54 protein-coding genes (2 of these 54 cut by a window edge) are annotated in these 57,671 nt (G+C 40.1%); 19 read left to right on the forward strand and 35 right to left on the reverse strand.

Features of this window, described 5'->3' with window-relative positions; translation table 11 throughout:
* Positions 1-717 carry the end of a TonB-dependent receptor gene (locus QL986_RS07435; protein ID WP_290191421.1) on the forward strand. It extends 1,383 nt beyond the left edge of the window, so the window shows 717 of its 2,100 coding nt (coding positions 1,384-2,100); the start codon falls outside the window, past its left edge; its stop codon occupies positions 715-717.
* Positions 718-818: 101 nt separating this feature from the next.
* Here the strand turns inward: QL986_RS07435 and epmA are convergent, their stop codons facing one another.
* A complete protein-coding gene (epmA, locus tag QL986_RS07440) occupies positions 819-1,793 on the reverse strand; it encodes an elongation factor P--(R)-beta-lysine ligase (protein ID WP_215521910.1) in 975 nt (324 codons plus the stop codon).
* Positions 1,794-1,854: 61 nt separating this feature from the next.
* Positions 1,855-2,421 (reverse strand): elongation factor P, encoded by a 567-nt coding sequence (gene efp, locus QL986_RS07445; protein WP_010390517.1) that lies wholly within the window; start codon positions 2,419-2,421, stop codon positions 1,855-1,857.
* 40 nt (positions 2,422-2,461) lie between these two features.
* On the opposite strand from efp, the gene epmB reads away from it, so the two are divergent.
* A complete protein-coding gene (gene epmB / locus QL986_RS07450) occupies positions 2,462-3,475 on the forward strand; it encodes an EF-P beta-lysylation protein EpmB (RefSeq protein ID WP_058155451.1) in 1,014 nt (337 codons plus the stop codon).
* Here the strand turns inward: epmB and QL986_RS07455 are convergent.
* Positions 3,472-3,681 (reverse strand): hypothetical protein, encoded by a 210-nt coding sequence (locus QL986_RS07455; RefSeq protein WP_024601670.1) that lies wholly within the window; start codon positions 3,679-3,681, stop codon positions 3,472-3,474. The genes epmB and QL986_RS07455 overlap by 4 nt on opposite strands.
* A 116-nt stretch (positions 3,682-3,797) precedes the next feature.
* Between QL986_RS07455 and QL986_RS07460 the strand changes: the two genes are divergently transcribed.
* Positions 3,798-4,088 (forward strand): hypothetical protein, encoded by a 291-nt coding sequence (locus QL986_RS07460; RefSeq protein WP_010390514.1) that lies wholly within the window; start codon positions 3,798-3,800, stop codon positions 4,086-4,088.
* Positions 4,089-4,143: 55 nt separating this feature from the next.
* Here QL986_RS07460 and QL986_RS07465 read toward each other — a convergent pair whose 3' ends face one another.
* Entirely contained in the window at positions 4,144-4,629 is a 486-nt protein-coding gene (locus tag QL986_RS07465) for a DUF3016 domain-containing protein (protein WP_290191422.1), read from the reverse strand.
* Between the two features lie 251 nt (positions 4,630-4,880).
* Here QL986_RS07465 and galE point away from each other — a divergent pair, with 251 nt between their 5' ends.
* Positions 4,881-5,897, forward strand: a complete 1,017-nt coding sequence (gene galE, locus QL986_RS07470; RefSeq protein ID WP_013463948.1) for a UDP-glucose 4-epimerase GalE — start codon at positions 4,881-4,883, stop codon at positions 5,895-5,897.
* A 72-nt stretch (positions 5,898-5,969) separates the two neighbouring features.
* Here galE and zapE read toward each other — a convergent pair whose 3' ends face one another.
* Positions 5,970-7,079 carry a cell division protein ZapE gene (gene zapE / locus QL986_RS07475; protein WP_290191423.1) on the reverse strand — a complete coding sequence of 370 codons (1,110 nt, stop codon included), beginning with the start codon at positions 7,077-7,079 and terminating at the stop codon, positions 5,970-5,972.
* 58 nt (positions 7,080-7,137) lie between these two features.
* Between zapE and rsuA the strand changes: the two genes are divergently transcribed.
* Complete coding sequence (gene rsuA, locus QL986_RS07480) at positions 7,138-7,836, forward strand: 16S rRNA pseudouridine(516) synthase RsuA (RefSeq protein WP_013463946.1); 699 nt, start codon at positions 7,138-7,140, stop codon at positions 7,834-7,836.
* A 75-nt stretch (positions 7,837-7,911) separates the two neighbouring features.
* On the opposite strand, the gene QL986_RS07485 is transcribed toward rsuA, so the two are convergent.
* Together QL986_RS07485 and QL986_RS07490 are read right to left on the reverse strand one after the other, a co-directional pair.
* Positions 7,912-8,685: a YggN family protein gene (locus QL986_RS07485; protein WP_010390508.1), complete on the reverse strand. Its 774-nt coding sequence runs from the start codon at positions 8,683-8,685 to the stop codon at positions 7,912-7,914.
* A gap of 139 nt (positions 8,686-8,824) precedes the next feature.
* Positions 8,825-11,254, reverse strand: a complete 2,430-nt coding sequence (locus tag QL986_RS07490) for a zinc-dependent metalloprotease (protein WP_290191424.1) — start codon at positions 11,252-11,254, stop codon at positions 8,825-8,827.
* A 154-nt stretch (positions 11,255-11,408) separates the two neighbouring features.
* Here QL986_RS07490 and QL986_RS07495 point away from each other — a divergent pair, with 154 nt between their 5' ends.
* A complete protein-coding gene (locus QL986_RS07495; RefSeq protein ID WP_008115459.1) occupies positions 11,409-12,377 on the forward strand; it encodes a class 1 fructose-bisphosphatase in 969 nt (322 codons plus the stop codon).
* Between the two features lie 135 nt (positions 12,378-12,512).
* On the opposite strand, the gene QL986_RS07500 is transcribed toward QL986_RS07495, so the two are convergent.
* The gene (locus QL986_RS07500) at positions 12,513-12,839 is read right to left on the reverse strand and encodes a hypothetical protein (RefSeq protein ID WP_036955823.1); all 327 of its coding nucleotides are present in this window, start codon (positions 12,837-12,839) and stop codon (positions 12,513-12,515) included.
* 43 nt (positions 12,840-12,882) lie between these two features.
* Here QL986_RS07500 and QL986_RS07505 point away from each other — a divergent pair, with 43 nt between their 5' ends.
* Positions 12,883-13,233, forward strand: a complete 351-nt coding sequence (locus tag QL986_RS07505; protein WP_013463943.1) for a cysteine-rich CWC family protein — start codon at positions 12,883-12,885, stop codon at positions 13,231-13,233.
* Between the two features lies 1 nt (position 13,234).
* Here the strand turns inward: QL986_RS07505 and QL986_RS07510 are convergent, their stop codons facing one another.
* Complete coding sequence (locus tag QL986_RS07510; protein ID WP_290191425.1) at positions 13,235-14,065, reverse strand: sulfurtransferase; 831 nt, start codon at positions 14,063-14,065, stop codon at positions 13,235-13,237.
* 131 nt (positions 14,066-14,196) lie between these two features.
* On the opposite strand from QL986_RS07510, the gene QL986_RS07515 reads away from it, so the two are divergent.
* Positions 14,197-14,940: a glycosyltransferase family 25 protein gene (locus QL986_RS07515; protein WP_290191426.1), complete on the forward strand. Its 744-nt coding sequence runs from the start codon at positions 14,197-14,199 to the stop codon at positions 14,938-14,940.
* A 40-nt stretch (positions 14,941-14,980) separates the two neighbouring features.
* On the opposite strand, the gene QL986_RS07520 is transcribed toward QL986_RS07515, so the two are convergent.
* From QL986_RS07520 to QL986_RS07540, 5 genes are all read right to left on the reverse strand, one after another.
* Positions 14,981-15,400 carry a group 1 truncated hemoglobin gene (locus QL986_RS07520; protein ID WP_008468306.1) on the reverse strand — a complete coding sequence of 140 codons (420 nt, stop codon included), beginning with the start codon at positions 15,398-15,400 and terminating at the stop codon, positions 14,981-14,983.
* On the reverse strand, positions 15,400-16,230 hold the full coding sequence (locus tag QL986_RS07525) for a DUF3034 family protein (RefSeq protein WP_036955801.1): 831 nt from the start codon (positions 16,228-16,230) through the stop codon (positions 15,400-15,402). Before QL986_RS07525 ends, QL986_RS07520 begins: the two co-directional genes overlap by 1 nt.
* Positions 16,220-18,535 carry an EAL domain-containing protein gene (locus QL986_RS07530; RefSeq protein WP_290191427.1) on the reverse strand — a complete coding sequence of 772 codons (2,316 nt, stop codon included), beginning with the start codon at positions 18,533-18,535 and terminating at the stop codon, positions 16,220-16,222. Before QL986_RS07530 ends, QL986_RS07525 begins: the two co-directional genes overlap by 11 nt.
* On the reverse strand, positions 18,525-19,190 hold the full coding sequence (locus QL986_RS07535; RefSeq protein ID WP_028834511.1) for a methylamine utilization protein: 666 nt from the start codon (positions 19,188-19,190) through the stop codon (positions 18,525-18,527). The genes QL986_RS07530 and QL986_RS07535 overlap by 11 nt, the downstream gene beginning before the upstream one ends.
* Positions 19,191-19,327: 137 nt before the next feature.
* Positions 19,328-20,431 carry a phosphoribosylaminoimidazolesuccinocarboxamide synthase gene (locus tag QL986_RS07540; protein ID WP_290191428.1) on the reverse strand — a complete coding sequence of 368 codons (1,104 nt, stop codon included), beginning with the start codon at positions 20,429-20,431 and terminating at the stop codon, positions 19,328-19,330.
* Between the two features lie 217 nt (positions 20,432-20,648).
* On the opposite strand from QL986_RS07540, the gene QL986_RS07545 reads away from it, so the two are divergent.
* Genes QL986_RS07545 through QL986_RS07560 form a run of 4 tightly spaced genes read left to right on the forward strand, consistent with a single transcriptional unit; the run spans position 20,649 to position 24,135 of the window.
* Positions 20,649-21,683, forward strand: coding sequence for a CDP-glycerol--glycerophosphate glycerophosphotransferase (locus QL986_RS07545; protein WP_013463934.1), 1,035 nt, complete (start codon positions 20,649-20,651; stop codon positions 21,681-21,683).
* Between the two features lie 6 nt (positions 21,684-21,689).
* On the forward strand, positions 21,690-22,376 hold the full coding sequence (locus QL986_RS07550) for an ABC transporter ATP-binding protein (protein WP_290191429.1): 687 nt from the start codon (positions 21,690-21,692) through the stop codon (positions 22,374-22,376).
* Positions 22,373-23,620 carry an ABC transporter permease gene (locus QL986_RS07555; protein ID WP_096038105.1) on the forward strand — a complete coding sequence of 416 codons (1,248 nt, stop codon included), beginning with the start codon at positions 22,373-22,375 and terminating at the stop codon, positions 23,618-23,620. Before QL986_RS07550 ends, QL986_RS07555 begins: the two co-directional genes overlap by 4 nt.
* Before the next feature lie 14 nt (positions 23,621-23,634).
* Positions 23,635-24,135 (forward strand): DUF3299 domain-containing protein, encoded by a 501-nt coding sequence (locus QL986_RS07560; protein WP_028834506.1) that lies wholly within the window; start codon positions 23,635-23,637, stop codon positions 24,133-24,135.
* Between the two features lie 48 nt (positions 24,136-24,183).
* On the opposite strand, the gene QL986_RS07565 is transcribed toward QL986_RS07560, so the two are convergent.
* The 11 genes from QL986_RS07565 to QL986_RS07615 all read right to left on the reverse strand — a co-directional run bounded on the left by QL986_RS07565 (position 24,184) and on the right by QL986_RS07615 (position 37,869).
* On the reverse strand, positions 24,184-24,432 hold the full coding sequence (locus tag QL986_RS07565) for a hypothetical protein (RefSeq protein WP_290191430.1): 249 nt from the start codon (positions 24,430-24,432) through the stop codon (positions 24,184-24,186).
* A 30-nt stretch (positions 24,433-24,462) separates the two neighbouring features.
* A complete protein-coding gene (locus QL986_RS07570) occupies positions 24,463-25,032 on the reverse strand; it encodes a DUF2799 domain-containing protein (protein WP_290191431.1) in 570 nt (189 codons plus the stop codon).
* 175 nt (positions 25,033-25,207) lie between these two features.
* Complete coding sequence (gene tldD, locus QL986_RS07575; protein ID WP_013463928.1) at positions 25,208-26,647, reverse strand: metalloprotease TldD; 1,440 nt, start codon at positions 26,645-26,647, stop codon at positions 25,208-25,210.
* Positions 26,644-27,483: a carbon-nitrogen hydrolase family protein gene (locus tag QL986_RS07580; protein WP_090494847.1), complete on the reverse strand. Its 840-nt coding sequence runs from the start codon at positions 27,481-27,483 to the stop codon at positions 26,644-26,646. Before QL986_RS07580 ends, tldD begins: the two co-directional genes overlap by 4 nt.
* The gene (locus QL986_RS07585; RefSeq protein WP_290191432.1) at positions 27,480-31,328 is read right to left on the reverse strand and encodes a YhdP family protein; all 3,849 of its coding nucleotides are present in this window, start codon (positions 31,326-31,328) and stop codon (positions 27,480-27,482) included. The genes QL986_RS07580 and QL986_RS07585 overlap by 4 nt, the downstream gene beginning before the upstream one ends.
* Positions 31,328-32,800, reverse strand: coding sequence for a ribonuclease G (rng, locus tag QL986_RS07590; protein ID WP_013463925.1), 1,473 nt, complete (start codon positions 32,798-32,800; stop codon positions 31,328-31,330). Before rng ends, QL986_RS07585 begins: the two co-directional genes overlap by 1 nt.
* Before the next feature lies 1 nt (position 32,801).
* Entirely contained in the window at positions 32,802-33,371 is a 570-nt protein-coding gene (locus QL986_RS07595; RefSeq protein WP_290191433.1) for a Maf family protein, read from the reverse strand.
* Positions 33,371-33,850: a rod shape-determining protein MreD gene (gene mreD / locus QL986_RS07600; RefSeq protein WP_016900308.1), complete on the reverse strand. Its 480-nt coding sequence runs from the start codon at positions 33,848-33,850 to the stop codon at positions 33,371-33,373. The genes QL986_RS07595 and mreD overlap by 1 nt, the downstream gene beginning before the upstream one ends.
* On the reverse strand, positions 33,843-34,685 hold the full coding sequence (gene mreC, locus QL986_RS07605) for a rod shape-determining protein MreC (RefSeq protein ID WP_016900309.1): 843 nt from the start codon (positions 34,683-34,685) through the stop codon (positions 33,843-33,845). The genes mreD and mreC overlap by 8 nt, the downstream gene beginning before the upstream one ends.
* Entirely contained in the window at positions 34,685-35,728 is a 1,044-nt protein-coding gene (locus QL986_RS07610) for a rod shape-determining protein (protein WP_013463921.1), read from the reverse strand. Before QL986_RS07610 ends, mreC begins: the two co-directional genes overlap by 1 nt.
* 134 nt (positions 35,729-35,862) lie before the next feature.
* Positions 35,863-37,869, reverse strand: a complete 2,007-nt coding sequence (locus tag QL986_RS07615; RefSeq protein ID WP_028834499.1) for a formylglycine-generating enzyme family protein — start codon at positions 37,867-37,869, stop codon at positions 35,863-35,865.
* 335 nt (positions 37,870-38,204) lie between these two features.
* Here QL986_RS07615 and QL986_RS07620 point away from each other — a divergent pair, with 335 nt between their 5' ends.
* Entirely contained in the window at positions 38,205-39,113 is a 909-nt protein-coding gene (locus QL986_RS07620) for a pyridoxal-phosphate dependent enzyme (protein ID WP_290191434.1), read from the forward strand.
* A gap of 29 nt (positions 39,114-39,142) precedes the next feature.
* On the opposite strand, the gene QL986_RS07625 is transcribed toward QL986_RS07620, so the two are convergent.
* The 3 genes from QL986_RS07625 to QL986_RS07635 all read right to left on the reverse strand — a co-directional run bounded on the left by QL986_RS07625 (position 39,143) and on the right by QL986_RS07635 (position 43,248).
* Positions 39,143-40,789 carry an EAL domain-containing protein gene (locus QL986_RS07625; RefSeq protein ID WP_290191435.1) on the reverse strand — a complete coding sequence of 549 codons (1,647 nt, stop codon included), beginning with the start codon at positions 40,787-40,789 and terminating at the stop codon, positions 39,143-39,145.
* A 369-nt stretch (positions 40,790-41,158) separates the two neighbouring features.
* Positions 41,159-41,860 (reverse strand): single-stranded DNA-binding protein, encoded by a 702-nt coding sequence (ssb, locus tag QL986_RS07630; RefSeq protein ID WP_024602151.1) that lies wholly within the window; start codon positions 41,858-41,860, stop codon positions 41,159-41,161.
* A 20-nt stretch (positions 41,861-41,880) separates the two neighbouring features.
* Entirely contained in the window at positions 41,881-43,248 is a 1,368-nt protein-coding gene (locus QL986_RS07635; RefSeq protein WP_024602150.1) for an MFS transporter, read from the reverse strand.
* A gap of 163 nt (positions 43,249-43,411) precedes the next feature.
* On the opposite strand from QL986_RS07635, the gene uvrA reads away from it, so the two are divergent.
* Together uvrA and QL986_RS07645 are read left to right on the forward strand one after the other, a co-directional pair.
* Positions 43,412-46,237 (forward strand): excinuclease ABC subunit UvrA, encoded by a 2,826-nt coding sequence (gene uvrA / locus QL986_RS07640; protein WP_024602149.1) that lies wholly within the window; start codon positions 43,412-43,414, stop codon positions 46,235-46,237.
* Between the two features lie 29 nt (positions 46,238-46,266).
* Entirely contained in the window at positions 46,267-47,328 is a 1,062-nt protein-coding gene (locus tag QL986_RS07645) for a hypothetical protein (protein WP_013463914.1), read from the forward strand.
* Positions 47,329-47,474: 146 nt separating this feature from the next.
* Here QL986_RS07645 and QL986_RS07650 read toward each other — a convergent pair whose 3' ends face one another.
* Positions 47,475-49,619 (reverse strand): winged helix family transcriptional regulator, encoded by a 2,145-nt coding sequence (locus QL986_RS07650; protein ID WP_024602148.1) that lies wholly within the window; start codon positions 49,617-49,619, stop codon positions 47,475-47,477.
* Positions 49,620-49,903: 284 nt separating this feature from the next.
* Here QL986_RS07650 and QL986_RS07655 point away from each other — a divergent pair, with 284 nt between their 5' ends.
* Positions 49,904-50,254 carry a hypothetical protein gene (locus tag QL986_RS07655; RefSeq protein ID WP_013463912.1) on the forward strand — a complete coding sequence of 117 codons (351 nt, stop codon included), beginning with the start codon at positions 49,904-49,906 and terminating at the stop codon, positions 50,252-50,254.
* Between the two features lie 27 nt (positions 50,255-50,281).
* Positions 50,282-51,202 carry a TraB/GumN family protein gene (locus QL986_RS07660; RefSeq protein WP_013463911.1) on the forward strand — a complete coding sequence of 307 codons (921 nt, stop codon included), beginning with the start codon at positions 50,282-50,284 and terminating at the stop codon, positions 51,200-51,202.
* Between the two features lie 122 nt (positions 51,203-51,324).
* Here the strand turns inward: QL986_RS07660 and trpS are convergent, their stop codons facing one another.
* From trpS to rpe, 3 genes are read right to left on the reverse strand one after another with little or no spacing between them, the layout of a single operon-like run.
* Positions 51,325-52,329, reverse strand: coding sequence for a tryptophan--tRNA ligase (gene trpS / locus QL986_RS07665; RefSeq protein ID WP_008115060.1), 1,005 nt, complete (start codon positions 52,327-52,329; stop codon positions 51,325-51,327).
* Between the two features lie 33 nt (positions 52,330-52,362).
* Positions 52,363-53,028, reverse strand: a complete 666-nt coding sequence (locus tag QL986_RS07670) for a phosphoglycolate phosphatase (RefSeq protein WP_016900316.1) — start codon at positions 53,026-53,028, stop codon at positions 52,363-52,365.
* Positions 53,028-53,711 (reverse strand): ribulose-phosphate 3-epimerase, encoded by a 684-nt coding sequence (gene rpe / locus QL986_RS07675; RefSeq protein WP_096038101.1) that lies wholly within the window; start codon positions 53,709-53,711, stop codon positions 53,028-53,030. The genes QL986_RS07670 and rpe overlap by 1 nt, the downstream gene beginning before the upstream one ends.
* Positions 53,712-54,008: 297 nt before the next feature.
* Between rpe and QL986_RS07680 the strand changes: the two genes are divergently transcribed.
* Together QL986_RS07680 and QL986_RS07685 are read left to right on the forward strand one after the other, a co-directional pair.
* A complete protein-coding gene (locus tag QL986_RS07680) occupies positions 54,009-54,308 on the forward strand; it encodes a hypothetical protein (protein WP_008115055.1) in 300 nt (99 codons plus the stop codon).
* A 4-nt stretch (positions 54,309-54,312) separates the two neighbouring features.
* Entirely contained in the window at positions 54,313-54,498 is a 186-nt protein-coding gene (locus QL986_RS07685; RefSeq protein WP_290191436.1) for a DUF2970 domain-containing protein, read from the forward strand.
* Here QL986_RS07685 and QL986_RS07690 read toward each other — a convergent pair.
* The 3 genes in view from QL986_RS07690 to aroB are tightly spaced (at most 53 nt apart) and all read right to left on the reverse strand, a layout consistent with a single transcriptional unit that may run on beyond the window.
* Entirely contained in the window at positions 54,461-55,312 is an 852-nt protein-coding gene (locus tag QL986_RS07690) for a Dam family site-specific DNA-(adenine-N6)-methyltransferase (protein ID WP_036981101.1), read from the reverse strand. The genes QL986_RS07685 and QL986_RS07690 overlap by 38 nt on opposite strands.
* 53 nt (positions 55,313-55,365) lie before the next feature.
* Positions 55,366-56,682 (reverse strand): AAA family ATPase, encoded by a 1,317-nt coding sequence (locus QL986_RS07695; protein WP_290191437.1) that lies wholly within the window; start codon positions 56,680-56,682, stop codon positions 55,366-55,368.
* Positions 56,683-57,671, reverse strand: the 3' portion of a protein-coding gene (gene aroB / locus QL986_RS07700) for a 3-dehydroquinate synthase (RefSeq protein WP_033104301.1). 82 nt of this gene lie beyond the right edge of the window; 989 of the gene's 1,071 nt are visible here — the last part of the coding sequence; its start codon lies beyond the right edge, outside the window; it ends in the stop codon at positions 56,683-56,685.

Below are 57,671 nucleotides of genomic sequence, written 5' to 3' on the forward strand. Positions count from 1 at the left end.
TCAGAAGCGCTAGCAAAAGCAAAAGATGAAGGGTTAAGTTTGGATGCTGATTTTTTCAAACAGCATACTAGCTTTGATCCAGAGTACTTATGGAGTGGTGAGTTTGGTGTTAAAGGCAGCTCATTGGATGATAAGTTTACCCTGCGCTTAGCGGCGTTTTATATGCACCGCGATAATATTCAATTAAAGTCGTGGCAAGTATCAGAACAACAATTTACCGGTTATGTCGCCAATGCCAGCTCTGGCAGTAACTATGGCCTTGAAATTGAAGGCAGCTATCAACTAACACCAAACTTATTTATTACCGGAAGTGCCGGATACTTAGACACTAAAATTAATGACTTTGTTACTAAATCTGGTTTAAATCAAGACGGTCGTGAGCAAGCACAAGCGCCTAAATATCAATATGCATTTAGTGCACGCTACAATGTTACTGATGAGTTATATGCTATGTTAGGTGTTGAAGGTAAAGATGATTATTACTTCTCCGATAGCCATAATGCACAAGCTCCAAACACAAACTTAGTGAATGTAAGCCTTGGTTACGAAGCCGATATGTGGGCTGTACGCGCATGGGCACGTAATGTGTTTGATGAAACCGTTCCAACTCGCGGTTTTGAATTTGGCAACAACCCGTTAGATGGTTACGCAACCCAAACTTACACACAATTAGGCGAGCCTCGCGTAGCCGGTGTTACGTTTACGCTTAATTTGTAATACTGCGACCAGTTGTCAGTTCGAGAATAAAAAACACCGCGTTTAATGCAAACGCGGTGTTTTTTTATCTGATAGCTGACCGCTTTAAGCTATTAGCTGCTTTAAGCTCTTGCCACATCAAACGCAATCACCTCTTTTATTTTTTGCTTATTGGTTGCTAGCATCACTAATCTATCAATTCCCAATGCAACCCCCGCACATTGCTCTAAACCATGCTCTAATGCGGCAATTAAACGCGTATCCATAGGTACTTGTTTTAAGCCACTAGCAGCGCGGTAGGCGTTATCTTGGTTAAACCTTTTTGCTTGCTCTTTGGCATTGGTGAGTTCATTAAAGCCGTTGGCTAACTCCATATTTTTATAATAAAGCTCAAAGCGCCCTGCAACTCGCTGATCGTGCTCACAGATTTGTGCAAGTGCCGCTTGCGATGCGGGAAAGTGATACACAAAACAGGGGATGTCTTGACCAATAGTCGGCTCTACTTTCATACAAAATAATAATTGCAGTAAGGTATCTTTATGAGTCTCGTTTTTAGCAATATCAGCAAAGCCATGTTCGCATGCGAGTTGTTGTAGCTGCGTGATAGAGGCAGTTAATGGATCAAGCCCTAGCGTGCGTTCAAATGCGTGTTGGTAGGTAATCCGCTCTGCAGGCGCAACCTCAAGAATAAGCTGCATCAACTCATCTATTTCATCCATTAAAGCAAATTCGTCAAACCCAGGACGATACCATTCGAGCATTGTAAATTCAGGGTTGTGATGACTGCCCGCTTCTTCATTTCTAAATGCCTTACAAAGCTGGAAAATAGCGCCTGAGCCGGCCGCTAACAAGCGTTTCATCGCAAACTCTGGAGATGTTTGCAAAAACAGGGAAAGCCCACCAGCATGACCTGGGCCCACAAATGTAGTATCAAAGCTGGCTAAATGCACATCGGTTACACTGGCAGCACTTAAACTTGGTGTTTCGACTTCCATTACATTACGAGCATAAAAGAATTCACGAATGCTGCGCATAATCGCTGCTCGTTGCTTGAGTGTATCTATGCTGGCACTCGGCGCCCAAAGATCTGCTGACATATTTTCTCCAAAAAAAAATCCCAGCTTAAGCCGGGATTTAATTAATAAGGCGTGTTACAGCTTACTTAACACGGCTTACGTATTCACCATTGCGAGTGTCTACTTTAATTACTTCGCCAATTTGTACGAATAATGGAACACGTACTACAGCACCTGTGCTAAGCGTTGCTGGTTTACCACCCGTGCCTGCTGTATCACCTTTAAGGCCAGGGTCGGTTTCAGTGATCTCAAGCTCAACAAAGTTTGGTGGAGTTACAGCAATTGGGCTGCCGTTCCATAATGTAATAGTACATACATCGTTTTCAACTAACCATTTGCCAGCATCGCCCAGTGCTTTTTCATCAGCAGCGATTTGTTCAAATGTTTCGTTGTTCATGAAATGCCAAAATTCACCGTCTGTGTATAGATACGCTAAATCGGTATCCATTACATCAGCACCTTCAACCGATTCACCCGATTTAAAGGTTTTTTCAAGTACCTTGCCAGAGATAAGCTTACGGATACGAACACGGTTAAACGCTTGGCCTTTACCCGGTTTTACCATTTCATTTTCTAAGATACTGCAAGGTTCGCCGTCCATCATAATTTTTAGGCCGCCCTTGAACTCGTTGGTGCTATAATTCGCCATCGTTTCCTCTATTTATATTTTTCGAGTAATCTACGTGCCAATGATACAAAGAAATGAAGCAAATTTGCATAAAAACTGGCAAAAAGAATTAGCAAATGTAGTTACCTGCCCAAAAGTGTTGCTAGAAATGGTTGGTTTATCGAGCCAAGTCCATGAAAACGACATAAAAGCTCGTAGCTTGTTTCCTGTTCGTGTGCCATTGCCTTTTATAAAAAAAATTCGTCACGGCGATGCAAATGACCCTTTATTGCTGCAAGTTATGCCCCGCCATCAAGAGTTTTTAACTAAATCAGGGTTTAATAAAGATCCGTTACTTGAGCAAGATAACAATCAACCGGGTCTGTTGCATAAATATAAATCGCGTGTTTTAGTCATGTTTAAAACCGGTTGTGCCGTAAATTGCCGTTATTGTTTTAGAAGGCACTTCCCCTATCAAGAAAACCAACTGAATAAACGCAGCCTTATTGATGCATTGAGTTATATAAAATCTGATAAAAATATTAACGAAGTGATTTTAAGTGGTGGCGATCCACTAATGGCCAAAGACGATGCTATTAGCTGGTTTTTAGATGAGCTTGAGCAAATACCACAAATTAAACGCATGCGCATACACAGCCGCTTGCCTGTGGTTATTCCTGCACGTATTACTGAACAATTATGTGAAAGATTTGCAAAGTCACCATTAAAAATTATATTCGTTAATCATATTAACCATGCAAACGAAATAGATAATGACTTTAAAAACGCCATGAACATGCTCAAAAAAGCAGATGTGCTACTGTTAAACCAGGCGGTTATTTTAAAAGATGTGAACGATACAGTTGATGCGCAAATAAACTTAAGTGAAGCACTATTTGATGCGGACGTACTGCCTTATTATTTACACTTACTGGATAAGGTAGAAGGCGCAAGTCATTTTGATATTGACGAACAACAAGCAATAAAAATTCAGGCCGAGCTACTAAAAGCCCTGCCTGGATTTTTGGTGCCTAAACTAGTTCGGGAAATAGGAGGTCAAAAAAGTAAAACCCCTATCGACCTCAAATTAGTTTAGACATAAACGTTTACATTATTCCCAAGTGTTGCAGTGACCGACTTAGCCGGTGTTTGCGCACTTGAAGATTGTGTAGCACCTTCAATAAGTGCCAGTGCAGCGGCACCATCAGCTTGCTGTTGCTTTTTAGATAAAGCAGCAGTTAATACTTCTGCGCCTTGGCCTGCACCAGGCATTGTAGGTAGATTTCCACCTGATATATTCATAACTCACACCTGACTTTTAACTGTAATACACGTATTATAGTCGCTGAATTGGTAAATTACTTTACCAACCCACTTAAGTATTTATCGGCAACATTGCACTAAGCTTTAGGAAAACCATGGATTCTATAATTGAACAACTCAACGCCAACTTAAAAATTGTTTACCGTCAGGCACTTGACGCTGACAAAAAACTCGATGAGTTACAACAGCAAGGTCACGGAAAATTTAAAGCCTTATTTGCCGAGGACGCTGGATTTAGTTTCGAAGCTAAACGTTTTAAGCCTTACGTGTTAGACGTTGCCGCTGATGTAGAAAGCTTATCGAGCGACGGTTTGGATGAAGAAAAACTAAAACAAGCGGTTATTAAACTACAAAATTTACTAACGCTGTTAGCGACCTTTAAATAAAAATTAGCGACTTACTTGCAAAGCATCTACCAAAGTAGATGCTTTGCATTATTAGCTAGATACGCGGTAAAATTTGCTCACCAAACCACTCTGTTAATAAGCGTTTTTCATAGTAAAATGCTTCGTCTCGACCCATTTTAATTTTATCCATAAAGCCCATATCTTTTAAGCTCACGTTGTCTTCTTGTGCGACAACACCACTTTCATTACTAAGCACATAGTTAAATTCAATCCGTGGAAAGTGAATGGGTTTAACCACCCGAATTTCGTTAACACCGCCATAGCGCACGTCACCAGCTAAATCTAAATCGGTTACTTCAATTTTTAAACTATAATTTTTAGGAAGCTGCTCACTGAGCTTTGCAAAGTGCTCATCAATATTTTTGGCAATTTGCTTATGGTATGAGCCTTTAGTTTGGTTTGATGGGCGTACATCGCGATAATCATTAAAGTCATGCCATTTAACTTGTGCCTCACCCGCGCAAACAACACTCGGTAGTGCAACAAATATCAACATTGCTATTTTTTTAACTGAGTTCATACGTTTCTCCAACGAGTATGCTGATCATTATAATCAACTAAATATTTTACAAATTGCTATACCTTACTTTAGCAATTACATATGAACTATAACTTAATCTTTCTACTGCGGTGTTATTAAAATTGCACAAAATGCAATCAAAAGTACAGCTTGCGATGTTACGATTGCAAAACAAACAAAATAATACATGTAAAAGCTCAGTATTTATGGTGAAATTAACTTAATTGAACAGAGGTTTCCAAGGAGCATTCATGGCAATTTTAGTAACCGGTGGCGCAGGCTATATTGGCTCACACACCGTTTTAGAACTTTTACAGCAAGGCAGCGACGTTATCGTGATTGATAACTTAAGTAACTCCTCTGAAGAGTCACTTGAAAGAGTGAAAAAAATAACTGACAAAGCAATTACTTTTTATCAAGGTGATATTTTAGATAAACCCTTTTTAGACTCGGTATTTGCCAAGCATACCATTGAAAGTGTGATTCATTTTGCTGGCCTAAAAGCCGTGGGAGAATCGGTCGTAAAACCCATTGAGTATTATCAAAATAATGTACAAGGTACACTAACACTGGTTGATGCTATGCGTGATGCGGGTGTATTCAAACTGGTATTTAGCTCATCCGCCACTGTATACGGCGACCCAGCAAGCTTACCAATACGCGAAGACTTCCCCGTTGGCGGTACAACCAATCCATATGGTACGTCTAAACTAATGGTTGAAATGATGTTGCAAGATATCGCTAAATCAGATGAGCGCTTCGCGTTTGCTATTTTGCGCTACTTTAATCCTGTTGGTGCACATGAGTCAGGTTTGATTGGTGAAGACCCTAATGGTATTCCTAATAATTTATTGCCTTTCATTTCACAAGTTGCGGTTGGCAAATTAAAGCAACTTGCTGTATTTGGCGACGATTATGATACGGTTGATGGTACTGGCGTTCGTGATTACATTCACGTTGTAGATTTAGCCCTAGGGCATTTAAAAGCACTTGATAAAATAGCCGCAGAAACCGGTGCGCTTGTTTATAACCTTGGTACAGGTAACGGCTATTCAGTATTACAAATGGTCAATGCGTTTATTAAGGCTAGCGACCAAGCAATCCCTTATGCGGTGTCACCTCGTCGCCCAGGTGATATTGCAGCCTGTTATGCTGCGCCAGAAAAAGCCCTTAGTGAACTAGGTTGGCAAGCTGAGCGTGGTATTGATGTCATGATGCAAGATACTTGGCGCTGGCAATCAAATAATCCAAATGGATATAAGTCATAAAGGCTTCTTTAAGTTATCAGCTTAAAATTAAAACACCGCATTTAAATTAAATGCGGTGTTTTAATGTTGTACTTACCAATTTTGCATTTCTACAATCCGTGACTGGGTTCGCGCATATTCAAAACTTAACTTTTTACCTTGGTATAACTCGTTTATGTCGGCCTGGGCATTAATTACTAGTAATTTGTGGCAATCGTAAAACTCATCGACTAAGGCAATAAAACGCCGTGCTTCATCATCAAGAGTATGCTCATCCAATTGCTGCTTTTCTCGCTGATAGCTATCTTCTATACCATGCACAATAACCTTACCGGTTGCCTCTTTTCCCATTATTGGCACGTTAGCGATGTAAACCACCGGAAATTGTTCCGCTAAAAACATATAGTCATTAGCGCTGCGAGGACCTGAGCACAGTGCCATAAAATCAATCAGTAGTGCATCGTTAGTTTTTAATAAATAGGGAAGTGCTCGGCCATGCACAGTCATTGTATTATCACGCGTTGCTTGAGGGTGCGCGGATAAAAACCCAGCTTCAAATTCCGGGTGGGGCAAGTTAATAAAATAATGACAACTGCTTCTACCGTACCTGAAGCGGTGGTCTTCCTTCCCCGCTACGTTAATTACATGACAATGCGCATTTATTAAATCGATAGTTGGTAAAAATCGCGCGCGTTGCAAACCGTTGTAATAAAGTTGCTCGGGTTTAGCGTTAGAGGTTGCGACTAGTACCACGCCTTGTTCAAACAAAGCGTTAAATAACCGAGCCATGATCATGGCATCACCAATATCACTAACAAAAAACTCATCAAAGCACAGTACCTTTATCTCTTTGGCCCACTGTTTAGCTATTATTTGTAGCGGATTTTTATCCCCTTGTAACTTGGCCAATTGAGCATGAATTTTTTCAATAAAGTGATGAAAATGCAGGCGCTGCTTTTTTTCTGTGGGTAAATTTTTATAAAATAAATCCATCAGCATAGATTTACCTCGGCCAACAGGACCGTATAAATATACCCCTTTGATTAACCGTGCTTTTTGCCACCAGCTTGTTGGCTGATTTAATTGCTCACTCAAAGACTGTAACGCACTCACGGCTTGGTGCTGCGCCGCATCAAAATCAAGCTCTCCTGATGAAACTTTGCGGTGGTACAGGCTTAAAATTTCTGTGCTGGGCTCTGTCATGGTATTTCACTATCCGCTATACTCGCGGCCATTGTAGCCGACTAAAAATATGAACAACATGAAATTTCCTTGCCGTTTAGATAAATTTATTAGCCATTTAGCAGAATTACCGCGCTCAAAAGCCCGTGCGGCAATAAAAAGTCAGGCGGCAACCGTAAATGGTGAGGTGATCACTGCATTCGACTTTCAAGTTAGCCAACAAGATGACGTGCTGTTTTATGACGAGCCATTAGTTTTTTTAGGTAAACGCTACTTTATGCTCAATAAGCCGGTAGGTTATGTGTGCGCTAATTCGGATGAGTTACACAAAACCGTATTTGACTTACTCGATGAGCCAAATTTGAGCGATTTCCATGTTGCTGGGCGTTTAGACATAGACACGACAGGCCTAGTGCTTATTACTAACGATGGCGACTGGTCACACAAAATTACCTCGCCTAAAAAGAATAAATTTAAAACCTACTTGGTTGAAACTCAAGAGCCGATTACCGATGCTGCACTGCAGCAATTACGCGACGGTGTGCAGCTTCACAATGAAAAAGATTTAACTCGCCCGGCTATTGCTGAGCGCTTAGGGAATTATGGTTTACGCTTGTCTATTTCTGAGGGTAAGTATCACCAAGTAAAACGTATGCTAGCAGCGGTAGATAACAAGGTAGTTGAATTACATCGTGAACAAATTGCGGGTATAAAGTTAGGTGAAGATCTGGCTGCAGGTGAATACCGCCCACTAACCGCCGCAGAGATAAAACTGTAAGGCTGTTTAGGTATTAGGAAAACAGCTTCAAACTGACCGCAGCCCTTTCTGAAACCTGGCGTCTAAAACCTGCTCTTACGATTTAATTTGTACTAAATCAAAGTCTGTCATTCCGGGTACAATCGCTTGCAGACGAGACTCAGTAATATCTAGAGAATTTAAGCATTCACAGTATTCAGAAGCTTTAAGTTCTAATTGGTGGGCTTTTTTCTGCAACGACTTATCGATTTCTTTGGTAATGATATCCATGCGTTGCCCCATGTCGTTCATGCGGTCTTCTATATTGCCTTCTCGAGATTTAAACGCATCCCCGAGCGACATTAAAATAGCACCCAAAGAGCCATGTACTGCAGAGTGTATTTTTTGGCTAATTTCTTTAGTAAAAAAATCATCAATTTGGGAAAGCGATTGAGGGGCTATAAAAAAGAAGTCGTCGCCACGCTTAAACTTATCCATAAGTGCACGCTCTACATATTGTAATTGCGTTTTTAGCACTTCGGGTTCTTTATCTGACATGCCCTCAACAACATGCTCAATAGCACTGAGTCCCAGGTTTACACCATCAGTCGCTAAATCGACTAGCTCAGGAACCGTTTGACGAATACCATTGCTAAATTGTTCTAGCACTTTACTTTCGTCGGTACTTAAATCGACCCAGTAGCCTCGAATAAACAGTTGATTATTATTGTTAATTTGCACCCTAGTTTGGCCTTTATCAACAATACGGATCACATCATCGGTAATAATTAAACCATGACGAAGTTCAACATCACATTGTTTTTGTGCGATTGCATTGGAGCTTAAAAGTGCCATTGATAACGCCAATATCGAACGAGATAAAAACGCCATAAACACCTCAAAAAGACTAAAATAGGGGGTGGCTAGATTAACAAAAAACCAACTTTATGCAAGCAAAAGTAACACCCTAAAAACAAGGCACCATGAAACGTAACGTTTACACAGCGCCTTTATCCTCTGGCTTGTACTATTAAATAGGTGAGCCTGGTGGTATTGGCAGGGCTTTAAAATTGTCAGGCCACTGGCCTGTTGTTAAAAACTGATTAATTTGCGATGCTAAATAGTTTTTAAATGCGCTGTCACCCACTTCAGGATGACCTAGCAAAGAGTGCTGATTAAACTCATCAGCAAGCTTGCTTAAATAGAAATGTAGTTGCGCTTGCACTTCAGGGCTTAAACCGTCGTTAGCCACAAGAACAGCCATGGTTTTTGCCGTTAGATACTGTACTCGTTGTGTTACTTTTCCTGTCATGGTGGCAGGCGCTGATACATTAAACACTTGCTTATTTAACTGTTTAAGCAGCTCATCTAGGCTATAAAAGCGGTTATCACGTGCTTGCTGCTGTGCTAATCGATTTAATCGTTGAGCATTAAGTAATAGCGATAGGCTATGCTGCGCGGCGACTTCAGGCAATGCAAGTGCATCCATAGTTAAGCCGGTACGACCCACTATACTTTCTCGTGATTTAGACTCGCCATACGCTTTAGGTACGATTAAGGAAAGTATCGACTCTGGAAGCGTTAAGTTGCTTGCTATTAGGGTCGCTAAAGTGGCATTAACCGCTTGTTGTTGAACCTCTTTAGTTACAACTTGGGCGCCTTTAACGGGTGCATCACTGCGTATCTCATAGTCATAATCAACGCCCGCGATAAGCTTAGCAACCGCTTCAACTTGATAACGGTGGAACAAATAAAGCGGTACTAGCTTTTCTTCCAATTGCGATAGCGCAACCCCAGTTTTTATATTATTAATACCAAACTGCCCAAGTGCCTGCTTTCGCACATCAAGCACTCTAAGTAATTCTTCACTTGGATTACTGCCGTTATCCCAAAGATGCGCTGTAGGGTGCGCCCCACCTTTGGCACGGGCATCACTGTCAGAAATAAACGCCAAACCTTGCGCTTTATTTTGCTGTAAAATAGCAGCGAGTGCTGCGCTTTCATCTTGTCCGGTAAAGTCGCTGTAGCCATATTTGATCACTTGGGTATCCCATGCTCCCATGCCTTTAGCATAACCATCAGATACATCTAACTGACCATTATCAGCAAAACTTAACAACGGATGCGGATAGTCCATCACCGAAGCACGATTATTTACTGACGCAGCAAAGTTGTGCGCAATACCCAGTGTATGACCAATTTCGTGAGCACTGAGTTGACGAATACGATCAAGTGCCATTGCATGTAAGGTACTTGCTACTTCATTGCCTTTTAAATAAGGCGCTGCCAGTGATTCAGCAATTAAAATATCTTGGCGTACTCGTAGCGATCCTAGTGTGACATGGCCTTTAATAATTTCGCCTGTACGTGGGTCTATAATTGAACTGCCATAAGACCAACCACGAGTTGCGCGATGCACCCATTGAATAACGTTGTAGCGCACATCCATAGGATCAGCATTATCTGGTAGCACTTTAACTTCAAATGCATTTTTATATCCTGCTGCATTAAAGGCGTCATTCCACCATTGCCCGCCTTCTAATAAAGCCGTTTTTACTGGTTCAGGTACGCCAGGGTCTAAGTAATACACAATGGGTTCGACCGGTTCACTTACAGCCAGACTCGGATCTTTTTTTATTAACCGATGGCGTGGAATGTAACGCACATACATAGACTCATCGAGCCCTGCTGCATAATTTTTATGCTCCACACTCCAATAACCCGATTGCGGGCTGAATTTACGTGGCGTGTAATTGTCATCAGGCAATTTGATTAATGAATGGTGCATATGCACGGTTAGCGCGTATGGATCAGCACTCACTTGGCGCACATATTCACCTGGTTTAGACCCTTTAAAGGTGAGAATGGCTTCAAGTTCAGTATTTTTTACAAATGCTTTTGAGCGATTCATAAATACCGCACTGCGTGACTCATCAAGGCTAAACTGCCCTTGCTTGCGCGCAGCTAAAGTACGGCTTACGCCATGTACATCGCTTAGTAAATAGGGGGTGTAATCAATTAATGCAGCATTGTCATCTTGCGCGACAACTTTAAAACCCGCCAAAATACTGGATGCAAACGCTTCTTTAACGCTTTGCTGCTCTGCTAGATTACTCGTGTTTGCACGGTAGTAAGTATTTACAGCGCGCAACATAACCTTATTGCCGAAGCGCTCAAACTGTACCAAATAAGTACCGCCTAATTGGCCTCTATCTAAACCAATATCGTTAGACCCTACTCCATAAGGTAAGCTGTGTTGTAATAAAAATTGTTGTTCAAGTTTATCGACCTTTAAATACACATTGCCGTTTTGCGTATCGTAAAAGAAAGAAAAATAACCCGGGAAATGGTTCATTTTTTCAGTAAATTCGTCAATAGACTTAATTGCTGCGTGCGCTTGGGTTATCATACAGAGCAGCACAGTAAAGAGTATGTAACTTAATCGTGATATTTTTTGCATAATCTTATCTTTGTTATTAGCGTTTTAAATGCGATGTAGGTATCCCATTATAGGGGGTTATTTATACAATACAGTTATTTAAGACGAATTTCAGCGCTCTAAACTAATCTCTCTCACATTATGATTAGTTTTAACACGTTATCAGGAAAAAAGAATGCGTAGACTCCCACCAGTATTACTAGAAGATGGCTGTTCAAGAGAACTTTTGTCGTTAATTCGTACTATTTTAGCGGCATGTAAAGAAATTTCATTTCGCGTCGGTCAAGGTGAATTATCGGGCGTATTAGGCTCAACCCTAGATGAAAACATTCAAGGCGAAACACAAAAGAAACTCGATGTACTGTCTAATCAGTTATTAAAAGATATATTGCTGGAGTCAGGCACAGTTAAAGCGATCGCCTCTGAAGAAGAAGATTATACCGTTGCCGGTAACCCAGATGCTGAGTACATTGTTGCATTTGACCCACTTGATGGCTCGTCAAACACCGATATTAACTCGCTAGTAGGCACTATATTTTCTATTATGAAAGCGCCGGTGGGCTCTGATGCTGCTGATGAAAAGATTTTTATGCAACCTGGGCATCAACAAGTAGCTGCAGGTTACGTACTGTATGGGCCATCGACCATGCTTGCGCTAACAACGGGTAAAGGTACACGCATGTTTACCTTAGATAAAACCCAAGGTAGCTTTTTACTTACCCAAGATTTTGCCGCTATTCCTGCTAAAACCAATGAATTTGCAATTAATGCCTCAAACCAGCGCCACTGGGAACCGGCGATGCAAAACTACATTAATGATTTACTTGCGGGAGATACAGGCCCTCGTGCTCAAAACTTCAATATGCGTTGGATTGCTGCAATGGTTGGCGATGTACACCGTGTACTTAGCCGTGGTGGCTTATTTACTTACCCAACTGATACTAAAGATCCTAATAAGCCTAATAAACTGCGTTTACTTTATGAAGCAAACCCAATGGCAATGCTAGTAGAGCAAGCAGGTGGTATTGCTTCAACAGGCACTGAGCGTATTATGGATATTCAGCCTGATGCCATCCATCAGCGTGTTGCGGTTATTTTAGGCTCTAAAGACGAAGTAGAAACTTGCTTGAGCTATCATAAGTAAACAAGTTGTCAGTTGTCAGTTGTCAGTTGTCAGAAAATACTAAGCCGGATTTAACTTAAATGCGGCTTAGTATTATTTATCCGTTACATAAAACCGCAGTAAGCTCGCATCTAAAAGAGTTGAGTTAGCCTAAATCTAGTCCTTTAATAATGCTAATAATTGTTCAAGCTTTGTATGGCTAAACTCGCCCATTTGTTCGCTATTGCTCAGCGCATAAATAACCCCTTCATGCTCAGCGCTATCTATATCTGCTCTTGATTCAATGACGTTGGCCCAAAGCGCGAGATCATCGAGATCTATTTCATTACTTACACAGCGCTTAAGCACATCAATCAATACGGGTGTCGTTAACTTATAAAGTGGCTTAGCATTGTGCGCAGAGCTTGACACTATTACTGAAATTGCTTCGTCTCTTTGCTCCCCAAATGTAATAAATTCAGCCAATGCTTTTTGTATATTCATAATGTTTGTTATTCTTGCTGCTCTACTGTTAATAAGACCTAAAATGACCCAGATAAACTGCAGCCAATGTAATACAACGCTTAACTGTAATGTTAATGATATAACCACATGTTGGTGTTATCAGTTACCCGCTATTTTACCACTCGATGATACAGCAACCAGCTGCTTATGCCGATCATGTACTCTTGCTAAAATTAATTACTATTTAGAAACTATATATACCCAGCCAATTAAAACCCAAATAGCTTTCGCTAAACAATTTAGAAGTAATGATAATTTAATTGAAGGGTTAGATTACACCATGCAGAACAATTACATGGTGTTTAGTAAGTGGTATTTTTTAAAGCGTGGTACTTGCTGCAAAAATGGTTGTAAAAATTGCCCTTATAGTTAAATTAGCCACCCACAGCAATAGGCAGTGAGTTATCAGCGCCCCATTCACTCCACGAGCCATCGTACACACTTAAATTACTATAGCCGCATTCATCGGCAAACAGCGCAAGCGCACAGGCAGTAACGCCAGAGCCACAGCTAAATTGTAAGTGGGTTGCATTACCAACTAATTCATTAAACTTTGCCTTTATAAAGTCGAGTGATTTTGCCTCGCCATTTTCTAATAGACTAGTTAAAGGTAGCGAATAGCTATTAATAATATGTCCGCTGCGCATTCCGGCTCTTGGCTCACTACTTTTGCCGGTAAAGCGCTCATAAGCGCGTGCATCTAAAATAACTGTATTGGCATCCTCAGTAGCACTTAGCACCTGTTTTTTGTCAATAAAGTAATCAGGCCGGTATTGAGCGATAAAATCGCCTTTTAATGATGCTTGTGTATAGTTTGATTCAATCGGAAGCCCGAGTTCAACCCACTTGGCTAAACCGCCACTGAGGACTTTTACATTATCAAACCCCATGGCTTTAAACATCCACCAAGCTCTAGCTGCACTGAATAACCCTGCATCTTCATAAATCACCACAAGTGAATCGTGATTCACTCCCGCTTTTTGCATCACTTGAGTAAATTGTTCTGCACTACACAAGGTATTAGGTAATGGGTTTGAGGGATCTGCGAGTTCTTTTTTGATATCAAACCGTTGTGCTTTAGGAAGCATGGCAACGGGTGAGTACTCCCCCGCAGCTGAGGGACGTAACATACCCGCATCAAAAATAACCAGGTTAGCTTGCTCTAAGCGAGCATGTAACCATTGTGCACTGACCATGTTTTTCATCGTCTTTCCAAATTTGAGGAAATGAAATAGCTATATATTATTACAGCCTGTTTATAAACAGAATTTAGACTGGTTACAAATTATAATAATGCTAAAATAGCTGCTTTGAGGTTTCTAAGTAAAATAAAATTATGCCAATCCCTTTTTACATTATCAATATGCAAGGCTGCGAAGACCGTTGGAAAACAACCCTAAAGCGACTTACCAGTCTACACTTAAATGCTGAACGTTTTGAAGCGACCATTGGCAAAAACCTTAGTGAAGAAGAAACCCTCAAGTGGTATTGCCCGAAAAAAAATAAAAAACGTTACAATCGCAATCTATCTGCAGGTGAAATTGGTTGCTATGTAAGTCATATGCGCCTTTGGCAAAAAATGGTTAATGAAAACATGCCTTTTTGTGTTGTATTAGAGGATGACCTTTTCATTGAAGCTTCACTTAAAGATGTTGTTGATGCGGCGCTTAAATTGAAAAACTGGGATTTAATAAAATTATCTGACAACAGAAATTTTCCATTTATTGACAGTGCCCCATTAGAAAATAATCTAACAGTCGGTAATTATAAAAAAGCACCAAATGGCACTCAAGGCTACATCATTTCATTAAGTGGGGCTAAAAAACTACTGCAAAGAAAACCATTTTTTAGACCCGTAGATGTCGATATGCAATTTCACACAGAAGTAGGGCTAAGTATGATTGGCATAAAACCCTACCCGATTGCCGAAGATCGAAGCTTTATTAGTGAAATAACAAGCGCTAATGCAGGTTCGCACTCAAACCGCAGTACATTTATCAGAAATTTAATTCATAGATCGAGTATTCATATGCAAAGACGATATAAAACTGCGGATCTTGCCAAAATTACAAGTGAGTAATACCAAGCATATTTTTAAATGTATGCATTTGATTATAAAATTAAATCTTAATAATTTCGCCACGCAATGGCGCCATTTTAGCTAAAATTTTATTTTGCACTGTATGTGGGATATTTTGCTCGTTCATTGCATTTATTAATAAATCGACAACGTGATTGAAGTCTTTTTCGTTTATATTCATGCCAGTATGAATAGCAACCATAGAGTCACCTTTATATTCACAAGGGCCCTCCACCAGCGAACATAAATGGCTAATAAACCCTTGTCGAAAATGACTGATATTACTGTGCTCAAAGTAATGAAACACTTGTTTGTCATTACCTATTTGTGTAATAAAACTATCAGTTAGCCTCTCAAGCCCAGCTTGTTCGCCAAGCTGGTGATACAAAGAGGTGTTGGGTTGGGTTGTACACCCTGCAAGTAAGTTTAAACAACAAAAAATAAATACACTCAGTTTCATTACCAATACCCCGTAACCGATAAATACCAGCCAGTTTGATTATCAACACCAGCAATCCGCCCTAAATCTAAATAGGCCGCGGTCACACTCATATGCTTATTTGGTATCCACGCTATAAATAAATCACGCCAATCTTGCTCGCCCAGTCCCAAGTTGTTGGCTTTTTGTCGATATTCAACACCAATGGCAAGTTCACGACTTACAAAAACTGCACTACTTGCTTCTAGCAAAATATGGCTGCCCTCATTAGCCCCGCCATATCCTAACAGTCCTAGCTGATTGGCTTTACTGTAGCGGGTGGTCACATTCCAAAACCAGTTGTACCCAGCAAGTGCGCCCAAATGTAATTTACTGGCGGCTAGGTACACATCTGTCCCACTGGTATTTTTTGCGCCAACTAACTTTGCTACTGTGCCATCCTCTAGTGATTTATGCTGTACGCCCACACTTAGCTGTGGCCACTGACTATAAACAATATCACCGTATAAACGTACTTTTGCTCCAGTAATTGACTGCTCTATTTCGGTATTGAGCGCAGGCACATCAAACTGCTGCGCCGCATAACTGAGCTCAACTCGATTGAATAGGTTTAGCTGCATGCCGCAGACATCAAGACGGTAGTCAGTAACATCAGCACGACTACAAAAACCATTAACAGCCCATTCGTCTTCACTGGCATACCCTGCTAATTGTGCCCAAGGAACTAATCCGCCCCCTGCACTGCCTTCAATTTGAGACACCCCAGGTGTTGCTAATAATTTCCCCGTAGCAGCCATACTTAACGCACTACAAAATGAGAGTGCCAAGGCGAATAATAACTTAATGTACACGCTGATATTCCTCTAACCATTGTTCTAATTGCTGCGCTTTTAAAGGGCGACTTAAATAGTAACCTTGCGCATGATCGCATTGCATTTCGTGAAGCATTGATAAAGACTCAGCGGTTTCTACCCCTTCAGCCACAACAGAAAACCCCAATTGGTGACCCAATGTGATTGAAGAGCGCACTATGTATTGATCTTTTTGTGATTCGTGCAGAGTTAAAATAAAGCATTTATCTAACTTAAGCTCATCAATAGGTAACATTTTTAAGCGCCCTAGTGATGTTTGCCCTACGCCATAATCGTCTAATGAGATTTTAACGCCAATAGTTTTTAAATCTTCTAACGCTTTAATACCTTGGGCTTCATTTTCAATCATATCGCGCTCCGTCAATTCAATAGTGATAGAGCTTGGGTTTACTTGGTATTTATTTAAGGTGGCTACCAACGAAGCGTGAAAACCTGAATGAGCAATATCTTGGGCAGAAACATTAATAGCGGCTTGTAAATGAATATCCTTTTTTGACCAATCGGCTATTTGTGCAATCACAGTCTCGACAACCCAAGCGGTCAGCTCTACTATTAACCCTGACTGCTCGGCTAAATCAATAAAGACCTCAGGCGAGACCCAGCCACCATCTTTTCGTTGCCAACGAATAAGAGACTCTACCTTATCAATTTTCTGACTTTTAATATTCAATTTAGGCTGATAGGTCATAAATAATTGTCCATTATCATCATCAATTGCTTGTTTGAGTTCATCAAGCATAATTAAACGGTCTAAATGCGCCTCATCTTCACCGTCTTGATAATAATGTAAGCTTTGCTGACTCGTTGTAGCTGCATCTACAGCAATGAGTACACGTCGCATTAAATCGTCTGCTTTAGTCCCTTGCTCTGGGTATTGCACAATACCAGCATTAAAACGTAAGCTTATTTTTAAATTTTTAACCTTGTAAGCTAGCTGTAATTGCTTGAGTAAATCAGCCACTGCACATTTTACCTGCTCAACCTCTGCACAAGGGTAAACCGTTAAGAATTCATCGCCACCAATTCGAGCATGAAAACCACCTAGCTCATCAGAAAATTGACGAATACGGTTTGCCACTGCAATTAAACATCCATCCCCTACTTGTGGACCAAGCTTATCGTTTATATGCCTTAAGCCTTTTATATCAATAGCAACAAGCGTGTACCGCGCATCATTAGTGAGCCGCTTAGCTAATAAATCTAACATAGCAGAACGGTTATAAAACCCTGTTAAAGTATCGTGATGTGCTTGAAAACTTATTTGCTGCTCACGCTTATTAATATCATTACCCATGTTATTAAAAGCGCTCACGAGGGTTTCTATTTCACTGCTTTGCTTTTTACCTTCAAATTTAAAACGGTAGTCGCCTTTCGCAAACTGTCTGGCAATAACCGCTAACTGTGAAAGTCCAGTCGTTAAATTATTTGCTAACAAACTACTGGTGATCACACCAAATAACATAGTTAAAACAGCGAGTGTGATCAGCGTTAATAATAATTGCTCAATATCGCGATAACTCGAGGTTAAATCTGCGCTAAGCAGTAAGGTTATCGGATGCAATTGTAAAGAGGGTAAAGCTATTTGTTCGTTTTCATAGGCCAAATATTCGGCAAAAAAACGAGCCGTAGTTTTATTGGTAAAGTACGCTATTGGTTGAAAGTTATCTGGTTGGGATACTAGCGAGCTTGTTGCAAAATCATCTAATTGCGCAACAAAACTAACCTCCATTCCGGTTAAGCTTTTTAGCTCAGTAGCCACTGCAGATGTTATTTTAAATCCGACCAAACTGTAAGCTATGGTTCTGGGAGTTTTAACGGGCAATAAAATCACTTGGTACAGCTGGTTATTTAACACCACAAAGCTCGATTGCTCAGAATTATTTAATAACTCATCCATTAAGGGCTGTAGGTTATCGGCAAAATTTTGTGCATTAACATTAGCTGATACTAACCGCCCTGATAAATCGAGCAACAGCATAAGATCCGCATTGATCCGTTGACTGTGGTTGTATAACACACTGCTAATAGTGGCGGCATCACGAGTTGCAACCGCTTGCTTAAAACCAAAATCAGCGGTTAACACCTTTGCGGCTGTTAATAATAAACTCTCTTTTGATTTTAAATATTGTTTATAAACGCTTTGCGCAACCGTTATATTTTGTTGCACTTTTTCTGCCTGAAATTTACTGGTAGACCACCAAAAGCTCAGTAAACTAACCAAGGTAGTGAGTAATACCAAGCCAACGCAAAGCGTTGTAATACGGCTACGTAAATTATTGGCCATTGCCTTCCCTAAATTGACTGCCAAAGGTATTACGTGGTGCAGGGGTAGATGTATTTATAGTTATTGATAACGGGCTGGTTGATTCTATATTAAACAGTTTTTTATTATCCAAGGGAGCTGTTTGCAGTGAATGCCAAACACTGGCTTGCACAGGAAAAGTGTCTACTTGCAGCTTTATCTGGCCTTGCTCGTTACTGGTATACACATGACTACTGTTAGCGACATATATATAGCCCACCATGGAGTCATGAATATTGCAGCCTAGAACAACAACACCTTGATTATCAAACTTAATAGGTTCTTCTGGCTGGCCAGAATAGAGCTTTAATTGAAAAGGTTTAGCTTTTGAAAAAGAATAAACATGGTGGCGAATATTATCGCTATTTGGAAAGTCGACGTACTGACCTTGGTGCACAATAAGCAACTCTGGAGAAAACTGTTTATCAACTTGATCCATTACCGCTGTGGGTAAATTGCCCGAAGTTTTTGAAGAAGGTAAATGATTTATTTCTACGACAGCATTAGGCAATACTTGGTCATGCTGATCTTTAATAACCAAATTAATGGTATTACCAAAAGCCGATACACTAAACAATACACCCAGTACTAATAAATAACGACGTTTTGCAATAACTTGCCATGCTCGCTCTAACATAACCACACCCAAAAATTCACCATAGGTTAAGTTAATTAGAGACGAGCACTAATTGCAAGAATTATAGCTCAGTTACTTAAAATAAATACTTTTTCATTAGTTAAAATGAGCTTTGCTATATCTGTCTACTTACTACGTTATTTAACGATTAAACCGTAATCAGCATCTAAAATAGCAATCACTTCTTGGCGCGGATCATTAGGTATAATAATCTCTTTACCAATAATTTTGCTAGCGATGCCCACATAAGTGTCAGACACTTCAAGCATCACTGATTCAGGTAAAATATAATCTTTTGCTAACTGCTCACGCTCAGCCATACGGTCTTTATTTAATAACACATCACTCTCTGGTACGTTATTAATTAACAGCTGACGAAAACCTTCTTTTGAGTTTTCAACAATCTTGCCATCTCTATAACATGCTTCATCCCAAATACGCGATGAATCGGGTGTCCCTACTTCATCAATATAAATAAGTTGCTGCGCACCATTTAAATCTTCTACGTAACCAAATTCAAATTTGGTATCAACAAAAATTTGCCCGAGCTTAGCTAACTCATTACTAATTAGCTCGAACCCTTCAACCAATAATTTTTCGTATTTGGTGACATCGTCAGCCGATTTAAAATTGAAAACATCTAAGTTGTTTGTAATATTTTCACGAGTGATGTTTACATCATCAACGGCAGGAATATCAGCAACCCCTTCTATAATACCTTTAGTAGAGGGAGTTATAAGTACTTGCTCAAGCTTTTGATTCGCTTTTAAGCCTTCGGGAAGTTGCAAACCACAAAAGTGTCTTTCGCCTTTGGCGTAGTCGCGCCACATACTGCCGGTAATATATTGACGAGCAATCGCTTCAACTTTAACTGTACTGGCTTTACGAACAATCCATACGTATGGATGAGGAATATCAACAATATGATTACCCGCCAAACCGGCTTCATTAAACATGTTAAACCAATGAGCAGCCACTGAGTTTAATGCAATCCCTTTACCAGGAACGCCATTTAGGCCATTTTCACCTTGCCATATGCAATCAAAAGCAGAAATTCTGTCTGAAATAACCATAATGGCTAATTCAGTATCGGCAGGAACGTTATAGCCTTTTTCATTTATTAAGCGTTTGCTATCTGCATCGGTTAACCAATAAACTGAACGCACTTTGCCACTATGTACTTTACCTTTGGTACGAATGGGTAAGTCATCGTTTACGTCTAAAACTTTATAGCTAGTCATGCTATCTCCGGGGTTTGGCATGCTCAAAGAGCAAAGTATGGAATTGGGGTTAGGCGCTCTATAATAATCTAGCCAACCACAAAGCTCAATCTTAGGCTAAAAACAAATCATCTCAGTATATTTATCTAGCTGGCGCATTGGGGTAAACTTGCATGATTACTTGCCCTAAGGAGCTAGCTTGAACTATTTAACTGCCACTAAGAATAAGAAATATTTAATGTATATTTCTCAAAATTATTCCTATGCTATTTTAAGGCCTTTGCAAGCAGAAATATTAGCTCAAGGAGGGGAGGTTAAATGGTTTTTAGAAGGTGATAATGTTAATCCTGACTTTTTGAAAAGTGATGAAAAAACACTAAATTCTATTCATGAAATAAATCAATGGGCGCCTGACGCAACCTTTGCACCAGCGAACTCTATCCCTACATTTTTTCCCGGAAAGAAAGTGGCTGTTTTTCACGGCTTTGATGCTGGAAAGCTAAATAAAAAAGGCCAAAACGATCACTTTAAAGTGCGGGGCTGCTTTGATTTATATTGTACACAAGGCCCAAATACAACGGCTCCATTTACGGCGTTACAAAAAAAATTGGGTTATTTTAAGGTAGTAGAAACAGGTTGGCCTCCCCTAGATCAATTTTTTAACGGTAACTCAAAGCCTAGCCACATTGATGAAACAGACTCTCGCCCAACAGTATTGATCTGCTCTACATTCTCAAAACGCTTATCTCTTGCACCTAAACTTTATGAACAAATAAAACACTTTAGTGAAAGCGGTAAATGGCGACTCTTAGTTCAGTTTCATCCTAAAATGGCACAAGAGTGGGTTGATAAATACAAAGCGTTAAGTAATGACAATCTAACCTTTGTTGAAACAGACAATGTTATTCCTTTATTACAATCTGCTGATGTAATGCTGTGCGACACTTCATCCATATTACTGATGTTTTTGGTACAACGAAAACCAGTTGTAACGTTTTGCAATAAAGCACCTGAAAAACACTTACTTGATATTACGGATAAAAATAACGTTGAAGCCGCAATAGACTACGCACTAACTTACCCAAAAGAACTTGTAGATAATATTGAAGCTTTTTGCCAAGAGTTACACCCATACACAGATGGTAAATCAAGCCAACGAGTACTTTGCGCAACTAATGAACTGTTGCATAGTGATGAAAAGCTCAAAGCAAAACCGCTTAATTTTATTAGACAATTTAAAATGCGCAAAAGACTTAACTATTGGAGTTGGTAAGCCGTTATGATCAACCTTGAGAATGTCTCTTTCAAATGGCAAAAAAGCGCAGTCACCCCGACTCTCGCTATTAAGCAGCTTACGATTAATGCTGGGGAACATGTTTTTTTACATGGTCCAAGCGGTAGTGGTAAATCTACCTTACTAGCGCTACTGGCAGGCATTAATGTAACCACTAGCGGCCAACTTTGTGTTTTAAACCAAAACCTAAGTGCGCTCACCAACGCAGAGCGCGATGCATTTAGAGCGGATCATATTGGCTATATTTTCCAAAACTTTAATTTACTACCTTATTTAACCCCATTAGAAAACGTGTGTTTAGGGTGCCAATTTTCGAAAAAGCGTCAGCAACACATGCTCAGCCAAGCCGATAATTTAGAGAGTGAAGCAGCCAGATTACTCAATGCACTGGGGTTAGAGGCGCACTTTCATAATCAAAATGTTGCCACTTTAAGTATTGGGCAACAACAGCGTGTTGCTGCAGCACGCGCATTTATAGGCAGCCCTGAACTTATTATTGCCGATGAGCCTACTTCAGCACTTGATACCCAAAATCGTGAAAGCTTTATTAAGCTGCTATTTGAACAAGCAAAAAAAAGTAACAGCACGCTTGTTTTTGTCAGTCACGATGAAACATTAAAGCCACTCTTTAGCCGCACAATCGACTTAGTAAGTTTACAGGGTGATGTATGATTTTATTTAAACTTGCCTATAAAAGTTTGCTCAATAGACGTGCCAGCGTATTACTCACATTGCTCACTATTGCGATTAGCGTCATGTTATTACTCAGTATTGAGCGAGTTCGCGTAGATGCTAAAAGTAGTTTTAGTAATACCATTTCGGGTACCGATTTAATTGTTGGCGCACGCACTGGCGATATTCAATTACTCCTCTCCTCGGTATTTAGAATTGGCCATACCAACAATGGGGTGAGTTGGCAAAGCTATCAATACATAACAAAACAGCGCGGGGTTAAGTGGAGCATTCCTATCAGCCTTGGCGATAGCCATAAAGGTCAAGCTGTCTTAGGCACCACACTCGATTATTTTAAGCACTACCGATTTGCTAAAAAACAGCCCTTAGCATTTGAACAAGGACAGGCTTTTTCTAGCATCAATGAAGTTGTTATAGGTAGTGAGGTTGCAAGTAAACTGGCCTATAAAATTGGTGATGAAATTGTGATTTCTCATGGCATGGGCAATACTAGCTTTCATCATCATGATGATAACCCTTTTAAAGTGGTTGGTATCTTAAAGCCTACCGGTACCCCGGTGGATAAAACCTTGCATGTGCCACTGGCGGCAATTGAGCTGATCCATGGTGGCGGCCATCATGATCATGACGATCATCATGATCACTCGAGCCATGCATTAATTGGGCACCCAAAACAAATTACCGCCTTTTTAATGGGCTTCGACTCACCGCTTTATACGCTACAAATTAGGCGCAACATTAACCAATATAAACAAGAGCCTCTATTAGCGATTATGCCCACAGTCACTTTAAAAGAGCTCTGGGAAATGCTGGCAATAATAGAAAAAATACTGCTGTTATTTTCATTTGTGGTGGTCATTATTAGCTTGCTCGGTATGTTAACCACATTACTTGCTAACCTTAATCAACGCCGCAGAGAACTGGCAATACTGCGTTCTGTGGGTGCCCGCCCTTGGCAATTATTTTCGCTGATCAGTATGGAATCACTGCTTACCACCTTTTTAGGTTGCTTGGTAGGCTGTATTTTATTTTATGCGCTTATGGGTACGACCGCGGGTTACTTACAAAGCCAAGCTGGAGTGAGTATTAATATCAGCATGCTCTCTGACTATGAACTCACTTTGATTGGCGTTATTATGGCTGCGGGATTTATTATTGGCTTGATCCCCGCTACACGCGCTTACTTTTATTCTCTCAGTGATGGTATGAGTATAAAAATATAAACTTTAGGATGATCATGACGTTGTTTAAAGTAACTACACACTCTTTAATGCTATTAAGCGCAGTGCTAATTAGCTTTGCTAGCATTGCAAATCCACCCAAGGAAATTTTTTGGGAAGACCTCATACCCGAGGGCCATGTACAAATAGATACTCAAGCACAAGCTAATCACGAAGGCAGTGAACAAAACTGGGTGCAACCTGATTTAGACGCGCCAGTTGTTAAAGCACTTGATGGGCAGTCTGTTAGCTTACCTGGTTTTGTTGTACCTCTTGAAGGCGATAGCGAACTTATCACCGAGTTTTTATTAGTCCCTTACTTTGGTGCCTGTATTCATGTGCCCCCGCCGCCGCCAAATCAGCTGGTTCATGTGACCATTAAAGGCGGTGTCCCTATCGATAGCTTATACGATGCGATTGTTGTAACGGGTATTATTAAAACGCAAACTTGGTCTGGCGAAATCGCCCAAGTAGGTTACACAATGCAAGCTGTCGGTGTTGCTCCTTTTGAGCTTTAATTCTTAAAATACAGAGCCCACTCTATAGTGGGTTTTTATTTTGTTCTATCAACCACCCGTTCTTATATCTCGTTCAAGTTCAGACTGCGTTTTCACTGGATGACAAGTCGACTTCACCGTGCTCTTATTGCTTTCATCTTCGTCAGAACTAAAAACTGTGTAGCTATAGTCTGTTTCAACTTCACCACCTAAGCACTCATGCTCTGCAAATACTTCATCTCCATAACCCTCTGGCATTTCTTTTGACGCACACCCACTGAGGATCAGAAATGTTATTAAAATTGACATTACTTTCATATTAATCACCTTAAAAGAACACGTTATAAATTATAGTTCGTACTCAAAATGCCATGATGGAAGCTTGTTGAGTAATGGCAGAAGTGCTTTTTCTTTTCTTAAATCACGACGCTCTCTCTCCAACTGTTCTTGCTCTCGACGTAACTCTTTACTTTGGCTACTTGACGGTTTATCACTCGCTAATTCATTACTAATAGATTGCAGCCGCCAATTAATATTATTAAGTCGATCATCTATCTCGGCTTTCCTTGCTTCAAATTGATAACGCTCATTACCTTCTTGCCATGCTTTTCTAAACTGTGTGTCATTACAAATCCCGTTATACGCATCGCCTCGTAAACCTAGGGTAAAGCCATTTTCAGGCTCACAAAAGGCTGCGAGCCCCTGTTTGTAACCAGCTTGATAATCATCTAATTTTGCAGTGATGCCAAATTCACTACAAGCAGATATGATTTCTCTGCCATGTTCAAATGTATACCCTTGCTCACCATGACTAAAGCCTAAATTTGTCCAATTGGCCTGTATACATTCATCCTGAGACAAAGAAGAGCATCCTGATAGCAATATGAAAAACAGTAAAAACAAGTAACGACTAGACATTATTTTTCCTAAGATAGCCAAACTCAATTAAGTACCTATTCTAGGGCGAGATAAAGGTAAAGTGAATAATAAAAATGTAACAAGCTATTCTAGTAATAGCTGAAATTTAGAATAAAAAAAACCTTGAAAGCATGCACTTCTAAGGTTTTATTTATTGTATTTGGCAGTAATAAAATTAAGCCGTGCCACCCACTGTTAGGTTATCTATTTTCAGGCTTGGTTGGCCAACGCCTACTGGTACACTTTGACCGTCTTTACCACAAACACCGACGCCTTTATCAAGCGCTAAATCATTACCTACCATAGAGATTTGTTGCATAACCTCAGGACCATTACCAATTAAGGTAGCACCTTTAATTGGCTGGGTGATTTTACCATTTTCAATTAAATACGCTTCTGAGGCACTAAATACAAACTTACCCGAGGTGATATCCACTTGGCCGCCACCAAAATTGGGAGCAAACACGCCTTTTTTAACCGTGCTGATAATATCAGCTTGGCTATGCTCACCGCCTAACATGTAAGTGTTGGTCATACGTGGCATAGGTAAATGCGCGTATGATTCACGACGAGCATTACCTGTTGGGTTTACCCCCATTAAACGCGCGTTCATTTTATCTTGCATATAGCCTTTTAAAATACCGTTTTCGATAAGTACGTTATAGGCTGCAGGCGTACCTTCATCATCGACATTAAGTGAACCACGGCGATCGGCCATAGTGCCATCATCAACCACAGTACATAGCTCTGAAGCAACTTTTTGACCTACTTTACCGCTAAACGCAGACGCGCCTTTACGGTTAAAGTCTCCCTCTAGGCCATGACCTACGGCCTCGTGCAACAACACGCCTGGCCAGCCATTACCTAATACCACTTCCATAGTACCCGCTGGGGCATCAATAGCTTCTAAGTTTACTTTAGCTTGACGAACGGCTTCTTCTGCAAAACCCATCCAACGCGGCTTGCCATCAACAAGCTCTTTAAAGTAACCATAATCTAGGCGGGCGCCGCCACCAGCACCGCCACGTTCACGACGACCATTTTTTTCAAGTAATACAGAGCAGTTTAAACGGATCAGTGGGCGAATATCGGTAGCAAAGGTGCCATCGCTGGCTGCAATTAATACTTCTTCGTATACCGCAGACATTGAGCTAATAACTTGCTCAGCATCAGGGGCTAATTCGCGAATATAATTTTCAAGCTCACGTAACAAATTAACTTTATCGGTATCGCTCATACTAGAAATTGGTTGATGCGGTGCAAACTGCTGCTTTGCAGCCACGTCACTAAATACTTTAACCGCTTTATCTTCACCGGCATCGGCAATACTTCGTGCTGCCGTGGCTGCTTTGTTTAACGCTTCAAGATTGATTGCGTCTGAATACGAGAAACCGGTTTTTTCACCGCTTACAGCCCGCACCCCCACGCCACGCTCAACGTTATAAGAGCCTTCTTTCACTAAGCCGTCTTCTAATACCCAAGACTCATGATGACTCGATTGAAAATAAAGGTCGGCATAATCAACTTTGTGCTGGTGAATATAAGCTAATGTTTTTTCGAGTTCTTCTCGATTTAGCTGGCTGTCGTGTAATAAATGCTGTTCAACCGAATTCATAATAATGGCTCTCTAAATCGTTGGTGAGATTGCAGCGGCATATCTCGTCTAATTTTGTGTAACTGGTTTAAATCTACGGTGCAACTAATAAAACCAAGCCCTGTTGATTTTTCACTTAATGCTTCACCCCAAGGCGATAACATGAGGCTGTGACCATAAGTTTGCCTACCGTTTTCATGCGTTCCATATTGCGCTGCAGCAATAACATAACATTGCGTTTCTATAGCTCGCGCTGCAAGTAGCGGCTGCCAATGCGCTTTACCTGTTGGAACAGTAAACGCACTGGGTACTAATATAATTTCGGCGCCTTTGCGAACTAAGGCATTAAATAAACCAGCAAAACGCAAATCATAACATACTGTTAAACCAATTTTACCAAAGGGCGAATCAACGACCACAACCTCATCGCCGGCTTGAGTAAAATCGGATTCTCGGTAGCTGCCGGTCTGGTCATCTACCTCAACATCAAACAAGTGTATTTTGTTATAGCTTGCAACAATATTGCCTTGATTATTAAATAAATGAGAGGCGGCGTAATACTTATGCTGGTTATAGGGCTCTGGTAACGTGCCAGCGTTTAACCAAATGTTGTGTTTACGGCACAATTCACTGATTTGCTGTTTATATTGTTCAATACGTTGAGACACTAACAACGTATCACCAGCGTGTTTACTAAACACTAAAAACGCTTCAGGTAAACATACTAACAAAGGTCGCGTGTTTGGCAGAGCAGCTAATGCTTGTTTTAAAAGTGCAATGTTATCATCAGGGTTTAAGCCAGAGCACATTTGCAATGCGATAATCGCAGGAGATGAGTTTATGTGTTGTTTATTCATTGTGTGGCGCTAACCTCGGCATCTTTAAGTTTTAACTCTGAGGATGCTTGTGGCTGGTTTTGTGCTGCTTGCGGTAAAGTCACCTCTCGACTCTTACGATCTAACTCTTGTACCTGAGGATCGTTCATTTTGCCTGTTACTTTAAAGTTGATCTCTGAGATCACTCGGGCAGAATGAATCACTTTATCAATTGCTAAAGCTGCAAGCCCCGTTACTGGATTAACCATCCAAGCCACAATCACCGGAATGCTCGAGGTTACTTGTGGTGCCACGGCTAAGTCGTAGTCAATTTCGAGAGTATTTAAATTTGCATACCCTTTTATAGAGAGATCGGCAGGTACCCCATCCATTTTAGTATCTTGGGTATAGGCAATGCCTTTATCTATCTGCATGGTGCCTTGCATGCTGTTATAAAAAAAACCTTTAGAAAATACATCTCTAAAATCAAGCTTTAGCTTACGCACTAATGAATCAAGGCTCAGTAATGAGAATACGCGTGCACCTCCATCACTGATTTCAGTTAAATGACCTTCGCCTAAATCCCAGCTAATTTCGCCATCTAAACTGGCAATGTCTAAATCATAAGGTGCCGCTTGCCAATTTAGCTGATAATTTAGATTGGCGTTTGAATCTTTAATAGTGGTGGTAATATCAAACTCATTAAATAAGGCGCCAATATCATCACTTTTAAGTTCACCGCTCATCGCCGTTAGGCCATTCTGCCATTGCCCTTTAGTCCGTAATATATGGTCGCCCTTATCAACCACTAGCTCAGAAATAAGCAACTTTTTACCATCGCCTAACAATGAGGCGCTTACCTTATCAAGTTGATAATGACTTACTTTACAATCGGCACATTCAAATTCAATAGCCGGTAATTTTGTAAGCCATGCAAGTTGTTCAGGGGTTGATTTTTCGCTCGGTTGCTCTGATTCTGTATCTAAAAAATTAAGCCTTAAATAATCGCTATTAATTCGAATCGGCTGACTTGATTGCCCGCTAGGTATAAATACTTCGGCTCTTAACTCTTTGGCATTGAGCTTTAATTGCAAATTATTATTTAGGGGCGATAAACGCATATCAAAATCATTAAACTGCATGCCACTCACGTTAAAAGAGTTAATATTCGCAACCACTTCATGTAAAGGCGGCATCACGCCCGGCGAGGCACTGTCAGGCTGCGCTTTAGCTACATTAATAATTTGATCAATTAAATCAATCCAAGGTAATAACTCACTCTGCACTAAATTAATACTCACCGCTAAATTTTGTGAGTTAAGCCCTAAGTCTTTTTCACCGATGATAAAATGAGCGTTGGTAAACTGCGATTGAGTATTGTCTAGAATGGCATTGAAATAAAATAACTCATTAATATTTGCAGTGATCAGATTAGAGATATCATCACCTTGAATAACCGCACTCAGAGGCCAAATTTGCTCACTGCTTTTTGTATATACTCCTGGCAAGGAACTATTTAAGCCAATAAGTGGCGATTCAACTTCGGCACGATAGTTAAACCCTTGCTCGGTAAAATTAAGCTCTAAAGCAATATCAACGTCACTTTGCCCGCTTAAGTAACCATCTAAAATACCTTGACCATGGTTTATGAGTGTTTGCGCATCAAGCTGAGCATTTATATTTATATTAGCGCGATAATCCTCTGCGTTTGCGTCACTAGTGTAGTTAATCGTTAATGGCATACCAAGCCATGTAGCCGTAGCATCGGTGAGGTTTATTTGTTGATTATTAAAGCTAAGTTCACCCTTTAAATGCTCAAGCGAAATACCGGGAGCAGAAATATAAAGAGGTGAGTCGAGTAAATTAACCTTACCAGTTACACTCGCTCCGCCCTCAAATTGTGAACCGATTAGCAATTCAATATTTGCGCTGGCAAGCCCCTGTCCTTGCACAACATTAAAAATATCAGCTAATGGATTTGCTAAAGGCGTGGCGACAAAAAAATCGTGCATTTTTTCAAGCTCAGCTTGCTTATCAATACTAACCACCAATGGCGCATCGCCCATTAAGTCATCAATACTCACGTGTACACTACTGCCAACGTCAAGGTTTACCAGTTGGCCTTGCTGGCTATAAATATCCATTCGCTCATTTGCAAAATGCAGCTTTACACTGGCATTTGTGACTGCTGGCCAAGCCGGATCGAATTGATAGGTAGCATTATCTATTTGCGCTAAAACATCAAACTGCCCAGAACCATTGTCAAATGGAAAGCCTGATAATGGACCAGAAAATAACACCTGAGCATTTGTTACTTCACCTGATTTTATTGCGCCATTTAAATAACTAACTAACTCAGGGCTCATTAATGTTAAAGGAAAATAATGACCGGCAATACTGGCATCGGGGGCAAATGCTTCGGCATATAAATCTAAGCGAGGCGTCTTACCTAAACTTAATTGCATCTGCGCGCTTAAGGTCACTTCATTGTTATCAAACCACAGGTTATCACTGCTAATATGCCAATCGCCTGAACGCTTAGCTAAATCTAATTCGATGTTTAGCTGGTTATAGTCAATATTATTACTAAAACTAGCACCTGTAATTAAGTGGCTGTTTTCACCAAAAATAGTGATCCGGCCATATTGCTGATTAACTAATCCATCAATCCTTAAAGATTGAGCGGCGGGTACGGCGTTTTTTTCTTGCCAGCTAATTTCATCGGCTTCAAACCACAACTGCCATTGCTTTGCATCGGCAAACTCTAGATACGCGTTTTTTATTTCACCACTGGGTTGGCGAGCTAAAAAAGGAGTTAAATCAGTAAAATTAGTTAATTCTGCTAAATCATTTAATAGGGCTAAATCGAGTTGCTGCAGCCATATTTTATTTTGCTTGCCTAATAAAGCTTCAAATTCGAGGCTAGGCCACGTTATTTCGTTGGTACTAAACGCTAAGCCGGTACTTTTTAACCGCCAGCTATTTTGCTCAGGGTATAAATGAAATCCCCCTTCACTTAGGCTGACCTTTTGTGTTTGATCATTGAGTTGCCAATTTACCGCACTCGGTAACCACTGTACTTTTACGTCACTTACTAAGCCTTGCTCTAGCCTAAGCCATGCTTGTAAGTTTAAATCACTATGCAGTTGCTGCTTTTGAGTATTTATATACTGGGCCAACCAATTTGACACATCAACCTGATTAGCCTGCACATATAAATCGCCCACCATTTGCTCTAAGGTTTCACCTTTGAGCGCAATACGGGCATCAAAATTACCCACAGAAATACCCGGTAGCGCTAGGCTACCGCTACCAAGATGCTGTTTATCTTGGTTTTGCCATACAATGTTTTCTAATAACAGTTTACGTTCTTTGTTATCTTCTAGTACAAAGCTGATGCTCGAGTTTTCTATTGCAAAGTGACCCGTTTCACCTAAAAACAGTCCTTCTATTAGTTCTTTTTGCTCAAATGAAACTTCATCTTGATTACCAGCAAATAAATTAGCGACATTAACCTTGGTATGAAAACCATTGATCACAAAGTAATTTGATTTAAGCTGCAGCGACTTTAAACTTTCCCACAGGTTTAGCTCTAAACTGGTTTTAGCTATGGTTAAAGAGATAGGGGCTGTTTGGTTGTCTTTAAATGATAATTCTTCGAGTACTAAAGCGGGACCACTACCTTGCCAACTTGCTGATATAGCACCTATAGATAAACTAATATCAAACTTATTATCAAGGTAGCTTTCTATATCTCCTTTATAATCGTTCGCGTAGGGTAAGGTGTATTTTAAAATAGAAACAATCACGGCCAGTAGTACTAAAATTACAGCACTTATTTGCCATAATTTTCGCACACAATAAAAACAGGCCGCTTTAAATTTCATTACATCATTACCACATCAAACTGCTCTTGGCTGTATAAACTTTCAGTTTGAATATTGACCTGCTTTCCAATAAATAGTTCTAATTCGGCGAGGTTATGATACTCATCATTTAATAGCGCTTCACATACTGCAGGCGAAGCATACACTACAAACTTATCCGCATCGTAAGCGCGATTAACACGTACTATTTCACGAAGAATTTCATAGCAGACTGTCTCGACTGTTTTTTGTGAGCCACGCCCTGAACATGCTGGGCATACATCACACAATACATGCTCTAGGCTTTCGCGGGTACGTTTGCGGGTCATTTCAACTAAGCCTAATGCCGACAAACCATTGATATTAGATTTGGCACGATCTTTATCGAGTGCAGATTCTAATGAGTGCATTACACGGCGTTTATGCTCATCGCTTACCATATCAATAAAGTCGATAATAATAATACCGCCCAAATTGCGCAGCCTTAGTTGACGGGCAATAGCTGAGGTTGCTTCTACGTTGGTATTAAAAATAGTTTCTTCAAGGTTACGGTGACCAACAAAAGCGCCTGTATTTACATCAACAGTGGTCATCGCTTCAGTTTGATCTATGATCAAGTAACCACCCGATTTTAAAGTAACTTTACGATGCAGTGCTTTTTGAATTTCACTTTCTACATCAAATAAATCAAAAATGGGGCGCTCACCTGGGTAATACTCAAGCACTTGTGATAACAAAGGCACAAACTCTTCAGTGAACAGCTTAAGCTCTTGGTAGGTAAGCTTAGAGTCAACACGGATGCGCTCCATATCTTCACCTACATAATCACGTAACGTTCTAAAGGCAAGTGTAAGATCTTCATGCAAGATACTGGCTTTGCTGGTTTTTCTGCGTCTAGAGACAATTTTATCCCAGAGCTTTTTTAAAAAAGCTGCATCGTGTCTCAGCTCCGCTTCACTTGCGCCTTCAGCAGCTGTTCTGACAATAAAACTACCGTTTTCATCGCCGTATTCGGCTACAATTTTTTTCAGCCTTGCACGCTCTTCTTCCGTTTCGATACGCTGACTCACCCCAACATGTGTCGCATCAGGCATAAACACTAAATACCGTGAAGGTATCGTGATATCAGTGGTTAAACGTGCCCCTTTGCTACCCAAAGGGTCTTTAACCACTTGCACCATAATGTACTGACCTTGGCGAACAAGCTCACGAATATCTTGGACTTTTTTAATCGGCTCGTCGTCAACGCCCTCAACAATAGAGGCACTATTAACGATATCTGAAGCGTGTAAAAAGGCGGCTTTCTCTAGGCCTATATCAACAAAAGCGGCTTGCATACCTGGTAACACGCGGCTTATTTTACCTAAGTAAATATTACCCACGATACCTAAGTTACCAATACGTTCTAGCTGAATTTCTTGTAATACACCGTTTTCGATTAGGGCAACGCGACTTTCACTTGGCGTGACATTGATCAGTAGTTCTGTACTCATGCTACCCTCTTAAGAATGTATTTAATAATTGTTCTGTCTCATATAAAGGTAAGCCGACAACGGCAAAATAGCTACCCGAAATATGCGTTACAAAGCGCCCACCTACCCCTTGGATACCGTAACCACCGGCTTTATCTTGAGGCTCGCCCGTTTGCCAATAAGCATGTATTTCTTCATCACTGAGCGTTTTAAAGGTGACATCTGTACTGACCACACAACTGAGTACTTTATCTGATGTAGCAAAAGCGATGGCAGTTAACACTTGGTGCGTGTTCCCTGATAAGCGCTTTAAGATTTGAGTAAAATCGTCTTTATCTCGAGGCTTACATAATGATTGGTTATCCATCACCACCACAGTATCACTACCTAGCACTGGCCGGTCAGTATAACCTTGCTCTACGCCCATTTGCGCCTTTAAACGCGCTAAACGCTCTACATAGTCATGCGGGAGTTCATTAGCAAGCTGACTTTCATCGGCATCAACACTAAACTGTGAAAATTCAATACCCAATTGGGTTAGAAGCTCTTTACGACGGGGAGACGCGGAGGCTAAATATACTGCGCAAGTCATTATCTGATCCTAAAATGTCTACGGTATTTTCGAAGTAATAAAAATACCCATATCCAGCTCAACATGCCTGTTAATACAGGCCATAAGTAATGTGGGCTAAAATAAACGCCAAGTAAAAAGTGATTTAACCAAAACTGCATTAAGTGGTAAAGCGTTAAGAACAAGCCTATAAGTAGGCTTTGTTGCCACAATGAAAAATTGCGAATTTTTTGGAAGTTACTTGCAGTAACAAAAATACACACTGAATAAGTTAAGGAATTAACACCCAATGAGGAGCCTGTTGCTAAGTCAATTAATAACCCAACAACCCAAGCAGTCCCTATATTTAGTCTATGCGGTAAAGCTAAAGACCAGTACATAAGCACCAACAGCACCCAATCAGGACGAAATGGTTCAAGTGAAAAAGGTAACGGCATTAGCGCCATTACTAATGCAAAGAAAATACTTAATGCGATTAAGAGCATATGACGGTTAATCATCACCCATCAACTCCTGCTGATTTAGCCATAACACCACTAATAACCGAATTCGATCTAATTGAGCTATCGGCTCAGCAAATACTTGCGCAAAAGGTTGGCCTTCATCACGAGTTATTTCGGTGATCACCGCAACTGGATAACCTTCAGGAAAGGTCCCTCCTAGGCCAGAGGTCACCAGCACATCACCAATACGCACATCTAAGCTATGCGGCACATGTGATAGCTTTAGCACGTTAATTTTACCGATACCTTCAACCACTGTGCGCACATCGTTTCGTAATATACGCACCGGTGTTGCATGGGTAGTATCTGTAATTAACAGCACCCGCGAGGTTGTTGAACCAACTTTAGTCAACTGCCCGACTAACCCCATATCATCAATCACCGCTTGGCTTTCGCTTAAACCATCGGTGGTTCCCCGATTTATCACCACTTGGTGACTATAAGGATTTGAATGAACAGAAAGTACTTGAGCAATAATTTTACGATTGGTGTGTTTAGAGGAAGAGCCAAGTAATGCACGAAGTTTTTGATTCTCTTTTGCTAAAAACTCATACTGCTGGATTTGCTCACTTTGCAATACTTGCTTCTTTTTGAGTGCTTCGTTTTCGGTTAGTAACTGCTCACGGGTATGCAAACTTTTGGCGCTAAAGCTAAATACTTCGTAAGGTAGGTTAGCAACATAAATAAGTGGACTGACCAACGTATTCAAACTAGTACGAATGTTCTCGCCACCTTGCGTGTACTTGTCTCCAAGGATCAATACGATACTCAAAAGCACTGCGACAAAAAGTCGCAGTTGCAAAGAAACCGTTTTTTCAAACATTGATTTCATTAATCGTAACTAAAAACGTCACCACCGTGCACATCAATCATTTCAAGGGCCTTGCCGCCGCCACGTGCAACACACGTAAGTGGATCATCAGCAACAACCACTGGAATGCCCGTTTCTTCCATTAGCAGGCGATCTAAATCCTTAAGTAATGCGCCGCCGCCAGTTAACACCATACCATGCGCTGAAATATCAGATGCCAGCTCAGGTGGAGACTGCTCAAGCGCCACCATGACAGCGCTTACAATCCCCATTAGTGGCTCTTGTAATGCTTCTAAGATTTCATGCGAGTTAAGCGTAAACGAACGAGGAACGCCTTCGGCAAGGTTACGACCACGCACTTCTATCTCTACTGGTTCGTCTGTTTTAAATGCCGATCCAATTTGGTGTTTAATATTCTCAGCGGTGGCTTCACCGATTAAGCTACCAAAGTTACGACGCACATAATTAATAATGGCTTCATCGAACTTATCGCCACCAATACGTACTGAAGATGAATACACAACACCATTAAGTGAAATAATGGCGACTTCTGTTGTACCGCCACCAATATCAACCACCATAGAACCCGTTGCTTCAGACACCGGTAAACCGGCACCGATTGCAGCTGCCATTGGCTCTTCGATTAAGTAGACTTCGCGAGCACCTGCACCCATCGCTGATTCACGAATTGCACGCTTTTCAACTTGAGTAGCTCCACAAGGAACACAAATAAGCACGCGTGGGCTTGGGCGCATAAAATTATTATTGTGCACTTGTTTGATGAAGTGCTGTAACATTTTTTCAGTAACATAAAAATCAGCAATCACACCGTCTTTCATTGGACGTATGGCTTTTATGTTACCTGGCGTACGGCCCAACATTTGCTTAGCTTCTGTACCTACAGATGCAACACTTTTAGGTCCACCAGCACGTTCTTGACGAATAGCAACAACTGAAGGTTCATTTAATACAATGCCTTCTTCTTTTACATAAATTAGTGTGTTGGCTGTACCTAAATCGATCGATAGATCGTTTGAAAAAATACCACGGAGTTTTTTAAACATGAGGCTGGATGACCTTTGAAATTCGTTCTTATTGTAGTTGCGCTTACTTTAACATTCTCAACACAATGAGCAATGTAAAGCGCAGCCGTCTTTGTAATCATTAAAAAGAGGAAGCACCGCTTCCCCATTAAATATTATCGTTCGCTCATTAAGCGAAAGCCAATATAATTAGCTCTAAAATCTGGCGCTAAAATTAAACGCGTTGATGCACGAGCAAGGCTAGGGGCAAAATTCCATGCACCTCCGCGAACAACGGCATCTTTTTTATTCCCTGTGCTACTAGTCCATTCCCATACATTGCCTACAGTATCGTATAAGCCAAATGCATTTGCAGAGAAAGACCCTACCGGAGCCGTGCGTTTATTCGACCACTCGCTACCACACCAACCACAGTTAGCTAGGTTTTTACCAATTTCGTTACCCCATGGGTACTCTGTCTCAGTGCCTGCACGCGCCGCATATTCCCACTCAACCTCAGTAGGTAAGCGATACGTTTGCGCTGTTTTATCAGAAAACCATTCAGCGTAAGCAATAGCATCATTTTTTGTCAAACACACAGCAGGAAACTCATTGGTTTGCTCAAATCCTGGAGCACGCCAATTTAAGCTTGCTTCCCAAACAGGTTCGCCGTTGAGGTAATATGCGCAACCTTTGCCTTTTTCAGCTTCGGTTTTATATTGCGTTTCGTTTACAAACGCTTCAAATGCGCCAACAGTCACTTCTTTGCTCTGCATAGCAAAAGATTCACTAATCGTTTTTTCAACCACGGGGCGTTCATTTTCAAGCCCATTGCCGTTTATATCACCCATTTTAAATTTACCAACGGGGATCATCACTGCTGATGGGTCCACCATAGGTGGGCGTGTATCAACTTCCATTCCTTTTGGGCAATCTGCTTGTATTATTTGCTCTCGCTTTTTAGTCGGTGCAGCAATCGACTCTGACTTTTTTTCCAACTGAGCAAAAAGCGTTCGCGTTTTCTTTAAGTCAATTCGCGCTTTATAAGGGATGTAACCTTCTTTGCGTATTTCTAATTTATGCAAACCACGTGGTAAGTTCGTCACCAAACGAGTAGAACCTACTCGAATATCATTAATAAATACTTCATCGCCGTGTACATTAGAGCGTAAGGTTAACTGAACTAATTGATCTTTCTTGTTCTCAGCGACCACTTTAGGCTTTTTATTAACTGTTTTAGCGACAACGGCAGCGGCTTTATTATCCCCATTATCGCTGAATGTTAACTGACTATCAGAGAAAGTAGTGCTATAAGCTGGCTGATAAGTATTTGCCAGCGGGGTACCATACTCTAAACAAAAACTATTATTCACACTAAGTAAGTGACATAAACGACTGCTGTTTACATCTCCGCGCATAGTAACGCTTAAATTGACGTTGTAATCACCTTGCCCGCTAAATGCGCTCTTAATCACGTGACTACTTAAAATTTGTACTTGTGCCCCTGCCATGTCTCGCTTAGGTTCAACAAGACGTTTTTCTGTAAGATTTTCAAATATTTGATCTAAAAAACGTTTAGTTGCCTTTTTCAGCCCTATTTGCTGACCGCTCTGCTCACATGCCGCCAGTGTTTCAGTGCGCTTACAGTTAATGGTATGGTCAACTTCAAGCGTACCCTCTCGGGTAAACTCATTGCGTAATCGCTCTACACGCGCCGTAGTATATTGCACTTTTAAGCTTTCAATCGTGTTTTGAAGTGCATGTTTATCAGCGCGAATTTGCTCAATATCTTTTAGATGGGATGCAATTGCCGCCAATTGCATAGAAATATCATTTTTATTTTGTTCTTGATCAACAACGGCTTTTTGATAACGCGATTGTGCAGAGGTAATGTCTAGCGACGGATTATCAATTAAACGTCGATACATATCATTCATCGCATCCAACGCTTGGTTTTTTTCTTTATCAAGCTGTGTGGAACGCGTTCTAAGCAGTTCAAGTTGTGTTTGAAGTTGATTCTCTTCTTTTAAATATTTGTCGAGCATCGTCGTTGAACGAGTGTATTCTGTTTGTTTCGTATTAATCTCTGATTCAATTCTGTTTACAGTAGTTGTATCTTGTGCAAATACTGTGCTTGCAAAAAAGCTAGCAGAAATTAACAGAGATAAAGGAGCAATTCGCATATATTCCAGTCCCAAAAAAGCGGCAATTATTTGGTTATTATTATTTTTTATAATAAAACCTTATGCTATGTACTTGAAGCACAAAACACAAGCTTTGTTCATTTATTATCTCAGTTTACAACTATTATCCCGTTTCATGCCAGTAAATAACCGTTTCATTTGTACTAAATAGCTAATTTATTTAACAACACCGAGATTTATCTGCATTTTACGCTATTAAGATGCCAATTTAGCCGCGTATTCATATTTTTTAGTTTGCTTAAGTAATAAAAACTGAGTCAAAATAACGCTATTACACAGCACATTCATCATGTAACTAATGAAAAAGAGTGATAATGCCAATACCATTCAGTATTAATGAACATAGCTATTTACAAATAATTACCAGTGAATTACTAACAGACAAGAAAATAACTTTGACTATTAAGCGCGATGATTTATTGCATCCACTTATCAGCGGTAATAAATGGCGAAAGCTCAAATACAATTTAGTTCGTATGCAACAACTGGGTAAATCTGAATTACTTACATTTGGTGGTGCTTTTTCAAATCACATTCATGCGTGCGCCGCTGCTGGTAAAGAGTTTAACTTAACAACCCACGCAATTGTGCGCGGCCCACAGCTTGATCTAAATAATCCTACTCTAAAATTTGCACAGCAATGTGGTATGCAGTTACATGCTGTCAATCGTATAGAGTACAAACAACGACATGATGAAGCCTATTTAGCCGCATTACAGGCACGCTTTCCAAACGCATACATTCTACCTGAAGGAGGCACTAATTCGTTTGCTATAGAGGGATGTAAAGAGCTTGCCCAGAGTTTACCTGAGCACGACTACTTAATCTGTCCAACTGGCAGTGGCGGCACCTTGGCTGGATTGATAGAGGGCAGCTCAAATAAAATCAACCTACTAGGGATTGCTGTTTTAAAGCAAGCCGACTACCTGCGGGACGAAATACGCGCTCTTAGCCCTAAAGCAAAATCACAAAATAACTGGCAACTACTTACGCAATTTCACGGTGGTGGATATGGTCGTTTTACAGCTGATTTATGGCAGTTTTGCCAACACATGCAGCATCAACATCAATTACCCTTGGAGCCTATTTACAGCGGTAAAATGATGTACGCACTTTGGCAGCTCATCAATAATGATTACTTTGCCCCTAACAGCAAAATTATTGCAATACATACTGGTGGGTTGCAAGGTTTAGAAGGGCTAAAATATCGCAAATTAGTGTAGAGTATATTTAACTTGTTAATTGCTTAGCATTAGTGAAATGCGACTTGAGTATAATTGGGGAGTAATTTAGAAAAATATCCTCCTTGCGCGCCGCTAATGCCTATTACTTTTAAAAGTTGTAGCTCCTGAGGCGTCTCTACATCAAGTGCAAATACTGACAAGCTCAATAATCTACTTATATGCACAATTCCCCTAACGTATTTTTGTTGTGAATTACTGCGCTCTATCCCATGGACAAGTTCAGAAGCTAAGTTAAGCCCTGATATTTGTTTATTAAGCGTAAACTTAAAAATATTTTTACTGCTTCTCACATCATCAATTACAATATTGCAGTTTATTGCTGCTATTGCTGCAAAAGCGCCTTGCAAACGTAATTGATTATTTAAGAATTCTGATTCATTTATAGAAAATTGCAGTGTATGTTGGTTTTTTAAGTCATTGATATAAGCAGTTAACCAGCTCCAAAACTCGTTATTAAACCAGTTTTTAGGATGTAACTTAATACTGATAACTGACGATGATTTATCTATAAGCAATAGTTTTTTTACTTGCATAACTACCGCTTGATCGTGTAATAGCGCCTCACCTTCGTTATAAAATTGACTGATACTTTCTTGATTAAGTAATTGTTTATTTCCCCTGTCATTACTTTTAATTGATACGTAATGCTTAATAATAGTGCCGCTATCGAGCTCGTATACTGGTTGAAATAAAATTGCCAATTTTTGCTTTTTAATTCGTTGTGGTATTGAGTGTCTATCGAGCTGTTGGACATGACCATAATTTAACGCTAATTGGTGATAATGCTTAACTCGATTTTGCTGCGAAAGAGTAAGTGCCGACTTTGCCAACTGATACACCATAACCTGATCAGCCTCTGAATAATAAGTACATAAACCTACTTTTACATGCCTCTGTGCAGTTCTTGGCGCCAATACATGAGCGGCACTTACAATGCATTGATGTAAATATTTAGCGCAATTGAGTTTATCAATTGCATCAATCCCTTTGAGAGTAAAAGCGAAATTGCCTGCAGTTAATAACTTAACGGATATTTCAGTCGTATTAATAAAGTCTTTTGCCAATAAGACTTTAAGAGTCGCTTGTAAGTCAGTGTTTGCATCAAAATGGCATTCACACTGAATAAGTGCAAATACATTATATTTAATTGCTTCCTGCACATTAGTTGTCGCTATTGGAGCGAGCTGTAAAGAACTCACTTTGGGTGCATACCGTACTTTCTTATTATTAAAGTGCTGCTGACGTTTAGAGGTCATTGTGCTGTTTTTTATTGTTTTAGGCTTTTTAAAACGTCGAATACAAAGCATAGCGAGCAAAAGAACCGCGTTTATTATTAAAAACAAATAGCTATAGCTATACCAAACTGGCCATGAGTAGAGCAAAATTCCTTTTGAGTTAGCGCTAAAATAATGTTTTTGTTTTTCTATATAAATAGAGTTTTTATTAGGGGCGAGCGTAAAAGGCGTATTTGCAATAAGTTGTTTTTCATTGGCCAATGGCTGTTGCAATTGCTTTGCTAGCTTTAAACCAACTTGCTCGTTTTGATGCTGTAAAACCAAACTTAAACCGCTATTAATAATCACTAGCAAGGCGATACACAGAGCATAAAACAAGGCATTTGAATAATTGGTAAAGTGAAATTTACTGGCTTTCATAACCCACCGGCACATCAAATAAGTTATTAAAGTGTTGTCTACTATTTGCAATTGTACAAGCCAATAATAAAAGTTTAGCAGAGGTTTAAAAGTTAGTACTTAATGTTTATAAACATTATATTTAGCCTTCAATTAGTTAACTAAACAGCTGTCATTATTTATATATTAGTTTGAACAAAGGAGGGCTTGGCTCAAAAAATAAAAACACCAATATCACAGTGCTTTTTACACATTCATATGTTTACTTTAGGAAGTGTTTATTCAGATTTAAAAACTGTAGAAATGGAATACGGTCATTTTTTTAATAAAAAAAGCCGCTTAATAGCGGCTTTCTATATTTTTTTTCAACATTTGACGTTTTGTCTTTGTCTAGAACGGGATATCGTCATCAAAGTCGATTGTTGGTTCCATAGGGTTTGATGCGCCACCTTGCGGTGCATTTTGTGGCTTAGGTGCAAACCCGCCTTGCTGTTGTGGTGCACTATTTTGTTGTGGTGCAAAACCACCTTGCTGCTGTGGCTGGTATTGGTTGTTTTGCTGCGGTGCTGGCTGCTGAGCAGGTGCAGATTGCTGCTGTGGAGCATAACTGCCTTGCTGGCTATTTTGGCCTTGGTTATTTTGACCATAACCACCGCTTTGTTGCCCGCCTTGGTTTCCTTGATAGCCACTACTTTGTTGACCACCTTGGTTACCTTGATAGCCACCACTTTGTTGGTCGCCACCGCGTGCACCTAGCATTTGCATTTGACCCGTAAAGCCATCGACAACGATTTCTGTGGTGTATTTTTCTTGGCCTTGTTGATCAGTCCATTTACGGGTTTGAAGTTTACCTTCTACGTAAATTTGTGATCCCTTGCGGCAGTATTCACCCACAATTTCAGCTAACTTGCCAAAAAATACCACACGGTGCCACTCAGTTTTATCAACCATTTGGCCAGTGTTTTTATCTTTATAGCTATCTGAAGTTGCTAAGGTAATATTTGCTACACCATTACCATTAGGCATGTAACGAACTTCAGGATCTTGCCCTAAATTACCAACCAAAATTACTTTGTTCACACCGCGTGCCATGGAACCATCTCCTATAAACGTTAGATTAAACCAGCCACTCTTCGGGCTTGGTCTAGGTCAAATTCTTTATCATTAATCTTTAAGTAGCTACGACTTTCATCGCGAACTACGGTTGCTTCTATTACGCCGGGTAAAGCAACTAACTGAGAAGCCAGTGTTTGTGCCTGCTCTTCAGAATCTAATTGGGTCATTAAACTAATAACTTTGCTTTTCGGTGGGACTTGCATTTTCCACGCAATAATAAGCCATATTACCCCAACAAGTGCCGCCGCCGCAAACACAGCTTGCGTACTAGTTGTTTGTGCTACATACCCGCCAAGCATGCCGCCTAAAAAAGCGCCTAAAAACTGGCTCGATGAATACCCCCCCATGGCTGAGCCTTTTTGGCTTGCTGGAGCAATACGCGACACAAGAGCCGGCATAGTGGCTTCTAAAAAGTTAAACGCAACAAAATATAACAGCATACAAACCGCAATACCAACAACGCTGTTTGCCCACATAGACATACTTAACATGCTGACTATTAAAACCATAACAGAACCAATAAAGGCTTGTTTTTCTTTCTCTTTTTTAATTGCCACTATCATCACGGGCACCATTAAAAAAAACGCCAAAAATAAAACCGGAATATAAAGCTGCCAATGGTTTTCGGCTACTAAGCCATCTTTAATTAATTGGCTTGGTAATACTACAAAAATAGTCGTTAATGTTAGATGCAGCAATAATACGCCTGCATTTAAACGTGCCAGCTGTGGGTGTTTAATCAATTTTTTGATGTCACTAAAACTGGCAAGCGTATCGCCTTTAGGGGCTTTATTTATTGCACTGGGAACGAGCATAGTGACTATAAAAATACCACACACAGCCAAAATAGCCGTTAGCCAAAATACGCCTGCAATGCCCCATGAAGCTGCCACTATCGGCCCTAATAACATCGCAAACGCAAAGCTCATGCCGATGCTCATGCCAATCACCGCCATAACTTTGGGGCGCTGTTCATCACGGCTTAAATCTGATGCAAACGCTAATAATGCGCTGGCTATAGCTCCCATGCCTTGTAACGCACGCCCTACCGTCACCATTTGAATAGACTCTGCCAAAGCGGCAATTACCGAACCTAAAGCAAACACCGCCAAACCACCGACTATGACTTTTTTACGACCTATTTTATCGGAAAGTCTCCCCATTGGGATTTGTAATACGGCCTGAGTTAAACCATACGCACCAATTGCAAAACCAATCCAGATAGGTGAAAAGCCTTCAAGCTCTTGACCATAAATAGCTAAAACAGGCATCAGCATAAACAAGCCGAGCATTCTAAATGCAAACACACTCGCTAACGATACGGCAGCGCGTTTTTCTCGTGAATTAAGTGAAGATGCGGTCATTATATGCGTGATCTTACTGTGTTAAAAAATTAGGCAAGGATTCTATCACAAGCTTGGCAATAATTAATCGTCTATAACTAAGGATTTTTTCGATGATCAAGGATTAATATTGCAGCGTATTATGCGATACTGAACAAATAATTTTGGCAATAAACGAGATAGCATGGAAAACATTGAAGTCCGAGGCGCCCGCACGCACAATTTAAAAGACATCAGCCTAACCATCCCACGTGATAAACTAATTGTTATTACTGGCTTATCTGGTTCAGGAAAGTCATCACTTGCATTTGATACGCTGTATGCAGAAGGGCAACGCCGGTATGTTGAATCACTCTCTGCTTATGCAAGGCAGTTTTTGTCATTAATGGAAAAGCCCGATGTAGATCATATTGAAGGCCTTTCTCCTGCTATTTCCATAGAACAAAAATCAACCTCGCATAACCCACGTTCAACCGTGGGAACTATTACTGAAATCTACGATTATTTACGCTTGATGTTTGCACGCGTTGGCGAACCTCGCTGTCCGACTCATGATTTACCGCTCGCGGCGCAAACAATCAGCCAAATGGTCGATACCGCACTGGCGCTGCCTGAAGGCACAAAGTTAATGCTCTTGGCGCCTGTTGTTAAAGACCGTAAAGGCGAACATGTAAAGCTATTAGAGCAGCTTGCAAGCCAAGGCTACATTCGCGCACGTATTGATGGCGAAGTGTGCGACCTATCTGATCCACCACCACTAGATCTACATAAAAAGCACACAATTGAAGTCGTGGTTGATCGCTTTAAAGTCAAAGACGGCCAGCAACAACGTCTCGCGGAATCATTCGAAACAGCACTTGAAATGTCAGGCGGCGTTGCCAACATTGCGTTTATGGACGATAGCAATGCTGAAGAAATGCTGTTTTCAGCAAATTTTGCCTGTCCAACCTGTGGCTATGCGATGACAGAGCTTGAACCGCGTCTATTTTCGTTCAACAACCCAGCCGGGGCTTGTCAAAGCTGTGACGGTTTAGGTGTAAGGCAATACTTTGACCCTAATCGCGTGGTTCATAACCCTGAGATAAGTTTAGCTGGCGGTGCAATTAAAGGTTGGGACAAACGCAGCTTTTACTACTATCAAATGTTGCAAGCAGTTGCACAACATTACGACTTTGATTTAGATGTGCCTTATCAGGAACTAGCTAAAGAACATAAGAAAATTATTCTAGATGGCTCGGGTGATACTAAAATTGCATTTAATTACCGTAATGACCGCGGTGATTTAATTACACGTAATCATGTATTTGAAGGCGTGTTAAATAATATGAACCGCCGCTACCGCGAAACTGAATCAAACTCTGTGCGTGAAGAGCTAGCTAAGTATCAAACTAGTCAAGCGTGCCCTAGTTGTAAAGGTTCGCGCCTTCGCCAAGAAGCACGTAACGTATTTATTGGTCAAACTAACTTACCAACCATCACACATATGAGTATTGGTGAGGCAATGAGCTTTTTTGAAGGCTTGCATTTGACTGGGCAAAAAGGCCAAATTGCGGAGAAGATTTTAAAAGAAATTCGCGATCGTTTATCTTTCTTAATAAATGTTGGCCTAAATTACTTATCACTTGAGCGCAGCGCCGACACGCTCTCTGGCGGTGAAGCACAGCGTATTCGTTTAGCGAGTCAAATTGGCGCTGGATTAGTAGGTGTAATGTATGTTTTAGATGAACCATCTATTGGTTTACACCAACGTGATAACGACCGTTTATTAAAAACCTTAGTGCATTTACGTGATTTAGGTAACACCGTTATTGTTGTAGAGCATGATGAAGACGCGATCCGCGCGGCAGATCATATTATTGATATTGGTCCGGGTGCTGGTGTCCATGGCGGCCATGTTATTGCTCAAGGTACACGCGATGATATTTTAGCGAGCAAAGACTCGGTTACCGGTCAGTTTTTATCGGGGGTGCGTAAAATTGAAGTACCTAAAGAGCGCCATGCTACTAACGATAAATGGTTAGAGCTGTTTGGCGCTACCGGTAATAACTTAAAAAATGTTGATTTAAAAATACCCTTTGGCTTAATGACCTGTATTACCGGTGTATCGGGCTCAGGTAAATCTACACTCATTAACGACACCTTATTTAAACTCGCTCACACTGAGCTTAATGGCGCCACAACTGCAGAAGCGGCCCCTTACAAGTCAATTGCAGGCCTTGAGCACTTTGATAAAGTGATTGATATTGACCAAAGTCCTATTGGCCGCACACCGCGTTCAAATCCTGCAACTTATACCGGTATTTTCACCGGTATTCGTGAACTGTTTGCGGGTACTCAAGAAGCCCGTTCACGTGGTTACAAAGTAGGTCGCTTTAGCTTTAATGTTAAAGGTGGGCGTTGTGAGGCATGCCAAGGTGATGGCGTTATTAAAGTAGAAATGCACTTTTTACCTGACGTATATGTGCCGTGTGATGTATGTAAAGGTAAACGTTATAACCGCGAAACCTTAGAAGTACAATATAAAGGCAAAAACATCAACCAAGTGCTCGATATGACCGTTGAAGATGCCCATGACTACTTTGATAAAATACCGGCCATAGCACGCAAACTTAAAACCCTAATGGATGTTGGACTTTCTTATATCCGCTTAGGCCAAGCCGCTACAACACTTTCTGGTGGTGAAGCACAGCGAATTAAGTTAGCACGTGAGCTTTCTAAGCGTGATACCGGTAAAACGCTATACATATTAGATGAGCCAACAACAGGCCTGCACTTTGCAGATATAGAGCAGTTATTAGTAGTACTGCATCGTCTGCGCGATCATGGCAATACCATTGTAGTGATTGAGCACAATTTAGATGTCATCAAAACAGCCGACTGGATCGTTGATTTAGGCCCTGAAGGTGGTGCTGGCGGCGGTGAAATACTGATTGCAGGTACACCAGAAGAAGTGGCTGAATGCCAGCGCTCTCATACTGGGCACTACTTAAAACCGTTATTAAATAAATAACGGTAATACGCTTTAGATAAGGAAAGTCGGTGTTAAGGTATTTAAAAATTGCAAAATGGCGTGCTAATAAGCAGTTTAAGCAACAGCAAAAAAGCTGGCAACCACACCAAGTTAAACTGCTTAGCCATATAAAAAGCATATGGTTTAACCTTAACACCGCGCAAAAACTTTATCTGCTTGCGTTTATAACTCTAGCCATTTTTAAGTTAACGTGGCTATGTGCCACTATTACTATTATTGCGCTGATCATAGAATTTTGGCCTAAGTTTAATCAACTATGGAATTCACTCGCCGGTAAAGCACTTATTTTGGTATTTTATGCCAGTATTGCTAACTTTGTTTTAGCAAGTGCTAGTGGCATTGTAAATGAAGTCACTCAGGTATCAGCTAATCACTTTAATTACACTCATAACTTTGCCACTTTATTATATTTACCGCCTTGGACACTAGGAATAACTCTGGCAACACTGCTCGGCTTACAACTTATTTTGCCTTTTTACATCATAGTGTTATTACTAATCAAGCCATTTGGATCTGATCGCATAAAGTTTATTAGCCAAAGCTACTCACCACTTCTAACTGCATTAACCCGCTTTTTTTTAGCGACGGTAGTGTTTGTAAGTCTGATTGCATTTATTGATGAAAAACCGCCTGAAAAAGTATTAAACGATATAGTAAATAGCTTTGAAAATAGCCAATCGCTCGCAAATAAATCCCCCGCTGAGCAAGAGCAAGCCATAGAAAAATTGAGTGAGCAAATAGAGAAAAAACTCCCCTCTTCAGACAATGACGGCGCTCAGACAAAAACATTTGGTATTCGCTTAGAAGGCGAAGATGAGAACACTCAAACGGTTAGGCAGTTTTTAGATACTAAAGGCTACTTTGAACGTAGTAAGCGCTTAATTGCCATATTTGCCTATAGTTATGAAGCAGACAGTTATTCACGCTGTAAGAAATCAACAGAGAGTAAGTCAATCGAACTCAATGATTACGAAATTATTGAAATAACGCCTGATCAAAGCATGCCTTACGGTTATAAATTTATAGTTAGAGCCTGTGAGTCTGCCGGTATTTCTGCTACAAAACATTAAAATACAAAAAATGCCGCTAAATTAGCGGCATTTTTGTATCTGCAAATAAACCCGCTTATGGGCGTGGAATAAACCCAACCGCATCATAAACTGCTTTTAATGTAGTTTCTGCACGCGCGCTGGCTTTCTCGGCATAATGAATAGCGCTATTCGCTCCAACTAATTTGTACTATTTGCATATCTTTATACTTAGATCCCGTAAACAATATTTCATTGCTTTCGTTTACCTCAAAACCAATAGGTCGAAAGTCCACGTGTGTATCCTGTATGGTTTGATCTTGTAAATTTAGCCTAGCGATTCTAGAAATAGAATCTGAATAATAGAAATAGTTTTTGCTAATGCCATATGCAACTGACTTTTTGGCATTTTTAGGTAATTCCCAGCTTTGCCTATCTGAAAGGCGAATTAATTGATTATCATTGGTTACGTATCCGTTACCTTTACTATCTGAAATGAGTTTACTCGCTTTTATTCCTTCTATCACGCGTGTATCGCGGGTGAGTAAATTAAATTCTGCCAATATATTTTTTGAACCAAGTCGCTTAATATAAATAATGCTTTCGTTATTTTTTGACCAAATATAGCTTATTATTTTATGCTTATTAAATTCTTCTAACGGATAAAATCTTTGAGCGTTTACGTCATAAAGTGAATAGCTTTTATTTTTTATGAACATTATGCGCTGCTTATTGGAAGAAGCTCTGAGCATTCCTAATGCAAAAGTCGAAGGGGCATCATCATAATTAAAAAAGCTAAGTTGCTTTGTAAAACCATTTTGAGAGAGCCATAATTGACTGCTGCCAGAACGCTCAGATACGAAAACATGCGCAGGCCCTTCTTTATTAACTATTTCAATAATGTTGTAGTCGTCTTTATCACTTTTATAGAGCGTTTCATACTTAGGTGTATCGCCAAAAGGGTCTGTTGCTTTAATTAGCGAGTATGATTGGGTTTTATTCTCTGAATAAAAAAGACTATTGGCAGAGTGAACCGCTATATAATAAGGATTTATCTTTGGGGTTACTGTTAGCGTATGTTTAACAATGTTTTTTTCATCAAACATAATGGTTGAAAGCTCAGAACCTTCAAATACAATCACGCCTTTATCGTCAGCAAGCCAATCAAATGCAAAGCTAATCGTGCTTTTTTCTGCTTTAAATAACCGCTTGGTTTCATGGGTCTCAAAGTTATAACTAAATACAGAAAAAGGCTTACCCTTTTGACTAAGTATATATGCTATTTTATTACCAGAATGAGATAAACGCGGCATGATTACGCCATACATTACCCCTGGTGGTGGGATCACTATGAATTCTTTTTTAAGTTCTAAATCAAATTTATATAAACCTGAACCTTCATGCTCATTTTTATATTCGGTGTAATAAATATGTTCACCACTTTCGTCTACTTGCGCATAACCTGTATATCTAAGGTCACACTTTTTAATAGAGGTAGCCTCCCCAATAACAGGAAACTGGCTTAAATCAACAAGTACCATTTCGCACTTTTGCTGCTTTAAATTGGTAGCTTGTAATAGCACTGAGTGCTGGTTTAACTGCCATGATAAAATAGACACCTGAAAGCCTGGATAGGTAATTTCAATCTCTCGCTGATCTGAAAGACGCTTAACAAATGCATGCATTACGTCATTTTCAGGTTCTATATTAGTGTAAGCTAAAAACTGTTTATCAGAAGATACCTCGGGGTGAACCTCGCTGCCAATATTCCACGTGCTTGCTACCTTATTTACCGTGATCTGTTTAATCTTTTCGCTAGAAGGTGCATTAATAAAAAACAACCCAAACCATACTAAAAAGCATATAAAAATAATGACGACTAAAGAATAGATCAAAAACTTTTTACTATTCGTTCTTTGAACCGGTTGAGAAGTAGTTGCAGTCACTACCTCTTCATTTTTGGCAAAAACATCCGGTGAGTCAGGCAAAAAGTTTGCAGGCTCTTCAAAAACGCTTGCTTGCGTTAAGCGCTCTGGTATGACGGTTAGACTGTACCCTTTACGGTAATGCGTTTTCAAAAGCGGCGCTTTTTCAATGGGGTGAGCAAGCAGCTTTCTTAACTCTGAAATAGCACGATTAATCGCATTGTCGTCTACAAAGCTTTGCTGCCACACACTCTCTATTAGCGCTTGACGGGAAACGATTTGTTGAGGCTTATCTATAAAATACAGTAATAGCTTTACTAAAAGTGGGTCTAATTCCCTTTCCATGTTGTTTGAAGTAATCACACATCGATTACTAATAAATTGCCAAGGTCCGATTTGATAATTCATAGTGTTTACGTATTTTTATTTTTCACTAACCCTATCACAGGTACACTTTTTAATATAGTTAGGTGAATTAGAAACCTTATTTCTGCAGATAAGGTTTAAGGCTAACACTTTAATTTAAAACAATAAAAACAATAAAAATTCTTATAAATAAATCACTCACAACTAGATAAGCGACTCTCGGTAAATTCAGCGATATTCTTTAAAACGTCATCAACAAGCAGCTTACTGAACACGACTTTTAAATGTTAATTAAGCTGACTTTTAAACATAAAAAAGGTTTCATTATGAATAACGCAACTAAAAAAGTATTACCCGTAATTATATTAGCAACAGTATTTAGTACAGCCTCTGCAGTCGCTACAGAAAGCAAAAGCAACACGCTATTAGCTAATTCAGGGCAATGTGCAGCCGGTGAAATAGTCATCAATAGCAATCAAATAATTTATGCTACAAACACCGATTCACTCATTAAGCATGAAGTAAACACTGAAACATTATTTACTAGTATAGAGAATCAAATAACGGCCGACTTTGAATCTTCTATAAACAAGATGAACGCAAAAATTGATAGCAACCTTTCGAAAATAACGTCATCACTAACAACTTATATAAGCACTATTTTAACCAATCAATAATAAATAAAATTTCATTAAGGAAGTGTTATGAACGCATTTACTAAAAAAGTATTTTCAGCAACTGTATTATTGAGCAGCTGTTTATTAGCAACGACTGTGCAAGCACAAAGCTCAGTGTGGCAGGTAAGCAAAGGAAATGACTCATTATTTATTGGCGGCACAGTACACATTTTACCGAAATCAGAAATGCCTCTACCAGTGGAGTTTAACCACGCCTATAAACAAGCAGATACTATTGTATTAGAAGCACCAATACCTGATCCTAGCGATGCACAAGCACAAATGAAAATGTTGAGCGCACTATCCTATAAAAATAATGAAACATTGAGCCAAAAGCTAACTCCAGAGGTAAAGCTCGCATTAGAAAACAAGCTGGCTGAATTTGGTGCAAATCTGAATAAATTAGATAACTTTCGCCCAGCAATGGTTAGTATTGTGCTGATGTCGATGGAGTTGCAAAAACAAAATTTAATGGGTGAAGGCGTTGACGCTTACTTTACTAAAAAAGCGACATTAGATAATAAAGAACAACAATACTTAGAGACGATGGCATTTCAGTTAGAGTTATTTAAGACTATGGGTGAACATAACGAAAATGACTTTATCAAAAATAATTTAGCTGGGTTTGACAATTACGGTGTGATGTTTAAAAAATTACTCTCAGCTTGGCGTGAGGGTGATACACAATCGCTCTATACAGTAGCACTTGAACCGATGCAAAAAAATGATCCTGCAACTTATAAACAATTAATGACCGATAGAAACAATAACTGGCTAGTTAAACTAGAACAAATGTTTAAAAACGATAAAAGTGAATTTGTACTTGTGGGCGCAGGACACCTCGCCGGAGAAGATAGCTTACTGACATTACTTGAGAATAAAGGCTACCAAGTATCTTTAGTTGATATTAACAATACAACTTCCAAAACAACTGCTAAGGCCGATTGATGGATAAAACAGACAAGCAAGCAATGTCACTTCTATTTATATTTGGCTTTTTAATGTTAATCAGCGTGATATAAAAAATGCCGCTAAATTAGCGGCATTTTTGTATCTGCAAATAAACGCGCTTATGGGCGTGGAATAAACCCAACCGCATCATAAACTGCTTTTAATGTAGTTTCTGCACGCGCGCTTGCTTTTTCAGCCCCTGTTCTCATGATGTCATTAAGAAGTGTTTGATCTTCACGAATTTCTTTAAAACGTGTTTGAATTGGCTCAATCATGCTGACAACAGCTGCTGCGGTGTCTTTTTTCAAATGGCCATACATTTTGTCTTCGTATTCAGGGACTAACTCTTCAATTGAGCGCTTAGTTGCCACACTTAGTAGCGTAAGTAAATTAGATACACCTGGCTTTTCTTTGCGATCAAAGTAAATACGCGCTTGCTCGTCAGAATCGGTAACTGCTTTTTTAAGCTTTTTCTCAATCTTTTTCGGCTCGTCTAACATCATAATAAAGCCATTTGGATTTTCATCTGACTTAGACATTTTCTTCAGTGGATCTTGCAGGCTCATGACTCGCGCACCAAATTCTGGAATATACGGTTCTGGCAGCGTAAAAATATCGCCGTAAACATTATTAAAGCGAGTTGCAATATCACGCGTTAGTTCAAGGTGCTGTTTTTGATCTTCACCTACAGGTACTTTGTCTGCTTGGTACAGTAAAATATCAGCCGCTTGCAAAGCCGGATAAGCAAATAACCCCACATTAATATTATTAGCATGCGTTGCCGACTTATCTTTAAACTGGGTCATGCGATTAAGCTCACCCATTTGCGCATAACAGTTTAATACCCAGCCAAGTTGCGCATGCTCAGGTACCTGAGATTGTACAAATAACGCCGCTTTTTCTGGGTTAATACCGCATGCCGTATATAACGCAACGCCATCGAGTACACGAGCACGCAATAATTCAGGGTCTTGGCGTACGGTAATTGCATGCAAGTCTGCAAGCATAAAGTAGCTATCATATTCTTCCTGTAGCTTAACCCACTGGTTAATAGCGCCAACATAGTTGCCTATTGTCATACCACCGGTTGGCTGCATGCCACTTAATACTACTGGTTTACTCATGATTTTCCTTTATTTTTACTTAATTAAAAATGCTTAACGCTGTGTTAGTGTCGGTATTATAGCTAAGAAGTTATCGCATAGGTACTGCGGATTATAATCCGCTAACTGCTCTCCCTGGTGATACCCATAAGTGAGCGCTATCACGTCAATGTTAGCGGCTTGCGCTGCGAGTATGTCACTCTTTGAATCACCAATCATAATCGCTTTATAAGGCGTTATATTTAATGCATCGCAAGCAAATAATAGCGGCTCAGGTGACGGTTTTTTTGCCATGTCGTCACCGCAAACAATCACTTCAAAATGACTGCGAATAGCGAGCTTATCTAAAAGCATTTCAGTAAAGCGGCGTGCTTTATTAGTAATAAGTGCTTTAGGCATACCACTGAGAGCAGCAAGACCAGTTTCAACATGCTGATATAACACACTGTATTCACCGACCTGCTCACTGTAATGTTGATAAAACAGATTGATAGCTCGTTCGCTTAAAGCCTCATCGAGGTGCTCACTAATTTGCATATCGCCGCAAAGGGCTCGTTTCACTAACACCTCAATGCCATTACCTACCCAGCTTTCAACTAATCGCTGACTGACAATTGGAAACGCTAAATCGCTAAGTGTTAAATTTAAAGCCATATACAAGTCGTACACGCTATCAACTAGGGTGCCGTCTAAGTCAAAAAACGCTGCATCATATTTCATTATTCAACACTTTCTAATTGCTGACGCATCTCATCAATCACCGTTTTATAATCAGCCTGATTAAAAATAGCTGAGCCTGCAACAAACATATCTGCACCCGCTTCAGCCGCCGCTGCTATGTTATCTACTTTAATACCGCCATCTACTTCTAAACGAATATCACGTCCAGATTCAACAATGCGTTGTTTTGCCTCTCGCAGTTTCTCGAGTGTTTGTGGAATAAAACTTTGCCCACCAAACCCAGGATTTACTGACATTAATAAGATCACATCTACTTTATCCATTACGTGATCGAGGTAACTTAAACTCGTTGCAGGGTTGAACACTAAGCCTGCTTGGCAACCTTCATCTTTTATCAATTGCAAAGTACGGTCAATATGCTCGCTCGCCTCTGGGTGAAAGGTAATAATTGATGCACCCGCCTTGGCAAATTGTGGGATTAAACTATCTACCGGTTTTACCATTAAATGCACATCAATCGGGGCTTTAATCCCGTAGTCGCGAAGTGCTTTACATACCATTGGGCCAATCGTTAAGTTAGGTACATAATGGTTATCCATTACATCAAAATGAACGACATCAGCACCTGCGGCTAACACTTTGTCGACATCTTCGCCTAATCGTGCAAAGTCTGCAGATAATATTGAGGGCGCTATTAAGTATTTTTGTTCACAGTTGAGCATCGCTAATCCGTTAATGAATAATTTATGCCGTTAATGTAACTTAATTAGCGAAGTTACCCAAGTAGCACCTTTAAAAATAGCGCCAAATAAGTAATGTTAAAGCCTTATTGTGGCTATTCATGAAAAAGAATAACCTGCTGAGGATGTAGGCTTTATAATTAAAAAAAGAATCAGTTTTTAAGCGGGGGCCACTCAGTATTTAAAACACAATACAAATAAACAATAACAAAAATAAAGTGTATTATTTAAGCAGTTTTTGTTATGCTGCGCGAAGAACTAAATTATTAGGTTTATATTATGCGTGCTTTTAAAATTGGATTATTAATCACGTCGGTAAGTGTTATTATTGGAGCAACATCGCTTTGCTCAAATACTGAGCAAGATTTAGGCTCAGCCAACATTTGTCTTCATAAAGAGCAAACCAACGCTATTAATAATAGCGCAACCCGTTGCATTCAAATTGAAGAGGATTCGTCTTGGGCCTCTTGGTTAACAGGCGATAGTCGTAGCGCTCAGTTTCATTACTTAGACTTGCTAGAGTTGTTAACGGGTACTGATGACAAACACAAGCCCTCTTCAATCAAGCCATTATTTTAATTAAATGCAGCACTTTTTTAGCGCGTTACAAAGCGTACTGGCTGCATTTTTTGGTGTTCAATCTGAAGATAAGCGCAAAACAGACTTTAAGCACCACTCTCCAATTATGCTAATAGCTATTGCCGTAGTACTGTTTGTATTATTTGTACTGGCTATTTATGCAACCGTGACTTCGGTGCTAAATACATAGCCATTAGCTCATCCACTTTATTTCGTGAACCGCCCTTTGGACTAATCGTACGTTTAACCTGAATTTTATCCAGTGATGCTTGACTGTAAATTTTGCGTGTCCACACGGTATCGTGGTTTGAAATAAGGACTGGCGTGTTATTCTCAAATGCCGCTTGCTCAGCCAAGTTAGCTAAATTAGCCTGATCATCTAAATTAAATCCGCCTTTAGCGTAAGAGGTAAACGATGCGGTTTTACTTAATGGCACATAGGGCGGATCGCAGTATATCACCGCATTTTTAGGGACCAGTTTAAATACATCATCGTAGCCTAAGCAGGTAAATGTTGCTTTTTGTGCTTTGCTGGCAAAAAAGTACATTTCTTTTTCAGGAAAATAAGGCTTTTTATATTTACCAAAAGGCACATTAAAAATGCCCTTTAAGTTATAGCGACATAATCCGTTATAACCATGGCGGTTCATATATAAAAATAAAATGGCTCGCTCATACACATCGCTGCTTTGGTTAAACTGCACACGATAATCGTAATACGCATCTGGATGGTTATTTAAATCAACAAATAGTTTTTTTGCATCGCTAATAAACTCATCCGGCGAACGTTTAAGCTCTTTATATAAATTGATTAAATCAGCATTTATATCGTTAAGTACGTAGTGTTTAAAATTACTATTTAAAAACACTGAGCCCGCACCAACAAAAGGTTCAACCAAGGTATCTGCATGTTTACTTGCTTGATTTAGTCGCGCGTTAATATCTTCAACGAGGCTGTATTTTCCGCCAGCCCATTTAAGGAAGGCTCTACTCTTTTGCTGCATTGGCTCTTTACTTCAATTCGGTGTTGCGCGATTTTACACTAAAGTCACTGAGTTTACTGATCAACTCGTGCAATTTCTTGTTTTATTTTGCTAATTTTTTTATAGAAAGGTTTATTTTTTCTTACTCCAGCGGGGAGTGCTTGCAGTGCTTGTTTTGCCTCATTTAAGTTAGCAAAACTGCCTGTTGTTACCACCCACCACATTTTACCATTTCGTTTAGTTTGGTATGTATTGGTAATACTTTCTAGCTTATGTTCAGCAATAAACTCATTGCCTACCTGCTGCTGAGTTACGGCTAATAGCTGAATAACAAAATTATCTTCAGGTTGTTCTAGGTACCAGTTACTGGGTATTTTTACTATTTGGCTTTGCTGCTTTACCACCTCAGGTACGCTAATGGCTTCTTCAACCGGCGGCGGTGCTGGCTTTTCTTGTTCAGTTAAAGTCGATGGCTCAGTTAAACTTCCTACAATTGCTGGCACGTCATTGTGGGCACGCTCATCTGTAGTTGGCTCTTTAGTTATAGGCTGTGGCGAAGTAAACAGGGTTGGTGATTTAACCGGTTGTTGTTTATTTTGAATAGCTTGCTCGGTTGTAATAGCGGTTGTGAGGACTTGCTCATCGCTTTGACTATTAGCATTTTTCCACCATTGGGTCATATCAGCTTTGTATACAACGCCAATAATCAATAACATAATTATGAGTAATAGTGTGAGCAACTGTAAGCGCCAAGATACTTTGTCTTTTACAATAATATCAGCAACTTGTTCGCTAGGCTGCCAGGATAATAAAAGACTTGGGTTACCTTGGGCTTCAACTAAAAAGGTTTTAAATACAGGGTCTTCATCATAAGGTAAAGCCGTGAAGTACCATCCCATTAGCTGCTTACTTTCAACCAAGTTTAATGGCTCTAAATGAATATTAACTGCCTCTTTAAACGGCAATTTAGATTGCGATGCAATCATAATGTAAAGCACATTGGGCGCACTTTTTGATAACAGCTCGAGCTCTGCAATTAGTTCTTCAGATAGGTGCCTGCCGCCATCGATAACCCATAAACACGCGCCGCATTGTTGTTGCTTCGCTAATTGATAATAGTTTTGTGATAAGCTCAGGTTGTGATCAATTAAAGGGGCATTAAAGCTTTGTTCTAATAATTGAGTCATCAATTGCACATCAGTCATTTGAGCGCCAACTTGCACAAACGCTTTATTAAAATCGTTATATTTATCAGTGATGAAGGTTTCAAGCAAATAGCTTTTACCTAAACCAGAAGTGCCCAACAAAACAATTAGGTTTTGACCATATTCAAATTGCAATGCGATTCTATCCACCAAAGCCGCACGGCTCGGTAAAATTTGTGACTGCATTTATTGCTCGATCAATGCTCTGACTTGATCATCAGACACATCATCAACTAATGCACATTGACCAAATTCGGTGGGTAAAATGAATCGGATAGTCCCTTTTTTATTCTTTTTATCTTTGCGCATATGCAGTAAAAAGTGCTCACTGGTCATATCGCTAGGTATCTCGATTGGTAAGCTATATTGCGCTATTAATGTAGCAATACGCTCTACATCTTCTCGTGTTAAATCTTGGCGAGTATAAGCAAGCTTTGCAGCAAGCACCATACCTGTTGCGACTGCTTCTCCATGTAACCAAACACCATAACCCATTTGTGCTTCAATAGCATGCGCAAACGTGTGCCCTAAATTTAACAACGCACGAAGGCCCTGCTCTTTTTCATCTTGTGCAACAATGAGCGCTTTAATTTCACAGCATCTGAAGATGATGTGCTGTAAACACGTCTCGTCTAATTGTTGTAATTTAGCGATGTTATGCTCTAGATAAGCAAACAGTTCAGTATCGTAAATCAAGCCATACTTAATAACTTCAGCCATGCCTGCAGCAAACTCGCGTGTTGGTAAGGTATGCAACGAACGTGTGTCAATAAATACAGCTTGGGGTTGATAAAAAGCCCCAATCATATTTTTACCTAGCGGGTGATTAACCGCTGTTTTGCCGCCAACTGAAGAATCAACTTGAGATAATAAAGTGGTTGGTATTTGGATAAAAGGGACGCCACGCTGATAACAAGCAGCAACAAATCCAGTTAAATCACCTACAACGCCACCACCTAATGCAATTAAGCAGGTGTCACGGCCGCAATTATTCTCAAGTAGGAATGCCGAAATTTTTTCAAACCAAGTGAGTGATTTATATTGCTCACCATCTGGAATAATAAAATGCAGTGGGTTTAGCTGTGCTAATGAATCAAGCAACTGTTGAAGGTACAGCGGTGCAATCGTTTCATTAGTAATGATGATAGGCCGACAATCACCAATGTGATGGATTA

It is taken from the genome of Pseudoalteromonas sp. APC 3250, assembly GCF_030407915.1.
Classification (GTDB): Bacteria; Pseudomonadota; Gammaproteobacteria; order Enterobacterales; family Alteromonadaceae; genus Pseudoalteromonas; species Pseudoalteromonas tetraodonis.

Excerpts from the sequence above, each read along its gene's own strand:
- epmA (WP_215521910.1), bottom strand. The coding sequence starts at position 1,793 with ATGTCAGCAGATCTTTGGGCGCCGAGTGCCAGCATAGATACACTCAAG.
- efp (WP_010390517.1), bottom strand. The coding sequence starts at position 2,421 with ATGGCGAATTATAGCACCAACGAGTTCAAGGGCGGCCTAAAAATTATG.
- epmB (WP_058155451.1), top strand. The coding sequence starts at position 2,462 with ATGATACAAAGAAATGAAGCAAATTTGCATAAAAACTGGCAAAAAGAA.
- QL986_RS07455 (WP_024601670.1), bottom strand. The coding sequence starts at position 3,681 with ATGAATATATCAGGTGGAAATCTACCTACAATGCCTGGTGCAGGCCAA.
- QL986_RS07460 (WP_010390514.1), top strand. The coding sequence starts at position 3,798 with ATGGATTCTATAATTGAACAACTCAACGCCAACTTAAAAATTGTTTAC.
- QL986_RS07465 (WP_290191422.1), bottom strand. The coding sequence starts at position 4,629 with ATGAACTCAGTTAAAAAAATAGCAATGTTGATATTTGTTGCACTACCG.
- galE (WP_013463948.1), top strand. The coding sequence starts at position 4,881 with ATGGCAATTTTAGTAACCGGTGGCGCAGGCTATATTGGCTCACACACC.
- zapE (WP_290191423.1), bottom strand. The coding sequence starts at position 7,079 with ATGACAGAGCCCAGCACAGAAATTTTAAGCCTGTACCACCGCAAAGTT.
- rsuA (WP_013463946.1), top strand. The coding sequence starts at position 7,138 with ATGAAATTTCCTTGCCGTTTAGATAAATTTATTAGCCATTTAGCAGAA.
- QL986_RS07485 (WP_010390508.1), bottom strand. The coding sequence starts at position 8,685 with ATGGCGTTTTTATCTCGTTCGATATTGGCGTTATCAATGGCACTTTTA.
- QL986_RS07490 (WP_290191424.1), bottom strand. The coding sequence starts at position 11,254 with ATGCAAAAAATATCACGATTAAGTTACATACTCTTTACTGTGCTGCTC.
- QL986_RS07495 (WP_008115459.1), top strand. The coding sequence starts at position 11,409 with ATGCGTAGACTCCCACCAGTATTACTAGAAGATGGCTGTTCAAGAGAA.
- QL986_RS07500 (WP_036955823.1), bottom strand. The coding sequence starts at position 12,839 with ATGAATATACAAAAAGCATTGGCTGAATTTATTACATTTGGGGAGCAA.
- QL986_RS07505 (WP_013463943.1), top strand. The coding sequence starts at position 12,883 with ATGACCCAGATAAACTGCAGCCAATGTAATACAACGCTTAACTGTAAT.
- QL986_RS07510 (WP_290191425.1), bottom strand. The coding sequence starts at position 14,065 with ATGAAAAACATGGTCAGTGCACAATGGTTACATGCTCGCTTAGAGCAA.
- QL986_RS07515 (WP_290191426.1), top strand. The coding sequence starts at position 14,197 with ATGCCAATCCCTTTTTACATTATCAATATGCAAGGCTGCGAAGACCGT.
- QL986_RS07520 (WP_008468306.1), bottom strand. The coding sequence starts at position 15,400 with ATGAAACTGAGTGTATTTATTTTTTGTTGTTTAAACTTACTTGCAGGG.
- QL986_RS07530 (WP_290191427.1), bottom strand. The coding sequence starts at position 18,535 with ATGGCCAATAATTTACGTAGCCGTATTACAACGCTTTGCGTTGGCTTG.
- QL986_RS07535 (WP_028834511.1), bottom strand. The coding sequence starts at position 19,190 with ATGTTAGAGCGAGCATGGCAAGTTATTGCAAAACGTCGTTATTTATTA.
- QL986_RS07540 (WP_290191428.1), bottom strand. The coding sequence starts at position 20,431 with ATGACTAGCTATAAAGTTTTAGACGTAAACGATGACTTACCCATTCGT.
- QL986_RS07545 (WP_013463934.1), top strand. The coding sequence starts at position 20,649 with ATGTATATTTCTCAAAATTATTCCTATGCTATTTTAAGGCCTTTGCAA.
- QL986_RS07550 (WP_290191429.1), top strand. The coding sequence starts at position 21,690 with ATGATCAACCTTGAGAATGTCTCTTTCAAATGGCAAAAAAGCGCAGTC.
- QL986_RS07555 (WP_096038105.1), top strand. The coding sequence starts at position 22,373 with ATGATTTTATTTAAACTTGCCTATAAAAGTTTGCTCAATAGACGTGCC.
- QL986_RS07560 (WP_028834506.1), top strand. The coding sequence starts at position 23,635 with ATGACGTTGTTTAAAGTAACTACACACTCTTTAATGCTATTAAGCGCA.
- QL986_RS07565 (WP_290191430.1), bottom strand. The coding sequence starts at position 24,432 with ATGAAAGTAATGTCAATTTTAATAACATTTCTGATCCTCAGTGGGTGT.
- QL986_RS07570 (WP_290191431.1), bottom strand. The coding sequence starts at position 25,032 with ATGTCTAGTCGTTACTTGTTTTTACTGTTTTTCATATTGCTATCAGGA.
- tldD (WP_013463928.1), bottom strand. The coding sequence starts at position 26,647 with ATGAATTCGGTTGAACAGCATTTATTACACGACAGCCAGCTAAATCGA.
- QL986_RS07580 (WP_090494847.1), bottom strand. The coding sequence starts at position 27,483 with ATGAATAAACAACACATAAACTCATCTCCTGCGATTATCGCATTGCAA.
- QL986_RS07585 (WP_290191432.1), bottom strand. The coding sequence starts at position 31,328 with ATGAAATTTAAAGCGGCCTGTTTTTATTGTGTGCGAAAATTATGGCAA.
- rng (WP_013463925.1), bottom strand. The coding sequence starts at position 32,800 with ATGAGTACAGAACTACTGATCAATGTCACGCCAAGTGAAAGTCGCGTT.
- QL986_RS07595 (WP_290191433.1), bottom strand. The coding sequence starts at position 33,371 with ATGACTTGCGCAGTATATTTAGCCTCCGCGTCTCCCCGTCGTAAAGAG.
- mreD (WP_016900308.1), bottom strand. The coding sequence starts at position 33,850 with ATGATTAACCGTCATATGCTCTTAATCGCATTAAGTATTTTCTTTGCA.
- mreC (WP_016900309.1), bottom strand. The coding sequence starts at position 34,685 with ATGAAATCAATGTTTGAAAAAACGGTTTCTTTGCAACTGCGACTTTTT.
- QL986_RS07610 (WP_013463921.1), bottom strand. The coding sequence starts at position 35,728 with ATGTTTAAAAAACTCCGTGGTATTTTTTCAAACGATCTATCGATCGAT.
- QL986_RS07615 (WP_028834499.1), bottom strand. The coding sequence starts at position 37,869 with ATGCGAATTGCTCCTTTATCTCTGTTAATTTCTGCTAGCTTTTTTGCA.
- QL986_RS07620 (WP_290191434.1), top strand. The coding sequence starts at position 38,205 with ATGCCAATACCATTCAGTATTAATGAACATAGCTATTTACAAATAATT.
- QL986_RS07625 (WP_290191435.1), bottom strand. The coding sequence starts at position 40,789 with ATGAAAGCCAGTAAATTTCACTTTACCAATTATTCAAATGCCTTGTTT.
- ssb (WP_024602151.1), bottom strand. The coding sequence starts at position 41,860 with ATGGCACGCGGTGTGAACAAAGTAATTTTGGTTGGTAATTTAGGGCAA.
- QL986_RS07635 (WP_024602150.1), bottom strand. The coding sequence starts at position 43,248 with ATGACCGCATCTTCACTTAATTCACGAGAAAAACGCGCTGCCGTATCG.
- uvrA (WP_024602149.1), top strand. The coding sequence starts at position 43,412 with ATGGAAAACATTGAAGTCCGAGGCGCCCGCACGCACAATTTAAAAGAC.
- QL986_RS07650 (WP_024602148.1), bottom strand. The coding sequence starts at position 49,619 with ATGAATTATCAAATCGGACCTTGGCAATTTATTAGTAATCGATGTGTG.
- QL986_RS07655 (WP_013463912.1), top strand. The coding sequence starts at position 49,904 with ATGAATAACGCAACTAAAAAAGTATTACCCGTAATTATATTAGCAACA.
- QL986_RS07660 (WP_013463911.1), top strand. The coding sequence starts at position 50,282 with ATGAACGCATTTACTAAAAAAGTATTTTCAGCAACTGTATTATTGAGC.
- trpS (WP_008115060.1), bottom strand. The coding sequence starts at position 52,329 with ATGAGTAAACCAGTAGTATTAAGTGGCATGCAGCCAACCGGTGGTATG.
- QL986_RS07670 (WP_016900316.1), bottom strand. The coding sequence starts at position 53,028 with ATGAAATATGATGCAGCGTTTTTTGACTTAGACGGCACCCTAGTTGAT.
- rpe (WP_096038101.1), bottom strand. The coding sequence starts at position 53,711 with ATGCTCAACTGTGAACAAAAATACTTAATAGCGCCCTCAATATTATCT.
- QL986_RS07680 (WP_008115055.1), top strand. The coding sequence starts at position 54,009 with ATGCGTGCTTTTAAAATTGGATTATTAATCACGTCGGTAAGTGTTATT.
- QL986_RS07685 (WP_290191436.1), top strand. The coding sequence starts at position 54,313 with ATGCAGCACTTTTTTAGCGCGTTACAAAGCGTACTGGCTGCATTTTTT.
- QL986_RS07690 (WP_036981101.1), bottom strand. The coding sequence starts at position 55,312 with ATGCAGCAAAAGAGTAGAGCCTTCCTTAAATGGGCTGGCGGAAAATAC.
- QL986_RS07695 (WP_290191437.1), bottom strand. The coding sequence starts at position 56,682 with ATGCAGTCACAAATTTTACCGAGCCGTGCGGCTTTGGTGGATAGAATC.